The sequence below is a fragment of the Nocardia sp. NPDC058518 genome, from assembly GCF_042719655.1.
Taxonomy (GTDB): Bacteria; Actinomycetota; Actinomycetes; order Mycobacteriales; family Mycobacteriaceae; genus Nocardia.
Map to the genome: position 1 here is coordinate 190,917 of NZ_JBHXNJ010000009.1, position 57,671 is coordinate 248,587.

A 57,671-nucleotide genomic window follows, 5' to 3' on the forward strand; every position below is an offset into this window, starting at 1 on the left:
CGTGGTCGCGGCGCTGACGAACAGTGGGCCCTGATCGAACTGGTAGGTCTGCTCAACCGCGGAAGTCTCGTCCAGAACTGACACCCCGTCACGCAGGTGTTCACACGTCGCGTGGCCCGCGGCGACCAACTCCTTCGCTGACTTCCCCGGCAGGGCCGCGTCGTTGATCCTGATCTCCTCGAGGAACGACGCTTCGGCGGCGCTGACCTCGGCCGCTTCGGCGGTGCGGGTATTGGTGACATCGGCGCTGCGGGGCTCGGTTGTCGGGTCGCAGCCCGCGACTGCGGCACCGAGAACCCCGAGAGCCAGACTGACCGCTGCCACGTTGGCACGCAACTGAATTCGCCGTACGAACATCTGTTGCCCCTGATCTCGAGCAGAGGGATCGACACCCTCGATCAATCCTCTCCGACACCGTTTCCGGTGTGACACCAACGATCCCGGAGCAGCCGAATGCCTGATACCCACCCCAGGGATGGCGCAACCCAACCTATGGGCACATAGCCGATCTCCACCGTATCGGACGTTGCGGAAGAGCGTGGCCAGGCCGAGAGGTCGTCGTGCGCTCCGCGCTTGTAGTGCGCGGCGACCTCGGCGGGGATGTCGTGGCCGAGAATGTCGACCTGAGGGTCGCAGTTTCGATCTCGAAAGTTCTTTCGCACCTTCGGTTTCCACGCGCTGATCGGATCCATAGGACGAGTCGGCGCCTGCGGTGACAATACGGCGATGGGATCGTTTTCGCGTTGCTGCAGAAGAACGTCCTCGACCGGCAGTCTTGGGCGACCTGGATCGAACTCGGCAACTTGACCCCGGTCGAATACGAAGCCATCACGACCACACCAGCTCTTCGAGCTGCCTGACCGCTGTCACCCGATCGTGCAGCAGTCCCCCACGCCAACGCAGCCTGTTCGACCTTTGTGCGGCCGGGCGTGATCGGAGGCATCATGGTTCGGTGCCCGACTATGACATCGATCGGCTCGGCGACCGCGCGTTCGAACAGCTGGTCGTCAGTTTAGCTGCTCATGTCCCCGGACCCGGTATCCAGGCGTTCGGTGACGGCACCGATGGCGGCCGGGAGGCAACATTTGACGGCCCGATCAATTGGTCATCCACCACCTTCGAGCCTTCGGGCCGGTGGAGCGGATACACGGTTCTACAAGCCAAGTTCCATCGCCACCAGCACAGCCAAAGGTGATCCGGTGACGGCTGAGGCCCCGCCTCGGATGTCTCCGACGCGGGGCCTCAAACGAAAAGAGCTGCTACGAGCTACTTTTCAAGGACTCGACAGCACTACTTCTGTGCGGCCTTGAACTCGCGGCGGCGGCGGTGCAGGATCGGCTCGGTGTAGCCGTTGGGCTGCGTGGTGCCTTCCAGGACCAGTTCCTTGGCGGCCTGGAACGCGATGTTGTCATCGAAGTTCGGGGCCAGCGGGCGGTAGGTCTTGTCGTTCGCGTTCTGGCGGTCGACGACCGGGGCCATCCGCTCGAGGCTGGCGATCACGTCGGCCTCGGAGACAACGCCGTGGCGCAGCCAGTTGGCGACCAGCTGGCTCGAGATGCGCAGGGTGGCACGGTCTTCCATCAGGCCGATGTCGTTGATGTCGGGCACCTTGGAGCAGCCGACACCGTGATCGATCCAGCGGACCACGTAGCCCAGGATGCCCTGGGAGTTGTTGTCCAGCTCCTGACGCTTCTCCTCGTCGGTCCAGTCGGTGGACTGCGCGAGGGGGATCTCGAGGATCTGGTCGACGGTGGCGCGCGGGCCGCCCTTGGCGATCTGGGACTGCTGCTTGAACACGTCCACCAGGTGGTAGTGGGTGGCGTGCAGGGTGGCAGCGGTCGGCGAGGGCACCCAGGCGGTGTTGGCGCCGGCCTTGGGGTGGCCGATCTTCTGCTCGAGCATGCCTGCCATCAGGTCGGGCATGGCCCACATGCCCTTGCCGATCTGCGCCTTGCCGGGCAGACCCTTGGCCAGACCGGTGTCGACGTTCCAGTCCTCGTAGGAGGTGATCCAGGTCTGGGCCTTCATCTCGGCCTTGCGGACCATCGGCCCGGCCTCCATGGAGGTGTGGATCTCGTCGCCGGTGCGGTCGAGGAAGCCGGTGTTGATGAACACCACGCGGTCCTTGGCGGCCTCGATCGACGCGGCGAGGTTGACCGTGGTGCGGCGCTCCTCGTCCATGATGCCGACCTTGAGGGTGTTGCGGGTCAGGCCGAGGACGTCCTCGATCCGGCCGAACAGCTCGTTGGTGAACGCGGCCTCGTCGGGGCCGTGCATCTTCGGCTTCACGATGTAGACCGAACCGGTGCGGGTGTTGGCGCGCGAGGCGGTGCCGTTGAGCGAGTGCACGGCGATCAGCGAGGTGATCAGGCCATCCAGGATGCCCTCCGGAACCTCGTTACCCTCGGCGTCGATGATCGCGTCGGAGGTCATCAGGTGGCCCACGTTGCGCACGAACAGCAGCGAACGACCGTGCAGGACCAGCTCGGAACCGTCGAGCGCGGTGAACACGCGGTCGGGGTTCATGGTGCGGGTGAAGGTCTTGCCGCCCTTGGAGACTTCCTCGGCCAGGTCGCCCTTCATCAGGCCGAGCCAGTTGCGGTAACAGACGACCTTGTCGTCGGCGTCGACCGCGGCGACGGAGTCCTCGAAGTCCATGATCGTGGTGAGCGCGGACTCGAGCACGATGTCCTTGACACCGGCGGTGTCGGTGGAGCCGATCGGCGAGGTGGCGTCGACCTGGATCTCGATGTGCAGCCCGTTGTGCTTGAGCAGGATCGAGGTCGGGGCCTCGGGGTCGCCGAGGTAGCCGACGAGCTGCGACGGGTCGGCCAGGCCGATGTCGGTGCCGTCTTCCAGGCCGATCTCGAGCTCGCCGTCGACGATCTTGTAGTAGGCCGAACCGAGGTGCGAACCGGTGATCAGGGTGACCGCGTCGTCGAGGAAGTTGCGGCCCCACTCGATGACCTTGTCGCCGCGCACGCGGTTGTAGCCGCTGCCCTTCTCGGCGCCGTTGGCCTCGGGGATGGCGTCGGTGCCGTAGAGCGCGTCGTAGAGCGAACCCCAGCGCGCGTTGGCGGCGTTGATCGCGAAGCGCGCGTTCATCACCGGCACCACGAGCTGCGGGCCCGCGGTGGTGGCGATCTCGGCGTCGACGTTGCCGGTGCCGATCTGGAACGGCGCGGGCTCGGGCCGCAGGTAACCGATCTCGGTCAGGAACTGCTTGTAGGCGGCCTTGTCGTAGCCGGTGCCCGGGTTCTCGCCGTGCCAAGCATCGAGCTTGCCCTGGAACTCGTCGCGCTCGGCGAGCAGAGCGCGGTTACGCGGGGCGAGGTCGTTGATGATCTGCTCGGCACCGGCCCAGAACGCGGCGGAATCTACGCCGGTACCGGGGAGCGCCTCGTTCTCGATGAAATCGTGAAGAACGCTCGCCACCTGGAGCCCGCCGACCTGAATCCGCTCTGTCATCTACTGCCTCACTTTGGTGAAAACCGGGTGGGAAAAGTCGATGTCATGTTACCCGTGGGTAGAGGTGACACCTCGTGTGGGTTCGAACGCCCTGCGGGCTCCGTCCATTCCGCCACGCCGAGCCACCGAGGTCGGCGGCATGGGCGCGGCGGGTCACCCCTTGATTGTAGGTGCGCGGACAATTAATGTACTGATCGGAACATTAAGTCGCGAGCCGGACCGAACGGAGGCGCCGTGACCACCGAACCGTCGTCCCCTGTGCGTCGTCGCGGCCGTCCACGCGCCACCGAGCGGGCGGACACGCGGGAGCGGATCCACCACGCGGCACTCGAACTGTTCGCCGAACGCGGTTTCCATGCCACCGGCGTCGCCGAGATCGGCGCGAGAGCCGACGTCCAGCGGGGTGCGCTGTACTACCACATCGGGTCGAAGGAAGACCTGCTGTGGGCGATCCTGCGCGACTACACCCGGCTGCTGCTCGCCGATGCCGAACGCATCGTCGAGGCAGGCGCCGACCCGGTCGAGACGCTGCGCCGGCTGATTCGCAGCCATGTCGAACTGATCGTCACGCATCGGCGTGCGGTGGCTGTGCACCTGCGTGACGCCGGCGCACTGACCCACGAACACGCCGTCGTCCTGCAGCAGCTGCGCGATCGGCTACAGCACCACTGGCAAGACGTCATGGACGCGGGCCACGCGGCGGGGCAACTGCGCACCGCCGACCACATCGTCACCAACGGCATGCTCGGCATGCTCAATTCCCTCGGCTACTGGTACCGCGAGCGCGGCACCCACTCCCCCGCCGAGATCGCCGACATCCTCACCGAGACCGTCCTGTCCGGGCTCCGCGCCACGGACGACAACACGAAAGGCTGACCATGGCTTGGGATTTCGAGACCGATCCGGAGTACCAGCGCAAGCTCGACTGGGTGGCGGAGTTCGTCCGCACCGAGGTCGAGCCCCTGGATCTGCTCTACCCCAATCCCTATGACCGTGCCGACCCCGAGATCCGGGCGCTGATGCGGCCGCTGCAACAGCAGGTCAAGGATCAGGGCCTGTGGGCCTGCCATCTCGGTCCCGAGCTCGGCGGTCCCGGTTTCGGTCAGCTGAAGCTGGCGCTGCTCAACGAAGTGCTCGGCACCTCGATGTGGGCGCCGCTCGTCTTCGGCTGTCAGGCACCGGATTCCGGCAACGCCGAGATCCTGGCGCACTTCGGCACCGAGGAGCAGAAGGCGAGATACCTGCAGCCGTTGCTCGACGGCGAGATCGGCTCCTGCTACGCGATGACCGAACCCACCGGCGGCTCGGACCCGACCGCGTTCCGCACCACCGCGGTGCGCGACGGCGACGAGTGGGTGATCAACGGGGAGAAGTGGTTCAACTCCGCCGCCGAGTTCGCCACCTTCCACATCGTGATGGTGGTGACCGACGCGGCGGCCGAACCGCACCAGCGGTTGTCGATGTTCATCGTGCCCGCCGATGCGCCCGGTCTCGAACTGGTGCGCAACTTCACCGTCCCCGGGTTCAGCGAACACGAAGGACACCTGCGATTCACCGATGTCCGGGTGCCTGCCGATCATCTGCTCGGTGCGGAGGGCGCGGGGTTCATCGTCGCGCAGACCCGTCTGGGCGGCGGTCGCGTGCACCACGCGATGCGCACGGTCGCGTTGGTACGCAAAGCCTTCGACATGATGTGCGAGCGCGCGGTCTCACGCCCGGCCCGCAAGGGTGTCGTCGGCGGCTTCCAGATGACTCAGGAGCGCATCGCCGACAGCTGGATCCAGATGGAGCAGTTCCGGCTGCTGGTCCTGCGCACCGCCTGGCGCATCGACCAGGCCCAGGACTACCGCGCCGTCCGCAAGGACATCGCCGCCATCAAGATCGCCATGCCGACCGTCATGAACGACATCGCCCGCCGCGCACTGCATCTGCACGGCGCGATGGGCGTGAGCACCGATCTCCCCTTCCTCGACATGACCACCTACGCCGAGGTCATGGCCATCGCCGACGGCCCGACCGAGGTCCACAAGATCACCCTCGCCAAGGAAGTGCTCAAGAACTACGCGCCGGGAGACCCGGTGTATCCGAGTGGCTACCGGCCCGCGCTGCGCGAACAAGCCCGTGATCTGGTGGCGCGCAGGCTGGAACACGAGGTCGGCAACCACTGAAGGTCCCCGATCTGCGGGTGAGCACGAACTACCCTGCCTCGCATGGGCGGTGTCAGCAAACCCGGGGACAACGGCACTGAGCCGACACCTACCGGGACCGCGCAGGACGTGGTCCCGGTACACCCCGTCACCGACCGGCGCTCGGTCAACAAGCCGGTGTTCCTCTTCTCGGCGGGCACCGTGCTCGCCTTCGGGATCTGGGCGCTGGCCTCGCCGTCGAGCGCCGAAACCATTGTCGGCGAAGTCAAGACCTTCACCACCACCTGGTTCGGCTGGTGGTATTTCGTGCTCGCCACGGTCATCCTCGGCCTCGTGGTCTTCCTCGGCGCCAGCCGGTACGGCCGCTACCGGCTGGGGCCGGAGGAATCACGGCCGGAGTACAGCCTGTTCTCCTGGACATCGATGCTGTTCGCGGCAGGGATCGGCATCGACCTGATGTTCTTCTCGGTCGCCGAGCCCGTCTACAACTACTTGCGGCCCCCGCTCGGCGAGCCCGGCACCAACGAGACCGCCCGCGACGCGGTGGCCTGGACGATCTTCCACTACGGCATCACCGGCTGGGCGATGTACGCGCTGATGGGCGGCGCCCTCGCCTACTTCGCGTTCCGGCACAACCTGCCGCTGACGATCCGTGCCGCGCTCTATCCGATCTTCGGCAAGCGCGTGCACGGCCGGTGGGGCGACGCGATCGACGTGGCCGCGGTGCTCGGCACCATCTTCGGCATCGCCACCTCGCTGGGCATCGGCATCGTCCAGCTCAACTATGGCCTGCACCAGATGTTCGGGGTTCCCCAGGGCAAGGCCGCCCAGATCGGGCTCATCGCGCTGTCGGTGGCCATCACCACGATCTCCGCTACCACCGGCGTCGACAAGGGCATCCGGCGCTTGTCGGAGCTCAATGTCATCATGGCGATCGCGCTGCTGATCTACATCCTGGTGGCGGGCAACACCGATTTCCTGCTCAACGGCCTGGCCCAGAACGCGGGCGATTACCTCTCGACCTTCCCCGACCGGACCCTCGACACCTTCGCCTGGGAGCGCAATCCGGAGACGGCGAACGCGCCGTCGACCTGGCTGGACAGCTGGACGCTGTTCTTCTGGGCGTGGTGGGTGGCCTGGGCACCGTTCGTCGGCCTGTTCCTCGCACGCATCTCGCGCGGACGCACGCTGCGCCAGTTCATCTTCGGGGTGCTCGTCGTGCCGTTCAGCTTCACCCTGATGTGGATCTCGATCTTCGGCAACAGCGCACTCGAGGTCGCCAGGGACGACAGAGTCTTCGCCGAGCAGACCGCGGACCGAGCCGAACTCGGCTTCTACTCCCTGCTCGAGAAATATCCCGGCGCGACCCTGTTGCTCGGGATCGCGACCATCACCGGGCTGCTCTTCTACGTGACAACCGCCGATTCGGGGTCGCTGGTGATGGGCAACTTCACCTCGAAACTGCCCGATCCGATGGCCGACTGCGCCACCGGCACCCGGATCTTCTGGTCGGCCGCGATCGGTGTACTCACCTTGTCGATGCTGTTCGCCGGTGCGGGCGGGTCCATCAAGACCCTGCAGAACGCCACCATCATCATGGGACTGCCGTTCTCGTTCGTATTGGCGCTGATCGGCATCGCGATGTTGCGCGCCGTCCACAACGAGTCCTTCAAACTCGACAGTTACCGCACCTCGCTGCCCAAGGCTTTCGCCGCCGGCCGCGGACCGGCCGAACTCAGCAGCTGGCGTCGCCGGTTGCTCTCGACCATCAATTACCCGGGCGCCGCGGCGACTCGCAAATTCATCACCGGCACCGTCGATCCGGCGATGCACGATGTCGCGGCGGAATTCGAGCACATGGGTATGACAGCGACCATCGACGATTCCTCGTCCAACGAGGGTCTGCCGTCACCGCGTCTGGTGGTCGATCAGGCCAGTGAGCCCCGGTTCGAGTACGGCATCTGGCCGGTTTCGGCACCGGCCCCGACCTATGCCGTGCTCGCGCAGCGGTCCGACGATCGCTACTTCCGCTGCGAGGTATACCTGGCCGAGGGATCGCAGGGCTACTCACTCAACGGCTACAGCCGCGAGCAGATCATCGGCGACATTCTCGACCAGTACGAACGCCACCTCGGCTATCTGCACCTGCGCCGTGCGGCGACCGATCACCACGAACCCGAATCCAGCGACGTCGACAGCACCGACAGCGATCTGTGAAGGGATCCATCATGAGCGACACCCTCTATATCGACGGCGCCTGGCGACCGTCGGCATCCGGACAGACTCGCGACATCCGTTGTCCGGCAGACGGTTCCCTCGTCGGCGTCGTCGCCGAGGCGGGCCGAGACGACACCGTCGCCGCGATCGCCGCGGCCCGCCGGGCCTTCGACAACGGGTCGTGGCGCCGGACCGGTGCCACCGAACGGGGCGACCTGCTACTGCGCGTCGCCGACGCGATCGACGCCAGGCGGGCCGAGTTCGCACGCGCCGAAACCCTCGACACCGGCAAGCGGCCCTACGAGTCCGACATCGACATGTCCGATATCGCCAACTGCTTCCGGTATTTCGGCAAGCTCGCCGCCGACGACGCGGGCCGTGTCGTCGACGCGGGCTCCCCCGACATCGACTCCCGCATCGTCTACGAACCGGTCGGTGTGTGCGGTTTGATCACGCCGTGGAACTACCCGCTGTTGCAGGCGGCCTGGAAAGTCGCCCCGGCGCTGGCGGCAGGCAATACGTTCGTGCTCAAACCGGCCGAGCTGACCCCCCACACCGCGATTCTGCTGATGTCGGTGCTCGACGACCTCGGGGTGCCCGCCGGGGTGGCCAATCTGGTGCTCGGAGCGGGCGCCACCGCGGGTGCGCCGCTGTCGGAGCATCCCGATGTCGACCTGGTCTCGTTCACCGGCGGGCTGGCCACCGGCAAGATCATCGCGCGCGAGGCCGCCGCCACGGTCAAGAAGGTGGCGCTCGAACTGGGCGGCAAGAACCCGAATGTCGTCTTCGCCGACGCCTGCGACACCGACGAACGGCTGGCCGCGAGCGTCGACAACGCGCTGAACGCGGCGTTCCTGCACTCCGGCCAGGTGTGTTCGGCGGGCGCTCGCCTGGTTGTCGAGGCATCGGCACACGACCGTTTCGTCGACGAGCTGGTGCGCCGCGCCGAGCAGATCCGGCTCGGGTTGCCCTTCGCCGAGGGCACCGAGGCCGGGCCGCTGATCTCGGCGGCCCATCGCGACAAGGTGAACGCCTATGTCGAACAGGCCCGCGCCGAGGGTGCCGTCATCCGCACCGGTGGTGCGTTCGCCACCGGCGACGAGGGCTCCGGGAACCTCGACGGCGGCTGGTTCTACCGGCCGACGGTCATCGACGGCGCCACCCGCGCGATGGCGTGTGTGCACGACGAAGCGTTCGGGCCCACCGTGACCGTGGAGACCTTCACCACCGAGGACGAAGCCGTCACCATCGCCAACGACACCGAATACGGTCTCGCGGGCGCGGTGTGGTCCGGTGACGCCGCACGCGCGCGCCGCGTCGCCGCCCGGCTGCGCCACGGCACGGTGTGGGTCAACGACTTCGGGCCGTATCTGCCGCAGGCCGAGTGGGGTGGCTTCGGCCGCTCGGGCGTCGGCCGCGAGCTCGGTCCGTCCGGGCTGCACGAGTATCGCGAGGCCAAACACGTCTACGAGAACCTCCGGCCGGGCGTCACCGGCTGGTTCGCCGATCGGGAGGAACAGCGATGACCTCATACGATTACGTAATCGTCGGCGGCGGTTCCGCGGGAGCGGCCGTCGCGTCGCGGTTGTCGCAGGACCCGTCGGTGACCGTCTGCCTGCTCGAGGCGGGACCGTCCGATGTCGACGACCCGGCCATCCTGCGGCTCGACCGCTGGATGGAACTCCTGGAGTCGGGCTACGACTGGGACTACCCCATCGAGCCGCAGGAGAACGGCAATTCGTTCATGCGCCACGCCCGTGCCAAGGTGCTCGGTGGCTGCTCGTCGCACAACAGCTGCATCGCGTTCTGGGCTCCGCGCGAGGACCTGGACTCCTGGGAACACGAGCACGGCGCCACCGGATGGGGTGCCGATTCGGTGTACCGGCTGTATCCGCGGATCGAGACCAACGACGCCCCCGGCGAGCACCACGGTCGCAGCGGCCCGGTGCACATCATGACGGTGCCGCCGAACGATCCGTGCGGTGTGGCCTTGCTCGACGCGTGCGAAGCGGTCGGCATTCCGCGCGCCGAGTTCAACTCGGGACGCACAGTTGTCAACGGCGCCAACTTCTTTCAGATCAACCGGCGTTCCGACGGGACGCGCTCGTCGTCGTCGGTCAGCTATCTGCACCCCCATCTCGACCGGCCGAACCTCACCGTTCGAACGGGCGCCTGGGTCAAGAAGATCGTGATCGAGAACGGGCGAGCCGTCGGGGTCGACATCACCGACAACGCGTTCGGCCGCACCACCCGGATCACCGCGAACCGTGAGGTGGTCGTCTCCGCCGGCGCCATCGACTCGCCGAAGCTGCTCATGCTTTCGGGCATCGGACCCACGGTTCACCTGCGCGAGAACGGAATCGACGTGATCGTCGACTCCCCCGGTGTCGGCGCGAACCTACAGGACCACCCGGAGGGCGTGATCGGTTTCGAGACGACGCGACCGATGGTGGACAGCTCCACGCAGTGGTGGGAGGCGGGCATCTTCGCCCCGACCGAGGACGGCCTCGACCGGCCGGATCTGATGATGCATTACGGCAGCGTCCCGTTCGACATGCACACGCTGCGACAGGGGTATCCGACCGCCGAGAACACCTTCTGCCTGACGCCGAACGTCACCCATGCCCGCTCGCGCGGCACCGTGCGATTGCGCTCGCGCGACTTCCGGGACAAGCCGAAGGTCGACCCGCGCTACTTCACCGATCCGGCGGGTCACGACATGCGGGTGATGATCGCCGGTCTGCGCAAGGCCCGCGAGATCGCCGCGACCGCGCCGCTGTCGGACTGGGTGAAGCGTGAGCTGTATCCGGGGCCGGACGCGCAGACCGACGCCGAACTGGCCGACTACGTCCGCCGGACCCACAACACCGTCTACCACCCGGCCGGCACGGTCCGCATGGGTGCGGTCGACGACTCGATGAGCCCTCTCGACCCCGAACTGCGGGTCAAGGGCGTCGATGGTCTGCGTGTCGCCGACGCCTCGGTGTTTCCCGCGCACACCACGGTGAACCCGAACATCACCGTCATGCTCGTCGGTGAACGCTGCGCCGAGCTCATCGCCGCCGACCGAAAATAAATCAGCCGACATTTCGGACACGGTATGTCACCATGATTTCACGCAGGTGATTCGCATCGGGCGAGGAACCGACGAGCAGCATCGAGAGGAGGAGACGGCCGTGAAACAGCAAGCGCCACAGCGAGAATCGGATAAGACCTATCGCCGCGCGAATTCGGTCCATAGCGCGATGCGCCTGGATATCGATGGCTCCGGCCGTCTCCTGGCCGTGGCCTGACCGGCCCGAGTCCCTTCTGCTCCTGACGTTCACTTCTCTCGAAACATGGTGATTCCCATGATGATTCGTCATGCCGTCGACCCGACGGCTCCCGCTGCCGACACCTGGATACACACGAGGGTGCTCGTGCTGAACGCCAGCTACGAGGCCCTCGACGAGATCACCGCCGATCGGGCCGTGACATTGCTGATCAGCGGCGCCGCGGAGACCGTGATCGAGCGGGTGCCGCACTTTCCCATCCGGTCGCAGCACCTGGTGATCGGGCTGCCGGAGACGATCCGGTTGGTGCGCTATGTCTACCTGGCACACGTCGCGCCGATCGGTGACGACAGCCGCGCCACGCTGGCCGGGGTGTTGCGCCGCGACAAGCATCGGTGCGGTTACTGCGCCGACTGGGCCCACACCGTCGACCACATCCGCCCGCGCAGCCGGGGCGGACCCAATACCTGGAGCAATCTCGTCGCCTGCTGCGCACCGTGCAACGCGGGCAAGGCCGACCGCACCCCGGAAGAGGCGGGGATGCGGCTGCTGTGGGAGCCCAAGGCTCCCGACCCGCTCGCCCGCAAGCAGCGCCGGATCTGGAAGGAGTACGCGCCGTGACCACCACCGACCTCGCACTGACCGAACTGCTGACCCTGTCCGATTCGGGGCAGTGGCATCGCGCCGCCTGCCGCGGTGACCCCAACCACGAGGCGTGGTTTCCGTACCCGTCGCAGGACTTCGACTACGCCCGCGGGATCTGCGCCGGTTGCCCGTTGCTCGCGGGGTGCGCCGAGTACGCGGCGCAGACGGGTCAGTCGGGGGTGTGGGGCGGTCGTGAGTACGACCGTGGCCGCGTGATCAGGGCGTGATCGCGCCTCGGGGGGGGGGGGGGGGGGGGCGCCCCCCCCCCCCCCCCCCCCCCCCCCCCCCCCCCCGCCACACCACGCCGCGGGGCGCGGGGAGCGCGGGGGTGTGGGGAGGGGGGGGTGTGTGTGCGCCGGGGGGGGTGGGGTGATGGTGGGCGGGCCGCCCCGCGCGGGGCGGGCCCCGCCCCCCCCCCCCCCCCACGCCCGGACGCGTCGTCCTCCTCGACGACATCGCTGTGACCTGCGGCGATGCGTCGGGGTATGCACTGTGCTGCGGTACGACGCGGTGTCCTTAAACTTGCCGCGTGGGTACGCATCGCAACGGGACCAGATCTCGAAGTATCAGCAAGGGTCCGGTTATCGCGGCAGCGGCACTGATCCTGGTGATCGTCGCCGTGTTCGCATGGTTCCAGCTCAGCGATCGTGCCGAGACGTCCGATGTCGCGGCGGCCGCCGAGTGCGTCGAAGGGGCCGCGGCCCTCGATGTCACCGTGGACCCGGCGATCGCCGGTCCGGTGCGGACCGCGGCCGAGCGCTTCAACGCGACCAAGCCTCGGGTGCGTGATCACTGCGCCCAGGTGAAGGTGTCGGCACGCCCGTCGAGCGCCCTGGCAGGCGGCCTGGCCGATACGGCCACGTGGGATCCCGCGCTCGGTCCGAAGCCGGGCCTGTGGATCGCCGATTCGAGCCGCACTGTCGAGCTGGTTCGGGTGCCCGGTCTGATCGAGGGCACGCCCGCCTCCATCGCCACCAGCCCGATCGTGCTCGGCGTGCCCGATGCCCTGCGCCAGGCGCTGGAGCAAAACCAGATCGCGTGGGCCGACCTGCCGCGACTGCAGCAGGGCTCGCTCGACGAAGTCGGTCTGAGCGGGTGGGGTGGGCTGCAGATGGCCCTGCCCCCGGGTGACGCGACGACCGCCGCCGCGGCATCGATCGGCGCCGCGGTCTCGGGCACCGAACCGTTGACCGAGCAGGCCGCCGGATCCGGTCAGGTCGTCGCCGCGATCTCCGGGCTCGCCGCGGGCGCGCAGACACCGGCCGACCTGATGACCGCCATGTCTGAGATCACCGCGAACCCCACCGACGATGCGGTGCACGCGGTCGCCGCGACCCAGCAGCAACTCGGCACCGGTGGCCTCACCGCGTTCCGGCCGGTCGGCTCCGCGCCGCTGGCCGACTACCCGGCGGCGCTGCTGTCGGGTCCGTGGGTCGACAAGACCCAGAATCTGATCGCGTCGCGGTTCATCGACTTCCTGCGCGCGCCGGAGCAGGCGGGCGCGCTCGCCACCGAGGGCTTCGGGCCCGCCATCGGCTCGGCACCGGCGAATCCGCCGCGTGCGGCACTGGAGAAGGTGCAGTCGACGCTGGCCAACCCGGTCCTCGGCGTGAACGCCACGGTCTTGCTCGATGTGTCGTCGTCGATGGGTACCGCGGAGGGATCGACCACCCGGCTGTCGAACGCGATCGCCGCCGTCGCCTCGACGCTGCAGGTGATGCCGCCCGATTTCGGGCTCGGCCTGTGGACGTTCGGTAAGAACATCGACGGCACCACCCCGTACAAGGTCCAGGTGGCCACCGACCTGCTCACCAACTCCCAACGCAACGCGGTCGGCACGGCGGTCACCGCGGTGAAACCGAGCCAGCTCACCGCGGACCAGGCGTATCCGACCCTGCTCGCCGCCTACCGCGCCGCGGTGGCCGGATACTCCCCCGGTCGCACGAACTCGATCCTGCTGATCACCGACGGCCCCGACGACGATTCGACGCTGACCGGCACCGCGCTGGTCAGCGAGATCACCGCGGCGACCGATGCGCGCAAGCCCATCCGCATCGACGTCGTCGTGGTCGGCGGCGAGGGCACCCAAACCCTGCAGACCCTCGCCGACCGCACGGGCGGCACCTACATCCGCATGCCGGCGAGCAACGACCTCGGCTTCGGCACCGCGGTGGTCAAGGCGCTCACCACGCCCTAGGTTCGGATGGCCATGCGCGACACCGGCATCACGACGGCGAAACCTGCACCAGCGCACCGGATTCCATCGCTACCCAGAGGTATCCGGCGGGGTCGACGGTGAGTCCGTGCGGTTCGGCGCCCGGTAGGTCGAGGTGGGTGATCGCGCCGTCGGTGGCGATCCGGCCGAGACGGCAGCTCGCCCACTCGGTGAACCACAGGGCACCGTCGGGACCTGCCACGATCGCGTGCGGGCGAGCGGCGGTGTCCGGGAGGGTGAATTCGGCGATGGTGCCGTCGAGGTCGATGCGGCCGATGGCACCTGCGCCGATTTCGGTGAACCAGAGTGCGTCGTCGGGGCCCGCGGTGATGCCGACCGGCGCGGCCGCGGTTGTCGGGAGCGGGTGGACCCGGACCGCGAAGTCATTGTCGATGCGGGCGATCGCGTTGCCCTGGTTCACCGTGAGCCACAGGGCACCATCGGGCCCCGGTGTGATCATCGAGGGCATGCCGTCGACCTCGACGCGGGTGATGGTGCCGTCCGGGGCCAGTCGCCCGACCCGACCCGCCTGCAATTCGGTGAACCAGAGGGCCCCGTCCGGCCCGACACACGCACCATAGGGTCCGTCCATCGACATGCTCGTCACCACACCGTCGACGGTGATCCGCCCGAGCCTGCCGCCCTGAAACTCGGTGAACCACAACGCATTACCGGAACCGGCAACGATCACCGTGGGTTGTCCGTCGGACGGTTCGAGTGGATGGACCTGCACGAGCCCCGCCGCGAATCGTCCGATCGCGCCCTGCGCGACCAGTGTGAACCACAGCGCCTCATCGGGGCCGACGGTGATCCCATAAGGCGCGCCCGGCACGTCGATCACTTGCACGATCTCAGCCAAAGTCCTCAATTCCCTTCTGTATTCCCCGGAAACGACGGCGCAACGCCCGATCGTGCGACACCACGACCACCGCACCCCGGTATTCGCTCAGCGCCCGTTCCACCTCATCGACCAAGGTGAGCAGAACAGGCGGTTGGTCGGCTCGCCCGTCCACATAGGACTTCGATACTCCGCGCAGGGACAGTTGAGTGGTCAAACAATGCTCCAATCGCAACTCGTGTAGCTTTAATCATACAAACCTGTGACAACTAACGCAACAGGAGTAGTTTTTGGAACCGCAACGACGCCCCGGCGGACGTAGCGCCCGGGTCAGGGAAGCTGTTCTCGACGCGACGACGGCCGAACTCGCCGAGCACGGCTACCAGGGCCTCACCGTGGATGCGGTCGCCCAGCGGGCCGGGGTACACAAGACCACCGTCTACCGGCGCTGGCGCGGACCGGAGGGCCTCGTCGCCGACGCGCTCGAGCGCGCCGCGGAACAGTCGTGGCCGATCCCGGATACAGGCACCCTCACCGGCGATCTCCGTGCGCTCACCGAGCTGGTTCGCTCGGGCTTCGCCGATCCCGACGCAGGCACCGTGGCAACAGCCTTTGTCGCAGCGGGCATGCAGCATCCCGACGCCGCCGCCGCGCTGCGCGGCTTCTACGCCGCACGCCACGACGAGGCGGCGGCGATCGTGCGGCGGGCGATCGTGCGCGGTGAGGTCGAGCCGGACATCGACGCGGCCGAGATCATCCGGCTCGCCATCGCACCGCTGTTCCACCGGCTGTTCATCACCCACGAACCGGTCACCGCCGAGCAGGCACGCCGATCCGCGGATGTCGCGGCCACACTCGCAAGAATCCCAGTCGATACCCGAAGTCGATGACACTTGGCGAAATCGTTACCCGAAAACCTGGCATCACCCGCCGACGCGAACAAATTAGCGCCCGCGCAGGCGAAAAGGGAACGACAACAAACCAGGAGCGGCGCGATACGGTCGATCCGTGGCTGATGGTGGAGGATACGGCACCGCAGCCCTATTTCTCTACCCCCGTTGCGTCCCAGTCACTGAACCGCCTGCCCATGCCGCATTTCTGCACCCGCGCGGTACCGTGACTTTCGACGCTGAACCCGGCGAATACGAACTGATATTCGATTGCCGATATTCTGTGACAAATAAAATGGCTGTTCGGTCCGGTTCGACGGCTCAGTGAGGTGACTCCGACAGGTTCGGGAGCGACGGAGACAGCGCTGAGCGGTGCCGCTCCGAGTCCAGCCGGTCGCAGTCTGCGACCATTCGCACCGCACATTTACGCAGGTCCGATGGATGTTTCGTCGAACTAACGGACTTCGTCCCGTCATGAGACGAAGCCTCCAGACCCATCTGGGCGAGCCACGCGGAGCTGGGTGCCGGGCGCTTGCGCGGCCGTCGATATTCAGGGTCGACGCGCCTTCCCGTCTTGGCTAGTATCGGCCGGAAATAGATGTTTAATCCTCAGCAGGGAACAGCTCCAGCCCTTCCCTTCTCTATTCTGCTCAGCGCATTTTCGGCTGTTCACTGATGAAATCACCGGGTGGCATAGCGCAATCAATCGACACAGATCAGCCCGGCTTGCGGTCTGGTGCATATCGATACCAGATTGAGGCTGACAGGAGTTCTGCGCTTTGACCGGGCACGAACGCGAGTCAGGGGATATGTGTGAGCGAACAACCGTACAAAACCGAAGAATGGCGCGAAACTCCCACCGTGCCGACCTCGGCGTTCGGATTGTCGGCGGCCCAGCGGGGTATCTGGTTTGCCCAGCACATCGCCGGTAAGGAAATACCCATCTCGATCGCCCACTATGTGGAGTTTGTCGGCGAGGTGGACGGCGAGCTGCTGACGGTGTGCAGCCGCCGCGCGGCACGGGAGTTCGGGTCGGGGTTTCTGCGGTTGGCCGAGACCAACGGCGTGCCGTACCAGATGATCGACGACACCCTTGACGAGACGATGCCCCAGATCGACTTCCACGAATGCCAGGACCCGATCCGGGCGGCGCGGGACTGGATGACTCGCGAGTACACCGCACCGCTGGACATGGTGAGCGACCGACTGGTGCACTCGGCACTCCTGCGGGTCGGAACGGCTCATTACTACTTCTATTCGCGGATCCATCACATCGCCTTGGACGGATACGCGGCGATGACGATCATGCAGCGGGTCGCTCAGCTGTACTCGGCTGCCAAGGCCGGCGACCCGCCCCCTCCGTGCAACGCCGACGACCTGCGCGAGATCGTGCGAGCAGACGCCGAATACCGCGACTCCGAACGGTTCGCCGCGGATCGTGAGTACTGGCGAGACCACCTTGCCGACGCGCCGGCCCCGGTGAGCCTGTCCGGCCGCACCGCCGACGCGGACTCGCATCCCGTGCGGGTGGGAGGTGCACTGACCGCAGTGACCGCCGCCGCCATGGACGCCATCGCGGCAGCAGCGAATTCGCAGGTAGCGCCCGTGGTCGTCGCGGCGTTCGGTGTCTATCTCGCGCGGATGACCGGCGAGGATACGGTCAGCCTGAGCCTGCCGGTATCGGCACGAACCAACGCCTCGTTGCGCCGGTCCGGCGGCATGATCGCCAACGTCGTGCCGTTGCGGCTCGGCATCGGTACCGATCCCACCGTCGGCGCGTTGATACGGTCGGCTCAGCACGAACTGACCGGAGCGCTGCGTCGGCAACGGTATCGCCAGGAGGACATCTTCCGGGATCTCGGTTTCAGCAGCGACCGCGCCGCATCGTTCGGACCGTCGGTGAACATCATGCCCTCCGACCGGGTCATCGACCTCGGCGGCGTCGTCGGCGACTTGCATGTGCTCACCTCCGGGCTGATCGAGGACCTGTTCGTGAACCTGTATCCGGCCCGGGGTACGGAAAGCACACACCTGGACTTCCAGGCGAACCCGAACCTGTACACCGAGGCCGAACTCGGTCGGCACTACCACCGTTTCATCGAGTTCCTGCACGAGTTCGTCACCGCCGGTCTCGATACCCCGGCATCGTCGGTGCCGCTGCTGTCACCCGGTGAACACGCCGCGATCGTGCCCGCCCGCGGGCCTTCGGGATCGGAGCCGGTGCTGCTGCCGGACCTGCTGGCGGCGGGGCCCCGGTCGAATCCGGACGGGGTGGCCGTGATCGCCGGTGACCGGCGGATGACCTACCGCCAGCTCGATGAACAGTCGAACCGGCTGGCTCGGATGCTGATCGGTGCCGGTGCGGGCCCGGAAACCGCAGTCGCTGTGGCGATGTCGCGATCGGCCGATTCGGTGACGGCGATCTGGGCGGTAGCCAAGACCGGTGCGGCGTTCGTTCCCATCGACCCGCGGTACCCGACCCAGCGGATCGGCCACATGATCGCCGACAGCGGCGCTCGAATCGGGCTCACGGTCACCGGGGCACGCGACACCTTGCCCGACGAGATGGACTGGCTGGTGATCGACGATCCGGCCCTCGACGAACGGTATGCGGCCATACCGGCGTCGTCGATCACCGATGCCGACCGGCTCGCTCCGATCCATGTCGACAACAGCGCTTACCTGATCTACACGTCGGGGTCGACCGGCAAGCCGAAGGGTGTGGTCGTCGGTCATCGCGGTCTGATCAACTTGGTGCACAGCGCGATCGGCGATGCGCCGTTGTCCACCCGATCGCGGGTTGCCCAGGTCGCCTCACCGAGCTTCGACGCCTCGATCGAGGAGCTGCTGATAGCTTTCGTGTCGGCGGCGACTGTCGTGGTGGCAGCGCCGGATGCCTATGCCGGGGAACAGCTCACCGCCCTCCTGCGGGAACAGCGGGTCAATCGGCTGCACGTGACGCCCGCGGTGCTGGCAACGGTCGATCCGACCGGGCTGGAAGAACTCGCCTGTGTTGTCGTCGGCGGCGATGTCTGCCCGCCGGAGCTGGTATCCCGGTGGGCGCCCCATGTTCAGATCGTCAACAGTTACGGACCCACCGAGACCACGATCTCGGCCACCTTCAGCGCGGCGATGCGGGCCGGCCAGCCGATCACGATCGGCGGCCCGGCTCGCGGAGTGTCGGCGATGGTGCTCGATCGCAGGCTTCGACCCGTCCCGGTCGGGGCGGTCGGCGAGCTCTATTTAGCCGGCCAGGGTGTGGCCAGGGGCTACCAGGGACAGCCCGGCCTGACCGCGGACCATTTCGTCGCCGATCCCTTCGGTTCGGGTGCCCGGATGTACCGCACCGGAGATCTGGTGCGCTGGTCCGGGCTCGACGACCGCGCAACCGAGGGATCGGCGCGGGAACTGTCGCTGGAGTATCTGGGCCGCAGTGACTTCCAGGTGAAGATCCGCGGCGTCCGGATCGAACTCAGTGAGATCGATTCCGTGTTGACCAGCCACGATGCCGTCGACTTCGCCGTCACCGTCGGCACGCCGACACCGTCGGGCGCGACGATTCTCGTGTCCTATGTGCTGCCGAGCGCGGGCGCCGACATCGATCCCACGTCACTGCAGGCATTCGCCGCGGAAATTCTCCCGCCCACCATGGTGCCTTCGGCGATCACACTCCTCGATGCGATACCCATGAGCCCGACCGGAAAAGTCGACCGGAAGGCTCTCCCGCAGCCCGACCTCACCGCTCCTGCCGGTTCGGGCCGGGCTGCGTCCACGCCGCGCGAGCACACCATCGCCCGGTTGTACGCCGAGCTGCTCGGCGTCGCTACGGTCGGCACGGATGAGAGCTTCTTCGCGCTCGGCGGCGACAGCATCAGCTCGGTGCAACTGGTGGCGCGCGCACGGGCCTTCGGGCTCGAGTTCAGCGCTCAGGATGTCTTCGAACACAAGACCGTGGCCGGGCTGGCTGCTGCCGCCACCGATCTCGGGTCCGCGTTGCCGGCGCTGCCCGGCGACATGGGACTCACCCGCACGCCGATTGCCTACGAGATGCTCGATCGCGCAGGCGGGATCACTCGCGACGCCCAGGCGCTGCTCCTGACGGTCCCGCACGGAGTCGACCGATCGGTCCTCACGGCAGCCCTGCAGGCTGTCCTCGATCGCCACGACATGCTCCGCGCGATACCACGCACGTCAGGGTCGGATTCCGGCCTCGCCGGCGATTGGTTCATCGACATCCGGCCGACAGACGCGGTCCCGGCGGACGACCTGGTCCGGCACGTCACCACACCCCATGAGCCCATGGCCGTGGCCGACCGCGAACTCGACTACGCCCTCGATCGGCTGGACCCGACCGCCGGGCATCTGGTCCAGACCGTGTGGATCGACCCGACCGACGACGAGCAGACCGGCCTGCTGTGGCTGGTCGTGCACCAGCTCGCGATCGACGCGGCGTCCTGGCCGATCGTCGTGGCCGATCTGGCTGCCGCATGCTCGTCGATCATGATCGGCGAAGCACCGGAACTCGAGGCTCCCGTGACGTCGTTGCCCGCCTGGGTGCGGGCACTGTCGGCCGAAGCGCAGACTCCTCGCCGACGCGGCGAAGTAGCGATGTGGCAGCAGGTGACAGCCACCCCCGATCCAGCCCTCGCCGCTCGGGCCGAGGAACCGCGGAGCGACCCGGCCGAAACCAGTGACCTGCAGGTCATGGTCCCGGTACCGGTGACGACAGCGCTGCTGGGGACGGTGATCGAACGGTTCCACGCCGATGTCGAGCACGCGCTGCTCGCCGCGCTGGCCATGGCGGTCACCCGCTGGCGTCATGAGCGCGGCGGCGCAGGCGATTCCCTTCGAGTCATGGTGAACGGCAGCGGCCGCACCGCAGTGGCTGGTGCCGAACTCGACCGCACGGTGGGCGGTTTCGATGCCGCGTATCCAGCGGGTCTCGATCTCACCGGGATCGATCTCGACGACGCCTTCGCCGGTGGTCCCAGCGCCGGCGGCGTACTCAAGACGGTCAAGGAACAGCTGCGGCAACTCGGCGACGGCGTCGGCTATTCGATGCTGCGCTACCTCGCCGGAGAGCTCACCGAGATCGCCGCACCGCAGCTGAGTTTCACCTATCTGGGCAGTACCGAGGACTGGCAGCACGACGGCTGGCGGCCTGTGACCTTCACACGTGCCCGCGACCCACAGGCACGCTCGCGCCAGGAAATCGCTGTCGACACCAGCGTGCAGCACACCGCGGCGGGGACTCAGTTGGCCGCGAACTGGTCATATCCCGCCGCTCTGTTCGGCGAGCAGGATATCCGCGCGCTGGCGGAGCTGTGGCTGTCGGCGCTGCGTGGCTTGGTCGCGGTCACCGGCTCACCGGCTGTCGGCGGGCATACGCCGTCGGATTTCGCGCTGGTGGCGACCACCCAAACCGAGATCGACCGATGGGAACAGCAATACCCCACCCTGTCGGATATTTGGCCACTATCGCCGATGCAAACCGGAATCCTTTTCCACGAGGCCTACGCCGCCGACACCGCCGACGAATACATCGACCAATCCGTGCTGACGATCGCCGGACCGCTGGATCGAGACCGGCTGCGCGCCGCCGCGCAAACCCTGCTCGACCGCCACGACAGCCTGCGGGTCGCCTTCCAGCACACCGAGTCCGGGCCGCGGCAGCTCGTCGTCGACGATGTCGAGATCTGCTGGCACGAGCTGGATCTCAGCGAACGGAATGCGCGCGACGACATCGTCGAACGACTACTCGCCGAGGACCGCGCGAGGCGGTTCGACACGGCGGACCCACCGCTGCTGCGGTTTCAGCTGATCCGGACCGATACCGACCGCCACCGACTCGTGGTGACCGGCCACCACATTCTGCTCGACGGCTGGTCGACCCCGCTGTTGGTGCGAGAACTCATCGACCTGTACATGGACGGTGCGCGAACAGCACAGCCCGCGCCCGCCCACACCTACCGTGACTACCTGGCGTGGCTGGCCGAAGGTGATGCGGCCTCGGCCATCGCCGCGTGGCAAGAGACGCTGGCCGACCTCGATTCCGCCACGAGGGTGACGACCACCGAGCACTGGAAATCGGAAACCGCTGCGAGCGTGGTCCGTTCGCAGCTCGGTGCCCGAGCCACGGCGGCGCTCACCACCACGATCCGCAGGCACGGGGTCACGCTGAACACTGCCGTGCAGGCGTGCTGGGCCATGGTCCTGGCCACGCTCACCGGTCGCACAGACGTGGTGTTCGGCTGCGTCGTGTCCGGGCGGCCGCCGCAGGTAGCCGACGTGGAGCACATGCTCGGGCTGTTCATCAACACACTGCCGGTACGCATCCGGCTCGACCCGGCCGAAGAATTGTCGCAGTTGCTCACGCGCATCCAACTCGAGCAGAGTCGATTGCTCGACTATCACCATATCGGGCTCCCCGACATTCACCACGCGGTCGACATGTCCGAGTTGTTCGATACCTTGATCGTGGTCGAGTCCTATCCGGTCGATCACTCGGTGCTGAGCCACGCGCTCGATGCCGCGGGGCTGAAGGTCCTCGCGGTGGACAGCTCCGACGCGGCACCGTACCCGGTCAACCTGATGGTCGTTCCGGGCGAATCCCTCACGCTCGAGCTGCTGTTCCGCGACGCGGCGATCGACCACGACCAGGCCGGCGAGCTACTGGCGCAGGTCGTGCGTTACCTCGAACAGATCGCCGCCGCCCCCCATTCGCGGGTGGCCACCGTGCAGCCTTGTGACTCCGCTGTTCTCCAGGAGTTGACCACTGTGGCAGGCCGGGAGTCGATCTCGGCTCGAACACTGGCCGAGATCCTGGCCGATGCCGCGGCGCGCGACCCGGACGCGACAGCGTTGCGATACGAGGGAATCTCGGTGACCTACCGCGAGCTGGACGAGCAGTCCAACCGGCTGGCACGGGTACTGATCGACGCGGGTGCCCGACCGGAATCCTGTGTTGCCCTGGCTCTGCACCGCTCGGTCGAATCGATCACCGCGGTGTGGGCGGTGGCGAAGACCGGCGCCGCCTTCCTGCCGATCGACCCGAAGCACCCGGCCGAGCGAATCGAATTCATGCTCACCGACTCCGGCGCCGCGATCGGCGTGACCACCACCGGCATTCGTGACCATCTGCCCGCTGGGCCGCGGTGGCTCGAGATCGACGCGACAGCGACGACGGAGAGCATCGCCGCCGCTTCCGGCCGGCTGCTCACCGACGCGGACCGGTTGTCCGAGCTCTGCGTCGACCACCCCGCGTATCTGATCTACACCTCCGGCTCCACCGGAGTCCCCAAGGGCGTCGCCGTCACCCATCGCGGTCTGGCGAATCTGGTCCAGGCCCAACAAGAACGGCTCGGCCTCACGTCCTCGGCACGGGTGCTGCATTGCGCCTCGCCCAGTTTCGACGCCGCGGTGTTCGAGCTGTTGATGGCGTTCGGATCCGCCGCCCGCCTGGTGGTGGCGCCGCCCACCGTGTTCGGCGGCGACGAACTCGCCGACCTGATCGCCGACGACGAGGTCTCGCACATGGTGATCACCCCCACCGCCTTGGCGACCATGGACCCGATCGGCCTGGACAGTGTCCGGGTCCTCGCAGTGGCCGGCGAAGAAGCCGGAGCGGAACTCGTCACCCGATGGTCGGTCGGCCGCGAGCTGATGAACCTGTACGGACCGACCGAGTCCACGATCTGGGCGACCGGCACCGACCCGATCGCCGCCGGCGACTCGGTAGCGATCGGAACCGCGGTGCGCGGCACCACAATTCAGGTTCTCGACAGCTGGCTCCGGCCCGTCCCGCTCGGCGTGACAGGTGAGCTGTACCTGGCCGGCCCCAGCCTCGCCCGCGGATACCACCGGCGACCGGTCTTGACCGGCACGCGATTCGTCGCGAATCCGTTCGACATCGGTGCACGGATGTATCGGACCGGTGACCTTGTCCGATGGACGACGGTCGGCGAGCTCGAGTACGTCGGACGCGCCGATTTCCAGGTCAAGATCCGGGGCTTCCGCGTCGAGTTGGGGGAGATCGATGCCGCCCTGCTCGCCATCCCCGGGATCGAATTCGCGGTGACGATCGGCTGCGAAGGACCCACCGGGGCAACGGTGTTGGTCTCCTATGTGCAGGCCGCATCGGGTGCGGGGCACAACGCCGATGACCTGATAGCGGCCCTGCGCGGCTCGCTGCCCAGCTATATGGTGCCGGCCGCCGTCGAATTCCTGACATCTGTTCCGCGGACACCGGTGGGCAAACTCGATCGCCGTGCGCTGCCCGTGCCGTCGTTCGACCGGGCGCGGACCCACACACGCGAGCCTGCCACCGAGATAGAGCGGCAGCTGTGTGGGTTCTTCGCCCAGACACTCGGTGTCGAGACGGTGGGCGCGGACGACTCGTTCTTCGGGCTCGGCGGCGACAGCATCATGTCGATCCAGCTGGTTTCGCGCGCGAAAGCCGAGGGGCTGTACCTCTCCCCCCGTGATGTGTTCGAGAATCCCACTGCTGCCGCGCTCGCCGAGATCGTCTCCGCTCGCGGCGGCGCCCAGGGCCGCGACCTCGTCGACGAGCTTCCCGGTGGCGGGATCGGCACCGTCGAACTGCCCCCGATCGCACGGTGGCTGATCGAATCGTCGAACGGAGATTTCGACCGGTTCGGTCAGACGATGATGCTCACCCTGCCTGCTGGGATCGACCACCAGACGATCGCGGCGACGCTGCAGGCCGTCTTCGACCATCACGACGCGCTCCGGGCGCGCCTGGTCCACGATTCGACCGGCTGGTCCTTCCACGTGGCTCCGCCCGGGTCGGTCGCCGCATCGGCGCTGGTCCATCGCGTCGTCGTGGACGCCGATACGGACTTCGATGTCGTTGCCGCACAAGAAATGTCGGCAGCGGCGGATCGGCTCTTCCCGGAAGCCGGGCTGATGATGCAGGCTGTCTGGTTCGACCCGGCCGCCGACGCGGGCTGCGAGCCGCGCCTGTTGCTGGTCGTGCACCATCTCGTCGTGGACGGTGTCTCCTGGCGCACGCTGGTACCGGATCTCGTTGCGGCATGGGGACAGATCAGTGCCGGAGAACGGCCGACGCTGCCACCGGTCGGCACCTCTTGGCGGCGCTGGACACATGGTTTGGTCGAGGTCGCAGCGACGCGTTCGGGGGAGCTCGACCTGTGGCGCCGCATCCTCGAGGGCCCGGATCCGCTGCTCGGCACCCGCGCGCTGGATCCCGCCGTCGACGTGGCCGGCACGGTCGAGCAGGTGCAGGTGCAGGTGTCGGCGCAGGTCACCGAATCGCTCCTGTCCACCATCCCGGCGACCTATCGCGCCGGCGTCCACGATCCGATGCTGGCCGCGCTGGCGCTCGCGGTCCAGCGCTGGCGCGGCAATCGCACCGATTCGGTACTGATCGGGCTGGAGGGCCACGGCCGTGAGGAGGACGTGGTCGGCGCGGACCTCTCGCGGACCGTCGGCTGGTTCACCAATGTGTTCCCGGTGCGGTTCGACCTGTCCGGTATCGACATCGACGACGCGTTCGCGGCCGGTCCAGCCGCTGGTATCACGATCAAACGAGTCAAGGAACAGTTGCGCGCGATACCCGACCACGGTATCGGATTCGGGCTCCTGCGATACCTCGATCCCGCTACCGCACCGAGCCTGCGTGAGTTCCCGGCCCCGCAGATCAGCTTCAACTATCTGGGCCGCGTCGACGCGGCGGTCCCCCGGGGACCATGGCTTCCGATCGCCGGACCTGACGCGCTGGGCGCCACCCACAACGACGACATGCCCGCCGGTGCCGTGCTCGCCGTCGACGCACGCACCGAGGACAGCCCGGCCGGGCCGCGGCTGACCGCGACCCTGTCGTATCCGACCGGACTGCTCACCAGGGCGGCGGTGCGGGAATTGGCCGAGTACTGGACGCGGGCGATGACCGCCCTCACCACGCACGCGGAGGGGCCCGCCGCCGGTGGACTGACACCGTCGGATCTGGACCTGGTTCGGGCCAGCCAGAAAGACATCGACGCATGGGAGCACCAGTTCCCGACCCTCACCGATGTGTGGTCGCTGACGCCACTGCAAACGGGGCTGCTGTTCCATTCCCGGCTAGCCGCGCACGGCATCGACTTCTACACCGTGCAGATGTCTCTCGACCTGCGCGGACAGGTGCAACCAGATCGGATCCGGCGTGCGGGACAGGCACTGATCGATCGGCATCCGAACCTGCGCACCGCGGTCGTCGAACGCGATGACGATCCCGTCCAGATCGTGCTCGAACACGCGACCCTGCCCTTCGCAGAGGACTTCCTCGACCGATCGGATGGGGCGAGCACGCAGCGCATGGCCGAACTGGCCAGGGCCGACCGCACCACACCGTTCGACATGGGTACGCCACCCTTGGTTCGCTTTCGATTGATCACCGTCGCCGACGACCACTGCCGCTTGGTGATCACCGCCCACCATTTCGTCCTCGACGGATGGTCGATGCCGCTGCTGATCCGGGAGTTACTGACGCTCTACGCCATCGATGGGGACGGCTCGGCATTGCCCCCGGCGCCGCCCTATCGTGAATTCCTGTCCTGGCTCGCCCGCCGCGACCACGCGGCGGCCCAGCAGGCATGGTCGAAAGCCCTTGCCGGGCTGGAAGAATCGACCCTGATCGCACCTGCTGCCGACGCACACGCACAGTCGCTCACCACACCCCCGACCGTCACCGTGTCGGTCGAGTTGCCCGCGTCTGCCACCGCGGCGATCAACGACCTGTCGCGGGAGCGCGGAATCACGGTGAACACGATCGTGCAATCGGCCTGGGCGATCCTGCTGTCGATATCGACCGGCCGCCGCGATGTCGTCTTCGGGACCACCGTGTCGGGGCGACCCGGCGAGGTGACCGGCGTCGAATCGATGATCGGACTGTTCATCAACACCGTGCCGGTCCGGGTGCGACTCGATCCCACCGAAACATTGTCCGGGCTGCTCACGCGCGTGCAGGCGCAGCATGCCGCGGTGCTGGATCACCAACATCTCGGGCTTGCCGATATTCAGCAGGCGGCCGACCTCGGCACACTCTTCGACACCATGACGGTCTTCGAGTCCTATCCGATCGAGCAGCGGGAGTTGCTGCACACCACCGACATCGCCGGGATGCGGGTGAGCGACCTGCACGCCACCGACGACACGCATTACCCGTTGATCCTGCTCGCGATCCCCGGAGAACGGCTCCGGCTCGAGGTGAAGGGCCTGACCGCGACCTTCGATCGCCCTGCGCTCGAACGGATCTCCCAACGGCTGGTCCGGGTTCTGGAAGCCTTCGCCGCGACTCCCGACCTACCGAATGCGCGGCTCGATGTGCTGTCCGAGCCGGAGCTGGCCGAGATGACCGCCACACAGCCGAACCGAGTCGAACCGAGAACATTGGCGTCGCTGCTGGCATCCGCCGCGCAGGCCGATCCCGACCGGATCGCACTGTCCGCGAGCGGGATCGAACTTTCCTACCGCGATCTCGACGAGCGGTCCAATCAACTGGCCCGGCTGCTGATCCACCACCAGATCGGTCCGGAAGACGTTGTCGCGGTGGGTATCCGGCGTTCACTGCAATCGGTGCTGGCCGTATGGGCCATCGCCAAGGCAGGCGCGGCCTTCGTGCCGACCGATCCGACCTATCCCGCGGATCGGATCGCCCACATGGTGGCCGACTCGGGGGCCGTGGTCGGCCTGACCGTCGGGTCGACGCACGAGACGCTGCCGGATTCGGTGAAGTGGTTGATCCTCGACGACCCGGCATCGGCCGATCGATCGGAGTCGATGTCGGCGGCACCGATCACCGACGAAGAGCGAGTGCGCCCCCTGCGCGTCGACCACCCGGCTTACATGGTCTACACCTCCGGCTCCACCGGACTCCCCAAGGGCGTCGCCGTCACCCACCGTGGTCTGGCGAATCTCGTCCAGGCCCAACAAGAACGGCTCGGCCTCACGTCCTCGGCACGGGTGCTGCATTGCGCCTCACCCAGCTTCGACGCCGCGGTCTTCGAACTCCTGATGGCCTTCGGATCCGCCGCCCAGCTGGTGGTATCGCCACCCACCGTGTTCGGCGGCGACGAACTCGCCGACCTGATCACCGACCATCAGGTCTCGCACATGGTCATCACCCCTACCGCCTTGGCGACCATGGACCCCGTCGGCCTCGAGTGCGTGCAAGTCCTCGCGGTGGCAGGCGAAGCGGTCGGAGCGGAGCTCATCACCCGGTGGTCTGCCGGCCGGAAGATGATGAACCTGTACGGACCGACCGAGTCCACGATCTGGGCGACCGGCACCGACCCGATCAACGCGGGCGACCCGGTGTCGATCGGAACCGCGGTGCGCGGCACCACAATTCAGGTTCTCGACAGCTGGCTCCGGCCCGTCCCCATCGGCGTCACCGGTGAGCTGTACCTGGCCGGCCCCAGCCTCGCCCGCGGATACCACCGGCGACCGGCGCTGACCGGCACGCGATTCGTCGCGAATCCGTTCGACAACGGTGCACGGATGTACCGGACCGGCGACCTCGTCCGCTGGACGACGGCCGGCGAACTCGAGTACATCGGACGCGCGGACCTCCAGGTGAAGGTCCGTGGGGTCCGGATCGAACTCGGCGAGGTCGACGCCGCCCTCACCGCGCATACCGGGGTCGAATTCGCGGTGACCATCGGCCACGATGCCCAGCCCGGTACCACCGCGCTGGCCGCCTACGTCGTCCTCGCCGATGGTCACGCCCCCGAGATGGGAGAGCTGCGCAAGTTCCTGTCCACCCGGCTGCCCGTCCATATGCTGCCCGCTTCGATCACGGTGCTCGACGCGATTCCACGGACACTCACCGGAAAGCTGGACCGCAAGGCACTGCCCGAACCGATCCTTGTGCCGACACCGTTCCGGGCGCCGATGACACCGATCGAGAGAAGTGTCGCCGACGCGTTCGCCCAGGTCCTGGACACCCCCAAGGTCGGGTTGGACGATGATTTCTACCAGCTGGGCGGCAATTCCCTGCTCGCCACCCGCGTCGTGGATCAGCTTCGACGCGAACTCGACACCGACGTGGCGGTGCTGTGGATGTTCACCGAACGCACGGTCGAACAGCTGGCGCGGCGGATCGAGACCGCGGCGGCCGTGCCCGGCTCGGTTACGGTCGATTCCGACACGCCACTGGCCGTACAGCTGCCGATCCGCACCGACGGTGACCTGCCACCGCTGTTCTGCGTTCACCCGGCCTCGGGGCTGGCCTGGTCCTATGCCGGTCTTTCCCAGCTCCTGGCGCCCGGCAGACCGATCTACGGCCTGCAGTCCCCCGAGCTGACCGGCGAAGGGGAACCACCCGAGTCGATCGACGCGTACGCCGACCGCTATGTGCGCGAGATCCGTACCCGCCAACCACACGGACCGTACAACGTGCTCGGATGGTCGTTCGGCGGCTTCATCGCCCATGCCGTGGCAGCACGGCTGCAACAGCTGGGTGAACCCGTTGCCCTACTCGCGGTGCTCGATGCCGATCTCGCGGTGCGTGATGCCGATCCGGACGCGCCACTCACACCCGGCGAGTTCGTCCACGAGTTCGGCGCGACCCTCGGCTTCGAGTCGATCCCGGCGCAGATGTCAGCCGCCGAGGCCGCCGCGCTGATCAACAATTCGATCGGTGGACAGCTCGTCGAAGCGATCCACATCGAGCGGCTGACCGACTCCTACAACCGCTCGGCTCGGCTGGTCGCCGGTTATCTACCGCCGGTCTTCGACGGAAACCTGCTGTACTTCACCGCCCTTCGGGATGCCGTCGACCCCGACCGGGGGGTCGAGAATTGGCGGCCCTTCGTCACCGGCTTCCTGCGCAATGTCGTGGTCGATACCGACCACGACGCGATGACCACCCCGCAAGTGCTTCCCGAGATCGCCACGGTGGTCGACAGCTATCTCGCGATCGTGCCCGGGAAATCGTGACTACGACGAATCCCGAACTGTCCACGCTCGGGCAATGGTGGGTACTGACGCGTCGATTGATCGCACCCTCGTGGCGCAACGGCGAGATCGTGTTGTCGATCCTCACGCCGGTGGTGTTCACCATCGGGTTCTATGTCCCGCTGAACTTGGTGATGACGGTCTTCGGGCACGGACTCAGTAGCTACGCGCAATTTCTCATGCCGATGATCGTGTTGCAAGCGATCGCGTTCACGTCGATCGCCGCCGCGTTCCGGGCGGCCTCCGACGCGACGGGGGGGATCAATCGCAGGTTCGCCACCATGCCGATCGGCGTCGCGACGCCACTGGCGGCACGAATGTCTGCCAATATGCTCCGCTGTGGCATCGCGTTGATCTCCGCGATCGCGTGCGGATATGTGATCGGGTTCCGTTTCGACCGCGGTCCTGTTTCGGCGATCGGTTTCTGTCTGTTCGCGATGCTCGTCGGTGCGGCGCTCTCGCTCGGAGCCGATGTGCTCGGGACGATCTCGAAGAGTCCGGAGGCAACCACGCAGGCGCTCACGCTCCCGCAATTGATTCTCGGCATGCTCTCGGTCGGGTTCGCACCGGCAGAGCAATTCCCGCAGTGGATTCAGCCGTTCGTGCGAAATCAGCCGATCTCGCAGTTCGCGTCCGCGCTGCGCGTTCTTGCCGGCGATACCACCGCCGGTGTCGCCGCGGTCACGTGGTCGGTGATGGGTCCACCGCTGGCCTGGGCTCTCGGATTGATCGTGGTGTTCGTGCCGCTGGCGATGTTTCTGATAGCGAGAAGGCCGTGATGGCGCCAACGAGTATCGAGTCCGAACCCGCACTGACATCGGCACCGCGATTTCCGCCACCGTCTCCCTCACGATGGCGGCCGGAGAACTCGATCCGCGCTCTGATGGTGCAGACCCTCGTCCAAACCCGGCAGTTGTTGTTGCGCTGGTCCCGCGATCCGATCATGGTGCTACAGGCGCTGGTCTTCCCCGCTTTGCTACTCGTGATTCTGAATACCGTTCTGGGCCGGCAGATCTCGGCCTTCGCGGGAAACAGTGCCCTCTACGGTTCGGTGCCGATGGTGACACTCGTCGCGGCGATGTCAGGGGCCACCGCCGGTGCTATCTCCCTCGGCCGCGATCGTGACCACGGATGGCTGGCTCGACTCTGGGTCCTGCCGGTGCATCGCGCATCGGGGTTGTCGGCGCGGATCGCCGCAGAAGTCGTGCGGATCACGGTCACCACGCTCGTGATCGCGTGCACAGGTCTCGCGCTCGGGTTCCGTTTCCAGCAAGGTGTTCCCGCCGCGGTGGCTTGGCTGCTCGTGCCGGTGTTGTTCGGCACCGCGTTCGCCACCTTCGTTACCGCTATCGCGGTACACACGGCCGAAGCCACCCTGGTGGAGGGTGTGACCCTGATCAGTTCGCTGCTGATGTTCTTCTGCACGGGGTTCGTACCGCTGGCCGCGTATCCACAGTGGGCTCAACCACTGGTCGAGCACCAGCCGATGACCTATGCGATCGAGACGATGCGCGGTTTGGCCCTCGGTGGTGAGGTGCGGGGGCCGCTGACCGGAATCGTCGCGTGGTCGGCGGGTGCGATCGCTGTGTTCGCCATCCCCGCCATCCGTGGCTATCGACGCGCGTCCCGGCGCTGATCAGCGATCCCCTGGAATCGACGCGGTCGCCGCAACTTCTCCATCGAGTGTGTTGCGACGACCGATCGACCCGAGAGCGCTATGCGGTTCAGTCTTCGTAGGCATCCAGCGGCGGGCACGAACACACCAGATTGCGGTCACCGAACGCTCCGTCGATGCGCCGCACCGACGGCCACACCTTCGGGCGGGCATGGCCGATTCCGCGCGGATATACCGCGGTCTCACGGCTGTAGGGGTGGTCCCACTCGGCGACCAGGCTGGCCGCGGTGTGTGGTGCGCCGCGCAACGGGTTGTCGGTCACCGGCCATACCCCGGCGGCGACCTGGTCGATCTCGCCACGGATGGCGATCATGGCGGCGATGAACTCGTCGATCTCCTCGAGGTTCTCGCTCTCGGTGGGTTCCACCATCAAGGTTCCCGCGACCGGGAAACTCATCGTCGGCGCGTGGAAACCGTAGTCGGCCAGTCGCTTTGCCACGTCGTCGACGGTGACGCCGGTCTGCTTGGTGATCTCGCGCAGGTCCAGGATGCACTCGTGGGCGACCATCCCGTTCTCGCCGGTGTAGAGCACCGGGAAGTAGGAGTCGAGGCGGCGGGCGATGTAGTTGGCCGACGCGATCGCGGTCAGGGTCGCCGCGCGCAGGCCCTCGGCGCCCATCATCCGGATGTAGGCCCAGGTGATCGGCAGGATCGAGGCGGAGCCGTAGTTCGCCGCCGACACCGCGTGCGAACCGGCTTCGAGCGGGTCACCGGGCAGGTATTGCGCCAGGTGCGAGCCCACCGCGACCGGGCCGACGCCGGGGCCGCCGCCGCCGTGCGGGATGCAGAAGGTCTTGTGCAGGTTCAGGTGGCTCACATCGCCGCCGAACCGGCCCGGACGGGCAAGGCCGACAAGGGCATTGAGGTTCGCGCCGTCGACGTACACCTGGCCGCCCGCGTCGTGCACGAGCGCGCACAGCTCGGCGACCTCGTGCTCGTAGACGCCGTGGGTGGACGGGTAGGTGATCATGATGCAGGCCAGCCGGTCGGCGTGGTCGGCGATCTTGGCGCGCAGGTCGTCGAGGTCGACGTCACCGTTCGCGCGGCACTTCACCATCTCGACGCGCATGCCGACCATGGCCGCCGAGGCCGCGTTGGTGCCGTGCGCGCTGGAGGGGATCAGGCAGGTGTCGCGGTGGTCGTCGCCGCGATCGAGGTGGTAGCGGCGGATCGCGAGCAGGCCCGCGTACTCGCCCTGGCTACCGGCGTTGGGCTGCAGGCTCACCGCGTCGTAGCCGGTGATCTCGGCCAGCCACTGCTCGAGGTCGGCGATCAGCTTGCGGATACCCGGGGTGTCGTCGGTGGGCGCGAAGGGGTGCAACCGCGCGAAACCGGGCCAGGTGATCGGCTCCATCTCCGCGGTCGCGTTGAGCTTCATCGTGCACGAACCGAGCGGAATCATGCTGCGGTCCAAGGCGATGTCCTTGTCCGAGAGCGCGCGCAGGTAGCGCAGCATGGCGGTCTCGGTGTGGTGGCGGGTGAACGCCGGGTGGGTCAGGTAGTCCGAGGTACGCGTCTCGATCGCGGCGAGCTCGGTGCCCGTGCCCGCGTCGGGAGTCAGTGCGGTGCCGAAGGATTCGACGACGGCGGCGACGTGCGTGTCGGTGGTGGCCTCGTCGCAGGCGATCGCGACGTGGTCCGCGTCGACCAGGCGCAGGTTGATGCCCTTCGACTTCGCCTTGGCGACAACGGCTTCCGCACCGCCGGGCACGTGGGCGAGCACCGTGTCGAAGAAGGCACCGTGCACGAGGGCCCCGCCGAGACCGGTCGCGACGGCGGCGGCGTGCTCGTGCACCCGGCGCGCGATGGCACGCAGCCCGTCGGCACCGTGGTAGCTCGCGTACATCGCGGCGACGATGGCCAGCAGCACCTGGGCGGTACAGATGTTGGAGGTGGCCTTCTCGCGGCGGATGTGCTGCTCACGGGTCTGCAGCGCCAGCCGGTAGGCGGGCGCGCCGTCGGCATCGACGGAGACACCGACCAGGCGGCCGGGCAGCTGACGGGCGAACGCGGTGCGCACGGCGAGGTACCCGGCGTGCGGGCCGCCGAAGCCCATCGGCACACCGAAGCGCTGGGTGGTACCGAAGCAGACATCCGCGCCCTGCTCACCGGGCGGGGTGCTCAGTGTCATGGCGAGCAGATCGGCGCCCGCGGCGACCAGTGCGCCGCGCTCGTGGGCGGCGGCGAACAGCGAGGTCCAGTCGACGATGCGGCCCGACGCGCCCGGGGTCTGCACGATCACGCCGAAGAACTCGCCCTCGGGCAGCGCACCGGTGGACAGGTCGGCCTCGACGATCTCGATGCCGAGCGGCTCGGCCCTGGTGCCGATGATGGTCTTGGTCTGCGGGAACAGGTCGGCGTCGATCAGCAGGCGGTGCGACTTCGACTTGCCCGCGCGGCGCAGCAGCGTCATCGCCTCGGCCGCGGCGGTGGCCTCGTCGAGCATGGAGGCGTTCGCGACGTCCATACCGGTCAGATCCGACACCATGGTCTGGAAGTTGAGCAGCGCCTCGAGCCTGCCCTGGCTGATCTCGGGCTGGTACGGGGTGTAGGCGGTGTACCAGGCGGGGTTCTCGAGCAGATTGCGCACCAGCACCGGCGGGGTGAGGGTGTCGTAGTAGCCCAGGCCGATCATCGAGGTGGCGACGGTGTTCGCGTGCGCCAGCGCGGCGAGCTCTTCGAGCACCTCGTGCTCGGAGGCGGGCGCGGGCAGTGCGCCGAGGCCGGACTCGTCGAGGATCGTGGCGGGCAGCGCCGTGGTCGCGAGTGCGTCGATGGACTCGACGCCGATGGTCGCGAGGATCCGGGCGAGTTCGTCGGAATCGGGTCCGATGTGGCGGTCGGCGAACGAACGGGTCACGGGCAGCTCCAGGTCGGGCGGGTCGACCTCGTGGTCGACGGGTACCAGCCCTCCCCCTCTGTCTGTGCGCCTGAGAGATTCGGAAACCCGGCCCCGAAAATCGGTGACCGTGCCCCTTTCCCCGTGGGCGGGCAGCCGGATGCCACCGCTTTCCAGAGGCGTCGAATCACCGTGCGGTCCCTGTTGCCTGAGAGATTGACGGGGAGGTGCTGCTCCTTCGGCGCCCCGGTTCTCGCGAACCGAGGACTCTCCCGCACGGCGGCGACGCCCGTCCAGTCTAATGGCAGACAAACCCCCGCAGCACCACCGCGACCCCGCTCAGGGTGTAGCGCTCGTCACCCACACTCGCTACAGGCTGGTGGGGTCGCCGAACACGGCTCCGCTGTCGTCGACCGCGGGTGTTCTGGTTTGCACATAGGTGTATTGGCGGATGGTGACCGGGCCCGCGCAGTTGTCGACTTTGATGTGGAAGTCGCGGGTCACGATCCGCACGGTCTCGCCCGGGATGAGCGGCTTGCCCTCCCCGATATCGATGTTGGTGATGTCGCCGGGTTCCAGTTCCAACTCCAGGAACAGACCAGGGTCCAACAGGATGGAAGGCAGGATGCCGTTGAACTCCTGCACCTGTGCCGATTCGAGCTCCTGTGACTGCCCGGACTCCTGCGTCTGGGACCGCACCGTCTCGCCGGAACTCGACCGCTGGACGGTCTCCGACTGCGCCTGCTCCGTCGCCTGCCGCTGCGCCTGCTCCGTCGCGTAGTTCTGCTGCGGCCCCTCGAGCCCGAATTCCATGGTGGGATCGATGCCAGGGAGCACGGCACCGATCCTGGCCGCACAGCCGACGGAGTATCCGGTCTTGAGCACACCCTCGGCCTGCCCGTCGAGCCGTCCGTACGCGACAGTGGAGACCAACGCCTCACGGCTGGTGGGGACGTTGTTCAACGGCGCGATTCGATAGATGACTTCATCGTGTGTGCCGACGGTGAAACTGCCCATATCCGACTCGAAAGTCTTCTCGTGCGGTGGCAGATTGACGGTATCGGCGTGTGCGGTCGGCTGCGACAGAATGGCCAGCGCTGAGGCGATGTAACTCACTCTCCAGATGATTCGCAACATGACCCGGACACTAGTGAATCCGACAGCCGTTTCCCCTGCGTCGCGCGGGCGCGTGTCCCGACCGATGCGGCTTCTTATTCCCTCGTTCATCCGGCACCACACCGGTTCGGCAACGTGATGAGGTCAGCGAGGGTCAGCGCTCGTGACTACCCGGTCTTGCGGTTCTCCCGAACCTTGCGGCGGAAGGACAGCTCGTCCTCGGGACGGTCGGTGATCGCGGTGGCCCGCTCGGCGGGGAAATCCGCGATCGCGCCGGTCAGTTCCCGCATCGCGCCACCCACGGCGATGCCGAAGACGCCCTGGCCGCCCTGCAGTAAATCGACGACTTCCTCGGGCGAGGTGCACTCGTACACCGAGGTTCCGTCGGAGAACAGGGTGATCCCGGCGAGATCGCCGACGCCACGGCTACGCAGGTGATCGACGGCGATCCGGATGTTCTGTAAAGAGATGCCCGCGTCCAGCAGCCGCTTCACGATCTTGAGGACAAGGATGTCCTTGAACGAGTACAGCCGCTGACTGCCCGACCCCGCCGCGCCGCGAATCGACGGCACGACCAGCCCGGTACGGGCCCAATAATCGAGCTGACGGTAGGTGATACCGGCGACCTGACAGGCGCTCGGCACCCGGTAGCCGACCAGATCATCCGGAACCGAGTCGTCCGGGAACAAGCCAGGCTGTACGACATCCTGCGTTTGTTCTTCCACTGATCGCTCCTTCTGCCGACGTTCTCGGGTCGGAGTCACGACGGATGTTGCCCGACTTTCGAGGTTACTCCTGCCATTGTCGGACCTGCGGTGCAGTCACACCAAGCACCAAACGCCGCGATTCCCTGGACCTCTACTTAAGGTTTAGAAGATCGTGATCAGCTATCGGTCGCCTTGAAGTCGTCCGGCGAAACCGACTCGAGGAACTCCTTGAACTTCTCCACCTCGTCCTCCCGCTCGTCGGGCATCACCAGTCCCGCCTCGGCGAGGACCGGTTCCTCGGCGTAGATCGGGCACCCCACGCGCAAGGCGATCGCCACCGAGTCCGAGGGTCGCGCCGAGACCCGCAGATCGCCGTCGAAGACCAGGTCGGCGTAGAAGGTGCCCTCCTGCAGATCCACGATCCGCACTTCCTTGAGTGTGTGTCCCAGCTCCGTGATCAGAATCTTGATCAGATCGTGAGTGAGCGGACGGATCGGCGTGACCCCCTCCTGCTCGAGCACGATCGCCGTCGCCTCGGCCTGCCCGATCCAGATCGGCAGATACCGCTCCCCCGAAGCTTCCCGCAGCAGCAGCACGGGCTGGTTCTGTGGCTGCTCGACACGGATGCCGATAACACGCATCTCGCTCATGAGTAAGTCCTGCCTCCCATACTCGGCCGCCGGCCGGCACGACAGCTGCACAGCTCGCCGTATCACTGAGTCTAGGCGAATTCTGAGGCGCGTAACGGAGACGTTCGAGCCGAAATCGGTGTGTAGCCGGGGCGATACCTGATCACCCGGCCGGGTGTGTCAGCCGCCGAGGGCCGTGCGCACCGCGGCTTTCACCAGTGCGGCGTGCAGGTTCAGCGATAGTGCCGCGAGTTCGCGGACGGTCTCTTCCGCGCGTGCGCGCGCGTCGGCATCGCGGCTCTTCGCGATGGGCGCGGCGATCTGCGCGATCAGCGCTGCCTCGCGGTCGGCGGCCAGTTTGAAGGCGCGCAGATGACGTGCCTCCAGGCCGAATTCGGCCATCGCCTTCGCCGCGTGTGCGAGCGTCACCGCATCGGACTCGAAGAATCCGCCGGCGCCGGGGACGATGAGTCCCGCGCGCAGCAGATCGTCGAGGAAACGGTCGTCGATATCGGCCTTGGCGAGCAGGTCGGTCCTGGTGAGCCGCACGCCGACGTCGACGCGCAGTTGCTCCGGCCTGATCGCGCCGGGAACGACACCGAGGCGGCGCGGCGCGGCGCGGCTCACCGCCTCGTCGTCGGCGTCCGCGGAGCCGGACACACCGTGCCCGGCTTCCGCGGCCCCGTGGTGGGAGTGCGCACGGGCGCGCGCTTCACGCACGCCCATCGTCGCCGCACCACTGTCGATCGCTTCCAACTGCTCCTTGATCACCTTCAACGGCAGGTACTGATCGCGTTGGGCGGTCAGTACGAAGCGCAGCCGTTCGTAGTCGGAAACCGAGAACCGCCGGTATCCCGACGGTGTCCGTTCCGGCCGGATCAGGCCCTCGGATTCGAGGAACCGGATCTTGGAGATGGTGATATCAGGAAAATCTGGTCGCAGCAGGTCGAGTACGGAGCCGATCGACATCCCTCCGCGCGCCCACTGCGCCGCCCCTGTCACAGCACTGTGCCCTTCGCGGGCACCAGTACCGTTGGGGTCATCGCGACCCCGCGCCCGACGCCGACTCGTTCGCCTGCGCGCGCGGACCGGTCAGGAAGACCAGCCGGAACTTGCCGATCTGGACCTCGTCGCCGTTCTGCAGCTCCGAGGAGTCCACCGGCTCCCGGTTGACGTAGGTGCCGTTGAGGCTGCCCACATCGACGACCTGGAACGAGTCGTCGTCCTGACGGAACTCGGCATGCCGACGGCTGACGGTGACGTCGTCGAGAAAGATGTCACTGTCGGGATGGCGGCCGGCCGAAGTGGTCGGCTGATCCAGCAGGAAACGCGAGCCCGCGTTCGGGCCACGCTTGACCACCAGGAGGGCCGCGCCGGCCGGCAGGCCCTCGACGCCCTGAACCGGCTGTTCGCCGGTCGGCTCTGCGGAGCGCGACGCGTCGACCTCGTTGAGGAAGTCCGCGCGGAAGACCGACGTCGTCTCGGCCGCGGTTTCCCCGTAACCCGGGTCCCTGTTCTCGCTCACCGTTTCTCTCCTCCTCGAACCTGATTATCCATGCAAGCAGGTGCTGTATTCGGCGACACGACCGGCGCGATCACATCGCCAGGAAAGTTCCCGGCGTCGATTCCCCGACGTATCCGCTTGGCTTTGACCGTACCCTGCCGGGGCGTGCCCGTGCAGGGAGAACTGTGAAGGCTGCGTCAGCCCCCGATAACTCCTTGGTAACCCGCTGCATCCAGCAGTTCACCGAGGGCGGAATCCAGGGTTGACTCGTCGTCGAACGCGAGCTCGAACAACCAGCCCTCGTCGTAGGGATCGGTGTTGAGCGTCTCCGGTGACTGCACCAGATCCTCGTTCACCGCAACGACTTTGCCGCTGAGCGGAGCGTAGATGTCGGACACGCTCTTGGTCGACTCGACCTCGGCGATGCTCTCGCCGATGGTCACATCCTTGTCGACGTCGGGCAGTTGGACGAACACGACGTCACCCAGCTGTGACTGGGCGTAATCGGTGATGCCGACACGGACCGCCGTGGGGCTGGTCCGCCGCACCCATTCGTGCTCTTCGGTGTAGCGCAGTTCCTCAGGGGTCCGGGTCACAGGACGTCCTTTCATCGTCGACGTTGCACGCAACAGTATCGACTAGCTCCCGTGGTGCGGCACAGGCGGTATCGATCGCGCGACCGCGACCGCCAGCCCCGCGTAGAGCACCCCGGTCCAGACGTAGAGTGCCGTACCCCAGATCAGCAGTGCCCAGCCGAACGCCCACCCGAAACTCGCCCCCGCCCAGTCCATCTCCCCGGTCAGGATCCACGGCAGCGCCGACATCAGCGCGAAAGTGGCCGCTTTTCCCAGGTAGATCACCTCCGGCGCGGGCAGGTCGCGCCGCTTGTACACCGAAAGGGTCGCGGTGAGTACCAGATCGCGTGCGATCAAGATCACCGCGAGCCACCAGGGCAGCAGGCCGCGCACCACGAAGGCCACCAGGGTCGTCACCAGGTACAGCCGGTCGACGAGCGGGTCGAGCAACGCGCCCAGACGCGAGGACTGATCGAGCAGCCTGGCGAGCTTGCCGTCCAGGAAATCGGTGAAACCGCTGGCGATCAGCAACGCGAACGCCCAGCCGTCGGCGTGGCGGACCAGCAGCAGCCACAGGAAGACGGGGATGCCGATCAGCCGCAAGACGCTCAGCGCGTTCGGCACGGTCAGGATGCGGTCGCTGAACACGCCACCGGATTCGGTGTCGTGCGTGCCCGGCGTTCCTGATTCGGTTGCCACGCCCATGCTTACCGCAGCGACCCCTGCTCGCGCCATCCGGCCACGCCGAAACGCCGACAACTGGCGCTGTGTGTCGAGCGTGGCGCTGCCCGCCACGCGGCGACCGGCTAACCTGGGCAGTCGTGTCCGACAGTGGTATTGATCTGCGCTCCTACGTCTCCGCCGAGGACGCCCGTGAACGTGGCCGGGCTGCCAGGCAACGGGTGCCTGTCACAGAACGGGACCGTGCCGCGGAGAGCCCCGAGCGGCCGACGGTGCGCGAGTTCATCGATACCAGCAACCGTGGCCGGATCGAGCGGCTGATTCCGCTGCGGATCGGCCGGATGATCGCCTCACCGTTCACCTTCTTCCGTGGCGCCGCCGGCCTGATGGCGGCCGACCTCGCCGCCGGACCGGACAGCGGCCTCGCCGCGCAGATCTGTGGCGACGCCCATGCCGCCAACTTCGGCCTCTACGGCACCCAGCGTGGCGAAATCGTGATGGATATCAACGATTTCGACGAGACGGTCATGGGCCCGTGGGAGTGGGATCTGGAACGTCTGGCGGCAAGTCTGGTGCTGGCCGGGCGCGAAGGCGGCGTCGACGCCGACGATTGCCTGCGCGCGGCACGCGATGCCGCCCGCTCCTACCGGCGCACCGTCGACGAATTGGCCGAGATGCCGTTCATGCAGTCGTGGACCGCGCTGCCCGACGAGTCGATCCTCGCCAGCGCCAAGGCCGAAGACCTGCTCGACGACTTCAAGAAGGCCGCGAAGAAGGCCCGCAAGAACACCAGCGCCAAAGTGGTGGCGAAGTGGACCGAGCACCTCGACGATCACGAGACCGATATCCGCAAGCACCGTTTCGTCAGCGACCCGCCCGTGCTGACGCCCGTCGACGCGCCGGTGTCGGAAGCGGTGATCGACGGCCTGGAACGCTACGCGAGCACCATCAGGGAGTCCCGGCGCAATCTGCTGGCCCGTTTCGCGGTCTCCGATGTCGCGTTCCGCATCGTCGGCACCGGCAGCGTCGGCCTGCACAGCTACGTGGCGCTGTTGCACGGCAACGACGGCGAGGCGGTGGTGCTTCAGGTCAAGCAGGCGCGCCCGTCCGCGCTCACCCCGTTCCTGCCCCCGGCCACGCCACGCCACGAGGGCGAGCGGATCGTGGTCGGCGCGCGGACCGTGCAGTCCGAGACCGACATCCTGCTCGGCTGGACGACCATCGAGCTCGACGAGTCGCTGCCGTTCATCGTGCGCCAGTTCCGCAATCTCAAGGGCAGTATCGACCCGGCGACCCTGTCCGCCGACGATCTCGACGACTACGGTCGACTCGCCGGTGCGCTGCTTGCCCGCGCGCACGCCCGCTCGCTGGACCCGCGCGCGCTGGCCGGCTATCTGGAAACCGATGACGACGATGACGACCGGTTCGAGGAGTCGGTGGCCCGCTTCGCGGTGCGCTACGCCGACCGCACCGAGGCCGATCACGCCGAACTCGTCGCCGCCGTGGCCGCGGGCACGTTCGACGCCGAACAGGATTGACCCAGCTACGATGTACGCCAACGGTTCTCGGCCCGGATCGCGTGTGCCGAGCACCGCGCCAACGACCAACGAAGGGCGGTCTCCATGCTCGTGCGCGTGCAGAATGCGGCAGGCAGCGATGCCGAGGCGGCACTGATCGACTGGTTGCGAACATGGAAGGACCCGTCGAGCCCGCACGGTGTCGTCACGATCAACTGCAGCCTGTTCCACCAGGATCGGCTGCACCAGTTCGACGCGGTGGTCTGGACCCCCACCAGTTGCGTGGTCATCGAAGCGGAGACGTTCACCGCGCCGCAGGACGGCGTGCTGGAGATCCCGCTCAACGGCCCGTGGATGGTCTCCGGGGAGCTCGCCCAGTTCGCGGGTTCGGAGAAGTCGACGCCGCTGGAGCGATCACGTGATCACACCTTCGCCCTGCAGGACTATCTCGCCGCCCGCGGGCTCGGCCAGCGCGCGGTGCACGGACTCGGCCTGATCGTGCCGATGCCCGGCGCCCAGATCGACGTGCACCAGGGTTGGAGCGACCCGAGCTTCGATGTGATCGTCACCGACGACCCGCACCGGCTCGAGATGTACTTCGAATTGCTGGCCGAGAAGGAACACAATCTCTGGACGGCCAACGACGTCGCCATCGCGTTCCGCGGCCTCGGCATCCTGCCGTCCCTGCCCGCACCACAGGACCTGCTCAACGAGGGCTTCCTCGGTCCGATCGACGTGACGCTGTGGCACGGCGGGCCCACCCAGGCGGCCGCGGAGGCCTACGCCGAGGAGCAGGCCGAGCTCGAACGCCAAGCGCAGTCCCGGGGCATGGTCGCGCCGTGGTACAGCCCGTGGAAGCTGTATCCGCGAGTCGGCGGCGATCTCGATTTCGGCCGGGCGTTCCTGCGGATCACCCTCGCCCTCGGCATGATCGTGGCCATCGTGTGGGTGCTGTGGTTCCTGGTCACGGCGGTGCTCACCTACGGTCCGGCTTGAGCGGGACCACGCGGCTGTCGTCGCGTCCGTGATCGACCGTGTTCGCGGTGCCACCGTTGTCCGGGTGACGGCGATCGGCGCCGGTGCCGTACTGACCGCGGCGATACCGCTGACGTTCCCCGCGCACGGCGGCGCGAGCGAACTCGACGCCATGGTGTCCGAGGACACCGTCTCCCCCGGCCTCGCGCAGGTGCTCGTCGCTCCGAGCAACGCGCCGGTGGTCGTGGCGCTGCTCCTGGCCGCGTGTGCGTGGTTCGCGCTACGGCGGCAGTGGTGGCAGGCCGTGACCATGCTGGTGGTTCCCGAGATCGCGTTGGCGGTCAACACCTGGTTGCTCAAACCGCTGTGGGATCGCCGGCTCGACGACCATCTCGCCTACCCGAGCGGACACACCGTCCATATGGTCGCTGTCGCAACGACTTTCGCGTGCCTGGTGACCGACCGCCGGGCACGGATCGTGGTCGCGGCGCTGACCGTGCTCGCACTGGTCGCGATCACCCCCGGCATGGCCGAATTGGGATACCACCACCCCACCGACATCCTCGGTGGGGCAGCGGCGGCAGCGGCGATGGCGATCGGGCTGTGCTGGCTCTCCGATGCGCTACGGGCCCGAAACCGCGCCTAGCCCTCCGAAGGGGCAAGGCGCGGCGCGCACCTTATCGGCGGTCGAAAACGCTGGCGTCGTGCAGCATCTCGGCGCGCAGCATCGTCTCGGGCACGCCCATCGCCTCCACCAGGGTCAGCGCGTCGGGACGCAGGCGGTCCACGAGTTCGTTCACCCCGCGCCGTACCCCCTTGGCCCGCTCCACCGACATGAACCGGTGCATGATGTACCAGGCCAGGTTCTCCTCCAGCGAGGCGTAAACATAGAGGTCGCAGACTGTTTCAGCGAGGGCTTTCGCGTCCGGGTCCTCGATGGCGGCGATACCGTCGACGAACTCCTCGAGCACGAGGCGGTCGATGTGCGCGGCCCCGGCGGCCAGGATGTGGTCCTGGGCGTTGTTGAACGCCTCGAACGGGCCGGTATCGGCGGCCCTGGCGCGCAGCCGGTGCGCGGCGGTGCGCAGCAGGTAGTCCTCGCGATCGGCGAACAGCTGCAGCTGGACATCGCGTTTGGACAGGTCGCCCTCGTCGACGCTCTCGTCGTTGCGGTCGCGCAGGGTCTGGATCAGCTGACGCACACCCGAACGTTTACGCACCACGTCACCGGCCATGGTGGCGGCGAAACGCACCCAGCCGAGCGCGTCGAGGTCGCGGACCTCGTCGGAGTAGGCCGTGAGCAGTTCCTTCGCCACCAGCTGGGTCAAGACGACATTGTCGCCTTCGAAGGTGGTGAACACGTCGGTGTCGGCCTTCAGCGTGACCAGGCGGTTCTCGGTGAGATAGCCCGCGCCGCCACAGGCTTCGCGGCATTCCTGGATAGCCCGGGTGGCGTGGCGGGTCTGGGCGACCTTCAGACCGGCGGCACGCTTCTCCAGCGCCCGCTGTGAGCTCGGTTCCGTGTCCTGCCCGCGCTGGATCAGATCCATCCGGCGTACGAGGTCGTTCTGGGCGAAGGCCAGCGCGAACGACTTCGCCACCAACGGCAGCAGCCTGCGCTGATGGCTGCGGTAGTCCAGCAGCAGGGTCTCCTCGCCGGTGTCGGGGTCGGCGAACTGGCGGCGCGCCAGCGCGTAGCGCACGGCGATACTCAGTGCCACCCGCGCGCCCGCGGCGCCCGCGCCACCCACGCTGACCCGGCCACGAACCAGCGTGCCGAGGGTCGTGAAGAAGCGGCGGCTCGGGTTCTCGATCTCGGAGCTGTAGGTGCCGTCCGGGGACACGTCGGCGTAGCGGTTGAGCAAGTTCTCGCGCGGGATCCGCACATGGTCGAAGACGATCCGGCCGTTGTCGACGCCGGGCAGACCGCCCTTGAGTCCGTCGTCGTAGGTGGTCACGCCGGGCAGGTCAGCGCCGCGGTCGTCGCGGATCGGTACCAGCAGACAGTGCACCCCCTGGCTCTCGCCGCCGATGATCAGCTGGGCGAACACCGCCGCCATCCGCGCGTGCACCGCGGCGCCACCGATGTAGTCCTTGCGCGCCGACGGCGTCGGGGTGTTGATCACGAATTCCTGGGTGGCCGGATCGTAGGTGGCCGTGGTCTCCAGATCGGCGACATCGCTGCCGTGCCCCGACTCGGTCATCGCGAAGCAGCCGAGCAGATCGAGCGAGATCAGGCGCTTGATGAAGTCGCGGTGCCGCTCGGTGCCCAAGTTCTCCACCGCGCCGCCGAACAGCCCCCACTGCACACCGGATTTCACCCACAGCGACAGGTCGGTGTAGGCCAGCATCTCCAGCCCGGTGACCGCGCCGCCGGGATCGCCGGTGCCGCCGTTCTCGGACCGGAAGCCACGCTCGGGATAGCCCATGGTCGCGATGACGCGCATCTGGTCGAGCACGCGAGCCCTTGCCGCGTGGATATCGAGTTCGGGGTCGTCGGTGAATTCCTCGCCGGCGAGCTGCGTGCGTGCCTGTTCCCTGACCGTGCGCCACGGTCCGTCCAGCGCTGCGCGGAGATGTTCTGCCGTCGTCGATGTGCCGGTAGCCATGGCACCGACACTAGCCCGCCGACGAACAGTCACCCAGGCCCGAAACTCGGTTCGGGCCAAAGTCTTGCCAACGGATTGAACATGCGTTTAACATATTGAACATGCGTTCAGCCGATCTCACCACCGCAGCCAGGATCCGCGATTCCGCGATCGAATTGTTCGGTGAGCAGGGCTTCGGTGTCGGGGTTCGGGCGATCGCCGCCGCGGCCGGGGTGTCGCCCGGGCTGGTGAACCATCACTTCGGTTCCAAGGACGGCCTGCGCGCGGTCTGCGACGATCGTGTGCTCGAGATCATCCGCGACGAGAAGTTGCGCGCGATTCAGACACCGGGTCCCGCGGGGATGCTCACCGCGATGGCCGAGATCGAGATGTACGCCCCCCTGGTGGCCTACATGCTGCGCAGCTTCCAAGCCGGCGGCGCGCTCTCGGAGTCGTTGCTCGAGCACATGATCACCGACGCGGAGCAGTACATGCAGACCGCCGTCGACGCGGGAATGATCAAACCGAGTCGCGATCACGCTGCGCGCGCCCGCTACATCGTGCTCTGCCACGTCGGCGCCATGAACCTCTACCTGCAGATGCGCATGCAACGCGAAGGAAAACTCGACTACCGCAAGGCGATCCGTGAGCTGTCCGACGAGATCACCTTTCCGGCACTCGAGCTCTACACCCAAGGCTTGCTCACCGATTCCACCACGCTCGACACCCTTTTCGAGGAGTAGACGATGCCCAACCCCACCACTGCCCGGGTCATCGATGTCGCGGACCTGCGAAAGACGTTCGGTCGCTTCACCGCGCTCGACGGACTCGACCTACATGTCGGTACCGGCGAAATCCACGGTTTCCTCGGTCCCAACGGCGCAGGCAAGTCCACCACCATCCGGATCCTGCTCGGCGTCCTGCGCGCGACCGGTGGCGAGGCCGCGGTCTTCGGCCGTGACCCGTGGACCGATGCCGTCGACCTGCATCGCCGGATCGCTTACGTACCGGGCGATGTCACACTGTGGCCGTCGCTGTCGGGTGGCGAGACGATCGATCTGCTCGCTCGCATGCGCGGCGGCCTGGACGAGGCACGGCGCGACGAGCTGATCGAACGCTTCGAGCTGGACCCGACCAAGAAGGCGCGTACCTATTCCAAGGGCAACCGGCAGAAAGTCGCACTGGTGTCGGCCTTCTCGGCGAACGCGGACCTGCTGATCCTCGACGAACCGACGTCGGGTCTGGACCCGCTGATGGAACAGGTCTTCCAGGACTGTGTGCGTGATGCCGCGGCTCGCGGTGCGACGGTACTGCTGTCGAGCCACATCCTGTCCGAGGTCGAGCACCTGTGCGACCGGGTGACGATCATCCGAGCGGGCCGCACCGTCGAATCCGGTTCGCTGAACGAACTCCGCCACCTGAGCCGCACCGCCATCACCGCCGACCTGATCGGTGATCCCGGCGATCTCAGCGCGATGCCCGGTGTCGGCGATGTCGAACGAGACGGATCGACGCTGCGCTGCCAGGTCGACGCCGACCATCTCGGCGCCCTGATCCGGGTACTCGGTGACGCGGGCGTCCGCAGCCTGACCAGTGCGCCACCGACGCTGGAGGATCTGTTCCTGCGCCACTACCACGTCGACAACACCGAGACCGCGGAGAAGGTGCGGGCATGACCACTACTGTCGCTGTCCCCCATTTCACCGGAACCTCGCGCACCGCAGGCGAATTCGCGGGCACCGGCCAGATGTTGCGCCTGTACCTGCGCCGCGACCGGGTGGTCGCCCCGCTGTGGTCGCTGCTGATCGGGTTGATGCCCGCGCTGCAGATCGTCTCGATCAAGGACATCTACACCACACCGGAACAGCTCGACCACTTCGCGGCCACCACGGCCGCGAGCCCGGCGCTGATCGCCATGTACGGACCGGTTTTCAGCTCGGCACTCGGCTCCATCGGCACCTGGAAAGCCGGGGCGATGTACGCGATGATCGCGATCGCCGCGGTACTCACCGTCATCCGTCACACCAGGGTCGAGGAGGAGACCGGCCGCGCGGAACTGGTCGGCGCCACCAGCATCGGCCGATTCGCCGGCCTCACCGGCGCACTCCTGCTCACCTACGGCGCGTCCGCGTTCGCCGGAATCGCTTGCACCGCTTCGCTGCTGGCCACCGATCTGCCCGTCTCGGGCTCGGTCGCCTTCGGTGCGGCGCTCGCCGCGTCCGGTGTCGTCTGGGGTGCCGTGGCCGCCGTCGCCGCTCAGGTCAGTACCGGCGCCCGGCTCGCCCGTGGCATCGCGCTCGGCACCTTGGGTGCCGCGTTCGCGGTGCGCGCGGTCGGCGACGCGGGAAATGGTGTGCTGTCCTGGTTCTCGCCGCTGGGGTGGTGCCTGCAGGTCCGCCCGTTCGCCGACGAACGCTGGTGGGCACTCGTGCCGCTGGCCGCCCTCGGCGCCGGCGCGACCCTGCTCGCCTACCGGTTGCTGCGCACCCGCGATATCGGTGCGGGCCTGCTGGCCGAGCGCCCCGGACCGGCGGTCGCGGGCACCGCACTGTCGGGTCCGATCGGTCTGGCCTGGCGACTACAGCGGGGTTCGCTGCTCGCCTGGACGACCGGCTTCGCCCTGTACGGCCTGCTCATCGGCGGTGCGGTGAACAGCATCGGCGGCATGCTCGACGACAGCGGCACCCTGCAGGACGTGGTCACCTCGCTGGGCGGGTCGGCGGATCTGGAGAAGTCGTTCATCGCCTACGCCGTCACCATGCTGGCCGCCGCGGCCGCCGCCTACTCGGTGTCGGCGGTACTGCGGCTGCACGAGGAGGAGAACTCGGGCCGCGCCGAGACGGTGCTGGCCGCCGCGGTGGGGCGCGTGCGTTATGCGTCGAGCCACCTGCTGTTCGCGATCGGCGGACCCGCCGTGGCGCTGCTGACCGCCGGTCTCGCCATCGGCATCGTCTGGGGTGCGACAGACGGTGATCTTCCCGGCAAAGTCGGCGATTCCCTGGGCGCGGTCGCGGTGCAGCTGCCCGCGGTCTGGGTGATCACCGCCATCGCGATGCTGTTGTTCGGCGCCCTGCCCAAGTACGCGGCCCTTGCCTGGGGCGTGCTGAGCGCGATGATCGTGATCTTCCTGCTTGGCTCGCTGGGCAGCTTCTCCCAGTGGATCCTCGATCTGGTTCCCTTCGTCCACCCGCCGAAGCTGCCGGGCGCGGCATTCGACATCGTGCCGATCGCCTACCTGGCCGTGCTCGCCGGAGCGGGAATCCTTCTGGGGCTCATAGCCTTCCGTCGCCGCGACCTGCGCTGACGGCGCGAGGCCCGCGTAGCCGGGGTGGTGAGTCGACTCACCACCCCGGCTTTCAGTACGCGCCGTCGCCGCGGGTGACCACCCCGATGGTGCGCGCGATCAACGCCAGATCCAGCACCATCGACCAGTTCTCGACATAGGACAGGTCCAGCCGCACCGAATCCTCGGGCGACAGATCCGACCGCCCGCTGACCTGCCACAACCCGGTGACGCCCGGCTTCACCAGCAGCCGCCGTCGCATCTCCCCGTCATAGCTGTCGACCTCACGCTGCACCTGCGGGCGCGGCCCGACGACACTCATGTCACCACGCAGCACGTTGAAGAACTGGGGCAACTCGTCGAGGCTGTACTTGCGCAGGAACCGGCCGACAGCGGTCACCCGCGGATCGTCTTTGACCTTGAAGAACAACGGATTTCCACCGTGCCGGTCGATGAGTGCCTCCACCGCGCTGTCGGCATCGACGAGCATGCTGCGGAACTTGATCATCCGGAACGGAATTCCGTCACGCCCGATCCGCTCCGAGAGGTAGAACACCGGTCCCGCGCTCGTCACCTTCACGGCGATCGCGATGGCGGCCAGCATCGGCGCGACGAGCACCAAGACCGCCGCGGCAAAACACAAGTCGAACAACGCTTTACGACTCGACTTCGCTCGTCCGTAGCGCGGCGGATCGATGTGCAGCATCGGCATCCCCGCGACGAGCCGATTGGTCAACCGTCCCCCCGCGATGTCGACGACACCGGGCGCCACGATCAGATCGACGCCGAGCGGATCCAATGCCCATGCCATTCGCCGCAATTCGGCGGGGCCGAGATGATCGGTCGCGGCCACGGCCACCGAATCGGCCCCACTGCGGCGTACCGCCTCGAGCACCGAGCGATCGTCCCCGAGCACCGAGGGCCCGTCGGTCGTATCGAACTGCGCGCCGAGCGATCCCGATGGCACGCACACACCGACCACGCGGTAGCCGGAGCCGGGATCGCCGGTGAACGCCGTCGCCATCGCGTGCGCGGCCTCGGGCGAACCGACGACCAGCACCGCGGTGTGGCACCGGCCCTGCGCGCGCCAGCGCCGCAACCGCCACCGCCACGCCACCCGTCCAGCGACCAGCGCGAGCAGCCCGGCGGGCAGCGCGATGGCGAGATAGCCACGCGCGACCTCCACCCGGAACAGCAGCGCCAGTATCGCGAGCACACCGAACAGCCGCAGCGTCGCCGATACCAGCCTGCGGAACTCCTCGCTGCCGGTGCCGACCACCTGCGGCGTACGGCTGCCGTAGCCGTGCAGCAGCGCCAGCCACCCGGCGGCCAAGGCCAGCGACACCACGGAATAACCGACCTCGTAGGGCAACGGCCAAGCCAATGGGGGCGCGGCGGGCCCGCCGAAGCGGATCACCTGCGCGGCACCGACCGCTCCGAACACCGCGATCACATCCGTGACGACCAACCGCTGGACCAACGCGGTCTGCCAACTCTCGCGCTGCGTACGGCGCAGCACCTGAACACCGTTGACAACATCGACGTCGCCACTACCGGTGAGCTCGTAGCTCATGAACCCACACCTCCCCTTCGGGAGACGAATCGTTTCCCGATCCCCGTCGACCGGAAAGCGGCCTTTGCGGCCGTCCTGCTTCCCGTCGATTCGATACCCGCCCGCTGATTGTTACAGACCACGAGCAGGCATTCTTTCCGAAGCCTCACCGCCACAACGGATTCCAGCAGTTAGCCACATCACAGCGCAATCGGACAGCTATCACCGAATCGCTATTGCCTTTCGATATGAATGCAGGACTCCCACTTTCACAAGTGAGCGGCATCACAAAGGAATGAGGAATGGTCGCGCTCGCCAGCAGTTTGCCGGTATCGGATCGACCTGGTCGAACTCCGAAACATACCACGAATCTCTTTCTCCCCCGTACGTTTCGGGGGGTACCCCAGCGGGCCCCCTGTAACGTCTGAGCCCGTCGATCCGACTTCCGGCATGACCGGCATGAGCCGTGACAGCTTGGGTGAATGTGCAAGAAGGTGGGGGTTCCACGTGCAATGTCGACTCTGTGATTCCGAACGGCTCACGAGCGTGCTCGACCTGGGCGCCACCCCACCGTGCGAGAGCTTCCTTGCCGTCGAGGAGCTAGACCTGCCGGAGACGACGTATCCGCTGCACCTGCGGCTGTGCGAGGACTGCCTCCTGCTGCAGATCCCGGCGCTGATCACCCCCGAGGACACCTTCACCGAGTACGCGTACTTCTCCTCGTTCTCCGACAGCTGGGTCCGCCACGCCGAGCAGTTCGTCACCACCACCGCCGAGCGACTCGGTCTCGGCTCCGATTCGTTCGTCGTCGAGGTGGCCAGCAACGACGGCTACCTGCTGCGGCACGCGGTCGCCCGCGGCATCCGCTGCCTCGGCATCGAGCCATCCGTCAATGTCGGCTCGGCGGCCCGCGAGGTCGGCGTGCCGACGGAAACGGCGTTCCTGGAACCGGATTCGGCCGCGCGGATCCGCGCCGAGCACGGTCCGGCCGATCTGGTGGTCGCCAACAACGTCTACGCCCACGTGCCCGACCTGCGCGGGTTCACCCAAGCCCTGCGCACACTGCTCAGCGACGACGGCTGGTGCAGCATCGAAGTGCACCACGCGCTGAACCTGGTCCAGCTCGGCCAGTTCGACACCATCTATCACGAGCATTTCCAGTACTACACCGTCCATTCGGCGCAGCGCGCGCTGGCGATCGCCGGGCTGACCGTCGTCGACGTCGAACTCCTGGAAACGCACGGCGGCTCGATCCGGCTGTGGGCACGCCCCGACGCCGTCGCCGAACCGAGCGCCCGGGTCGCCGAGGTCCTCGACCTCGAGCGGGCGGCGGGCCTGCACGAGCCGGCCGGTTACGCCGCGCTCGGCGCCCGCGCGGAATCGGTCCGCCAGGAGCTGCTGCGTTTCCTGCTCGACTGCCGCGCGGCGGGCAAGCGGGTGGTCGGCTACGGTGCGCCGGGCAAGGGCAACACCCTGCTCAACTACTGCGGTATCCGGCCCGACCTGCTCGAGTACACCGTGGACCGCAACCCGTACAAGCACGGCCGATTCACCCCGGGCACCCGGATCCCGATCCATCCGCCGGAGCGGATCGACTCCGACGAACCCGATGTGGTGCTGGTCCTGCCGTGGAATCTCGAAACCGAGATCACCGCCCAGCTCAGCCATATCGGTGACTGGGGTGGCGAACTGATCTATCCGCTGCCGGTGCTGCATCGCGGCACCGCGATCGACAAACCGGTGGCAGGCGAACCCGTCGCAGCCGGCGCACACTCCGAATGAAAGTGAACGAACCGATGAAGGTCGTCCTGTTCTGCGGCGGATACGGCATGCGCATGCGCGGCGGATCCGACGACGTCGTCCCCAAGCCGATGCAGCTGGTCGGCCCGCGCCCCCTGCTGTGGCACGTGATGCGCTACTACGCGCATTACGGCCACAAGGAGTTCGTCCTGTGTCTGGGCTACGGCGCCGAACACATCAAGAACTTCTTCCTCACCTACCAGGAGTCGGCGTCCAACGACTTCGTGATCCGCAACGGTGCGGTGGAGCTGCTCGGCAGTGACATCAGCGACTGGTCGATCACCTTCGTCGACACCGGCGTCGAATCCGCGATCGGGGAGCGACTGCGCCGCGTGCGCGAGCACCTCGACGGCGACGAGTACTTCCTGGCCAACTACGCCGATGTCCTCACCGACGCACCACTGGACACCATGATCGAACGCTTCCACGCCTCGGGTGCGGCCGCGTCGATGATGGTGGTGCCGCCACAGTCCTCGTTCCACTGCGTGGACATCTCACCGACGGGCGAGGTGAAGGACATCGTGCCGGTGGCGCAGATGCCCCTGTGGGAGAACGGCGGATACTTCGTACTGAGCCAGGAGATCTTCGATCTCCTGCCGCCGGGCGGGGATCTGGTGGCCGACGCGTGCGGCGCGCTCGCCGGGCAGGGCAGACTTTTCGGGTATCAGCACATGGGCTTCTGGAAGCCGGCCGACACCTTCAAGGAACGCGCCGAACTCGACGACGCCTACCGCAACGGCACCCGGCCGTGGATGGTGTGGGACCAGCCGTGATCGGCTTGTTCACCCGCCCGCCGCGCCGGATCGCGGTGCTCGGCGCGCACTGCGACGACATCGCGATCGGGATGGGGGCAACACTTCTCGCGCTCACCGGTGCCGATCCCGGCGTCGAGGTGCGGGCCCTTGTGCTCTCCGGCGGCGGCACCGCACGCGAGGACGAGGAGCGTGCGGCGCTGACCGCGTTCTGCTCGGGCACCGAACCCGACCTGCTGGTCCTCGATGTGCCCGACGGCCGCGCACCGGCGCACTGGGACCGGATCAAGGACGCACTGGCTGCCTTTCGCCGTGGCGGCGAACCCGAGGTGGTGTTCGCACCGCATCGCGGCGACGCCCACCAGGACCACCGCCTGCTCGCCGAACTGGTGCCGACCGAGTTCCGTGATCACCTGACCCTGGGTTACGAAATCCTCAAATGGGAGACCGACACCCCGGCGCCCACCCTCTACCACCCGTTGAGCCATGAACTCGCACAAGAGAAGTCGCGACTGCTCCATAAACACTATCCGTCGCAGACGGGCCGTGACTGGTTCGACGAACAGGCCTTCCTCGGGCTGGCCCGGCTGCGTGGCGTGCAGTGCCACGCACCGTATGCCGAGGCGTTCGTGCTCGACAAAGCGATCATCAGATGGGAACAGACGTGAACATGCGGGTACTGGTCACCGGGCACCAGGGCTATCTCGGCACCGTGATGGTGCCGGTGCTGCGGGCGGCGGGCCACCAGGTCACCGGCCTTGACATCGGCTACTTCGCCGACTGCCTGCTCGGCGAATTCGCCGGTGACCCCGAAGGTCTGGCGGTGGACCTGCGCGAGGTGACCGTCGAGCAGCTGCGTGGTTTCGACGCGGTGATCCACCTTGCCGCGTTGTCCAACGATCCCCTCGGCGCGCTGGCGCCGGAGATCACCTACGACATCAACCATCACGCGTCGGTGCGGCTGGCCCGCCTCGCCAAGGAGGCCGGGGTCTCCCGGTTCCTCTACGCGTCGACCTGCTCGGTCTACGGTGCCGCCGGTGCCGACCTCGTCACCGAGGACGCCCCGCTGCGCCCGATCACCCCGTATGCCGAGAGCAAGGTGCGCGTCGAAGACGACGTGGCTGCCCTCGCCGACGACGGCTTCGTCCCGGTGTTCCTGCGCAACGCAACGGCTTTCGGCTTCTCGCCACGACTGCGGGCCGATATCGTGCTCAACAATCTGGTCGGCTACGCGGTGCTCACCGGTGAGGTGAAGGTGCTCTCCGACGGCACCCCGTGGCGCCCCCTGGTACACGCCGCCGACATCGCCGCCGCGTTCGCCACCTGCCTCACCGCGCCCGCCGCCGACGTCTCGTGCCGGGCGTTCAATATCGGCACCGAGGTCAACAACCTGACCGTCGCCGAGATCGCCGCCTCGGTGGTCGACGCGGTGCCCGGCTCACGATTGCTGATCACCGGCGAGAGCGGCGCGGACCCACGGTCCTACCGGGTCGACTTCTCTTACGCGCGTGCGGTTCTCGGCTTCGAGGCACAGTGGACGGTGCCCGCGGGTGCGGCCGAGCTGTTCACCGAGTACACCGCGCGTGGGCTCACCTCGGACGCGTTCTTCCGCCGGTTCACCCGGCTGCCGCATCTGCAGGGCCTGTGCGATTCCGGGGTGCTCGACGCACAGCTGCGCCGGATCAGTGCGTCGGCGTCAGCGTAGCCAGCAGCGCGGGCCAGCTCCCGGCTCCCGCGTCACGCGCGGAGACCGGGCCGACGGGCAGCGGCCAGTCGATGGCCAGCTCGGGGTCGTCGTAGGCGACCCCGAGGTCCTCGGCGGGATCGTGCGGACGGTCGATGCGGTAGCAGACGTCGGCGACCTCGGTGAGCGCCTGGAATCCGTGCAGGAACCCCGGCGGCACATACAGGTGACGGAACTGCTCGTCGTCGAGTCGAAACGCTTGGCGCGCACCGAAAGTCGGCGAGCCGGGGCGGATGTCGACGAGCACGTCGTGGACGGCGCCGTGCGCGCAGCGCACCAGCTTGGCCTCGCCTCGCCCGCCTCGTCCGTGCATGCCGCGGATGACCCCGCGCACCGACCGCGACTGCGAATCCTGCACGAAAGCCGCCGCCGCGCCCGGCACCCCGAGATGGGCGTCGAACTCGTCCGCGTCGAAAGTGCGGGTGAACAACCCGCGATCGTCGCGGAACGGTTCGGGAACGAGAACCACCACGTCAGCCAATTCGGTCCGCTCGATACGCACGAGGACATCCTGCCATGACCCGCCGATGCCGCGGCTGCGCGAAGACCGCGCTCACTCCCCTTCTCGACCTGGGCTCGGTCCCGGCGGCGGACCACTTTCCGCCACGTGACATTCCGGTCGCCGACACCGAATGCGGCCATCCGTTGCGGATGGACCGGTGCGCGGCATGCGGGCTTGCCCAACTCGCCGACGACGACACCGTCACAGCCGAACCCCGCGGCGTCGAACCGCTTGCCCTGCGCGAGCAGGCCGCCGCGGCGGTGCGTCTGGTGCACGCCGCCGGACTGCTGCGCGGTTCGACGGTGACCGAATTCGGCAGCCCACACGGCGGCACCTGGCTGCCCCTGCTCGCCGCGCACGGCTTCACCGAAACCACCGGCGGACCGGCCGATGTGGTGCTCGACTGCTTCGGCATCATGCACGAACCCGATCAGCGGGCGGCTTTCGCGGCACGGGCCGCCGCGACGGCTCCCGACGGTGTCCTGCTCGTGCAGTACCACTCCCTGGCCGCCATCGTCGCGCAGGGGCAGTGGAATGCGTTGCGGCACGGGCACTTCGCGTACTACTCGATGTCGACCCTGCGCACTCTGCTCGGGGCGGCGGGAATGAGCGTGGTCACCGCGTGGGAGTTCGATCTCTACGGTGGCACCGTGCTCCTCGCGGTTCGCCACGGCGACCACACTCCGGACGCCCTGGTCGAAGAACTTCTCGCGAGGGAAGCCGAGGCGCTGAGCTCGGCCGCCGAGCTACAGCAGACGGTCGACCGCCATGTCCGCGCCCTGCGTGGCTGGCTGGAAGAGGCTGCCGCACAACGACATCGGGTCTTCGCCTACGGCGCCGCGTCGCGGGCGGTAGCCCTGCTGAGCATGGCAGGCGCGCACCGCGGCCTGCTCGCCGGTGTCGCCGACGCCTCGCCCGGCAAACAGGGCCGCCGGATGCCGGGCACCGATGTACCCATCATCTCCCCCGCCGAACTGGTCGCCGCCGAGCCCGACGTCGTGCTGTTGACGCTGCCGGACCTGCTCGCCGAAGTGAGCGCCGGACTGCCCGAACTCGAGGGCCGGTGGATGATCGACGACCCGGCGGGCCCACGCCGGCGATAGTCGCCTGCCGAGGCTGTGGCATAGCCGACCATATGTCGATCGGCACATGATCGGATCGCGTGGGATACTCGGATCACCCAGCGCCGCACCATGATCGAGCTCCGGTCACTGCTGGACCTTCGCAGTGTCGCGGTGGCCGGTGCCCGGATCGCAGGGGGAAGTGGCGTCGAACGCACGTTCGGCGGGCGAACATCCAGGGGAGAAATATGATGAGGGGAATCACCGTGCTCGCACCGCGTGCGCTCCGGATCGCGGCGATGGCGTCGGCCGTCGCTATCGGTCTCGCGATGGGGGCAGGCTCCGCCGCTGCCGGAATCGACAGCAGCAGTATCGTTCTCGACGGCAAGAACCGCACCGTCGAGGCAATCCAGTCCGACACCCGGATCGACTTCGTCGCACCGCTCGACGGCAATCCGCTCACCCGCGAGTGGTTCCACAGCGGCGCGGCCTCTTACCTGGTCACCGGCCCCGAGGCCGAAGCCTGGTCCGGCCGCATCACGATCGGCTACCAGGTCGGCTACCCCGCCACCCTGGACGGCAGAATCAAGTTCGAGTGGTCGACCCCGGGCTTGAGCGTCGAGATCGGCGGCGACCCGAGCGCCACGCTCGACGGCCTCATCCCGCGCGCGGGCATCGAACTCGCCGTCGGCTTCGGCCCCGGCATCCAGGAGGTCGAGGTCGCCGGTGGGGAGATCTCGGGAGCCGAAGGCGTACTTCGCCTTTCGGGTTTCCACGGCACCGTCACGGGGGTGCTCGGCCGGACCAATGTCCGCCCGTTCGTGAAGATCGTCGGTTCCGGCGGCGACACCGTCGTCACCTACGGCAAGACCTTCTCCATCTGATCCTCGTCGCCCCGGCGGGCACGCACTCGCCGGGGCCATGGGCCACCGAAGGTCTCGGTGCTACCTCACTCGCCCGGGCGCACCGCGCCCACCGCACCCAGCGTCCGCACCCTGACCCGCTCCATGATCTGGCCGACCAGGCGCAGGTCACCGGTGAGAACATCCGCGCGCGTCACCAATTCGGGGTGGTCGACGACGAGCCGATGGTGGAAGCGGTACATGTCGGTGAGCTTCGACCTGGTGGTGGTGCGACTGCACAGGTTGAACGAGGAATTGCGCCAGGCGGCCACGATTCGTTCCATCCCGACGAAGTGACCGCCGGTCGCGACGCGTGCGAAGAGGTCGACATCCATCGGGAACACCAGGTCGGGACGCAGGCCGCCGACGCGCCGGTAGTCGGCCAGCCGGAACATCGCCGCGGCCGTCGGCCCGAACTCGGCCGGACCGCGACGCACGATGACCTTGGCCAGTTCCCGTGGCGTGCGGCGGCCGAGCAGACCGGGCAGACCGAGATCGGTCTCGAGCAAACCGCCCTGCTCATCGATCACATCGAAACGACCCGCGCAGATCGCGACCGACGAGTCGGCCATCAGCGCCCACTGCTCGGTCAGCGCGCCGGGGCGCAGGATGTCGTCGGCGCACACCACTTTCACCAGATCACCGGACGCGGCCCGGATCACCCGATCCCAGTTGGCCCCGATCGGCAGCACCGACTCGTTGCGCAGCACCCGCACCCGGGGATCGCCGGTGGAGCGGGCGATCTCGCCGGTGCGGTCGGCGCTTGCGTTGTCGAGGACGAGCAGCTCGAAGTCGGCGTCCTCGGCGAGCACCGACTCCAGGGTCACCGCGAGCGTCCGCTCGGCGTCGTAGGCAGGCACACACACCGTCAACGCGGAAACCATCGTCGTACTCCCTGTCATCGGGGTATGCCCTGTTGCACCCCCGCCATCCCCGTGACGAATCTACCCCACCCCCGTACCGCCTGCCGCCCGGTAGGCCCGAACGTGGTTGCTCCCCTAGACTGTGGGCTGATAGCGAATTCGCCGGTCGGGATGCACTTCGCGGGACACATGATGAAGGGTGCGGAGGTTGACGACTGCGACCGCAATGGTTGGTGTGCACATGACCGGATCGGAATGGTTCGGTACCACACCGGGCGGACTCAACCGCTATTTCACCGATCTGTATCGAGCACTCTCGCGGCAGCCGGAGATGGTGGTGACCGCGTCGGCGTTCGGCGACGCCGACGACGCGGGCGCCCGATCGTGGGGGCCGACGGGCGGTTCGACACTGCACCGCACCCGCACCGCGCTGCTCGCACGCGCCGAGCTCACCACCGGCACCGTCCTTGACCGGCACTTCTGCCTGTACGGCCCGCTCGCCCGGACCGCGACGGCGAAGCTGCCGCTGGTGGTCCACTTCCACGGGCCGTGGGCGCAGGAGAGCGCGATGGCGGGCGAATCGGCCCGTGCCGTGCGGGCCAAGTACCTGTTCGAACGACTGCGCTACCGCGGCGCCGACCGATTCATCGTGCTGTCGGGCCACTTCCGTGACGTGCTCGAACGCGACTATCACGTGCCTGCCGACCGGATCTCGATCATTCCGCCCGGTGTCGACC

General features: G+C 67.5%; 43 protein-coding genes, 1 pseudogene and 1 riboswitch (2 of these 45 cut by a window edge). Of the genes and pseudogenes, 28 read left to right on the plus strand and 16 right to left on the minus strand.

Features of this window, described 5'->3' with window-relative positions; translation table 11 throughout:
- Positions 1-324, minus strand: partial view of a DUF732 domain-containing protein gene (locus ACFWPX_RS18285; RefSeq protein ID WP_378928414.1) — the 5' portion only. The gene continues 27 nt to the left of window position 1, outside the view; only the first 324 of its 351 coding nucleotides appear in the window; its start codon is at positions 322-324; the stop codon falls past the left edge of the window.
- A 303-nt stretch (positions 325-627) separates the two neighbouring features.
- Between ACFWPX_RS18285 and ACFWPX_RS18290 the strand changes: the two are divergent.
- Both ACFWPX_RS18290 and ACFWPX_RS18295 read left to right on the plus strand, forming a co-directional pair.
- A pseudogene (locus ACFWPX_RS18290) lies at positions 628-860 on the plus strand (IS3 family transposase); the annotation flags it as partial.
- Positions 861-952: 92 nt separating this feature from the next.
- Positions 953-1,195, plus strand: coding sequence for a hypothetical protein (locus ACFWPX_RS18295; protein ID WP_378928415.1), 243 nt, complete (start codon positions 953-955; stop codon positions 1,193-1,195).
- Between the two features lie 95 nt (positions 1,196-1,290).
- On the opposite strand, the gene ACFWPX_RS18300 is transcribed toward ACFWPX_RS18295, so the two are convergent.
- Positions 1,291-3,468, minus strand: coding sequence for a malate synthase G (locus ACFWPX_RS18300; protein ID WP_378928416.1), 2,178 nt, complete (start codon positions 3,466-3,468; stop codon positions 1,291-1,293).
- A 234-nt stretch (positions 3,469-3,702) separates the two neighbouring features.
- On the opposite strand from ACFWPX_RS18300, the gene ACFWPX_RS18305 reads away from it, so the two are divergent.
- The 8 genes from ACFWPX_RS18305 to ACFWPX_RS18340 all read left to right on the plus strand — a co-directional run bounded on the left by ACFWPX_RS18305 (position 3,703) and on the right by ACFWPX_RS18340 (position 13,946).
- On the plus strand, positions 3,703-4,344 hold the full coding sequence (locus ACFWPX_RS18305) for a TetR/AcrR family transcriptional regulator (protein ID WP_378928417.1): 642 nt from the start codon (positions 3,703-3,705) through the stop codon (positions 4,342-4,344).
- A 2-nt stretch (positions 4,345-4,346) separates the two neighbouring features.
- A complete protein-coding gene (locus ACFWPX_RS18310; protein ID WP_378928418.1) occupies positions 4,347-5,636 on the plus strand; it encodes an acyl-CoA dehydrogenase family protein in 1,290 nt (429 codons plus the stop codon).
- Between the two features lie 42 nt (positions 5,637-5,678).
- A complete protein-coding gene (gene betT, locus ACFWPX_RS18315; protein WP_378928419.1) occupies positions 5,679-7,832 on the plus strand; it encodes a choline BCCT transporter BetT in 2,154 nt (717 codons plus the stop codon).
- Positions 7,833-7,843: 11 nt separating this feature from the next.
- Complete coding sequence (locus ACFWPX_RS18320) at positions 7,844-9,358, plus strand: aldehyde dehydrogenase family protein (protein ID WP_378928420.1); 1,515 nt, start codon at positions 7,844-7,846, stop codon at positions 9,356-9,358.
- Positions 9,355-10,908, plus strand: coding sequence for a GMC family oxidoreductase (locus ACFWPX_RS18325; RefSeq protein WP_378928421.1), 1,554 nt, complete (start codon positions 9,355-9,357; stop codon positions 10,906-10,908). The genes ACFWPX_RS18320 and ACFWPX_RS18325 overlap by 4 nt, the downstream gene beginning before the upstream one ends.
- 274 nt (positions 10,909-11,182) lie before the next feature.
- A complete protein-coding gene (locus ACFWPX_RS18330; protein WP_378914530.1) occupies positions 11,183-11,725 on the plus strand; it encodes an HNH endonuclease in 543 nt (180 codons plus the stop codon).
- Complete coding sequence (locus tag ACFWPX_RS18335) at positions 11,722-11,976, plus strand: WhiB family transcriptional regulator (protein WP_378914529.1); 255 nt, start codon at positions 11,722-11,724, stop codon at positions 11,974-11,976. The genes ACFWPX_RS18330 and ACFWPX_RS18335 overlap by 4 nt, the downstream gene beginning before the upstream one ends.
- Positions 11,977-12,278: 302 nt before the next feature.
- Positions 12,279-13,946 carry a VWA domain-containing protein gene (locus ACFWPX_RS18340; RefSeq protein ID WP_378928422.1) on the plus strand — a complete coding sequence of 556 codons (1,668 nt, stop codon included), beginning with the start codon at positions 12,279-12,281 and terminating at the stop codon, positions 13,944-13,946.
- Between the two features lie 28 nt (positions 13,947-13,974).
- On the opposite strand, the gene ACFWPX_RS18345 is transcribed toward ACFWPX_RS18340, so the two are convergent.
- Both ACFWPX_RS18345 and ACFWPX_RS18350 read right to left on the minus strand, forming a co-directional pair.
- Positions 13,975-14,823, minus strand: coding sequence for a virginiamycin B lyase (locus tag ACFWPX_RS18345; protein ID WP_378928469.1), 849 nt, complete (start codon positions 14,821-14,823; stop codon positions 13,975-13,977).
- The gene (locus ACFWPX_RS18350) at positions 14,816-15,019 is read right to left on the minus strand and encodes a hypothetical protein (protein ID WP_378928423.1); all 204 of its coding nucleotides are present in this window, start codon (positions 15,017-15,019) and stop codon (positions 14,816-14,818) included. The genes ACFWPX_RS18345 and ACFWPX_RS18350 overlap by 8 nt, the downstream gene beginning before the upstream one ends.
- A gap of 73 nt (positions 15,020-15,092) precedes the next feature.
- Here ACFWPX_RS18350 and ACFWPX_RS18355 point away from each other — a divergent pair, with 73 nt between their 5' ends.
- The 5 genes from ACFWPX_RS18355 to ACFWPX_RS18375 all read left to right on the plus strand — a co-directional run bounded on the left by ACFWPX_RS18355 (position 15,093) and on the right by ACFWPX_RS18375 (position 31,305).
- Positions 15,093-15,692: a TetR/AcrR family transcriptional regulator gene (locus ACFWPX_RS18355; protein ID WP_378928424.1), complete on the plus strand. Its 600-nt coding sequence runs from the start codon at positions 15,093-15,095 to the stop codon at positions 15,690-15,692.
- A complete protein-coding gene (locus tag ACFWPX_RS18360; RefSeq protein WP_378914526.1) occupies positions 15,689-15,922 on the plus strand; it encodes a hypothetical protein in 234 nt (77 codons plus the stop codon). Before ACFWPX_RS18355 ends, ACFWPX_RS18360 begins: the two co-directional genes overlap by 4 nt.
- Positions 15,923-16,505: 583 nt before the next feature.
- Complete coding sequence (locus ACFWPX_RS18365; protein ID WP_378928426.1) at positions 16,506-29,651, plus strand: amino acid adenylation domain-containing protein; 13,146 nt, start codon at positions 16,506-16,508, stop codon at positions 29,649-29,651.
- Positions 29,648-30,448 (plus strand): ABC transporter permease, encoded by an 801-nt coding sequence (locus ACFWPX_RS18370; protein ID WP_378914524.1) that lies wholly within the window; start codon positions 29,648-29,650, stop codon positions 30,446-30,448. The genes ACFWPX_RS18365 and ACFWPX_RS18370 overlap by 4 nt, the downstream gene beginning before the upstream one ends.
- A 104-nt stretch (positions 30,449-30,552) precedes the next feature.
- Entirely contained in the window at positions 30,553-31,305 is a 753-nt protein-coding gene (locus tag ACFWPX_RS18375; RefSeq protein ID WP_378928428.1) for an ABC transporter permease, read from the plus strand.
- A gap of 88 nt (positions 31,306-31,393) precedes the next feature.
- On the opposite strand, the gene gcvP is transcribed toward ACFWPX_RS18375, so the two are convergent.
- The 8 genes from gcvP to ACFWPX_RS18415 form a co-directional block, all read right to left on the minus strand.
- Positions 31,394-34,204 carry an aminomethyl-transferring glycine dehydrogenase gene (gene gcvP, locus ACFWPX_RS18380; protein ID WP_378928430.1) on the minus strand — a complete coding sequence of 937 codons (2,811 nt, stop codon included), beginning with the start codon at positions 34,202-34,204 and terminating at the stop codon, positions 31,394-31,396.
- A gap of 164 nt (positions 34,205-34,368) precedes the next feature.
- A riboswitch (glycine riboswitch) is annotated at positions 34,369-34,468 on the minus strand.
- 84 nt (positions 34,469-34,552) lie between these two features.
- Positions 34,553-35,320 carry an MspA family porin gene (locus ACFWPX_RS18385; RefSeq protein ID WP_378928431.1) on the minus strand — a complete coding sequence of 256 codons (768 nt, stop codon included), beginning with the start codon at positions 35,318-35,320 and terminating at the stop codon, positions 34,553-34,555.
- Between the two features lie 146 nt (positions 35,321-35,466).
- Positions 35,467-36,024, minus strand: coding sequence for a MerR family transcriptional regulator (locus tag ACFWPX_RS18390; RefSeq protein WP_131816826.1), 558 nt, complete (start codon positions 36,022-36,024; stop codon positions 35,467-35,469).
- A gap of 158 nt (positions 36,025-36,182) precedes the next feature.
- Positions 36,183-36,656, minus strand: a complete 474-nt coding sequence (locus ACFWPX_RS18395) for a bifunctional nuclease family protein (RefSeq protein ID WP_067446263.1) — start codon at positions 36,654-36,656, stop codon at positions 36,183-36,185.
- Between the two features lie 159 nt (positions 36,657-36,815).
- Positions 36,816-37,604 (minus strand): MerR family transcriptional regulator, encoded by a 789-nt coding sequence (locus ACFWPX_RS18400; RefSeq protein WP_378928432.1) that lies wholly within the window; start codon positions 37,602-37,604, stop codon positions 36,816-36,818.
- 70 nt (positions 37,605-37,674) lie between these two features.
- Positions 37,675-38,160 carry an FHA domain-containing protein gene (locus ACFWPX_RS18405; RefSeq protein ID WP_056817657.1) on the minus strand — a complete coding sequence of 162 codons (486 nt, stop codon included), beginning with the start codon at positions 38,158-38,160 and terminating at the stop codon, positions 37,675-37,677.
- Between the two features lie 176 nt (positions 38,161-38,336).
- A complete protein-coding gene (gcvH, locus tag ACFWPX_RS18410; RefSeq protein ID WP_378928433.1) occupies positions 38,337-38,735 on the minus strand; it encodes a glycine cleavage system protein GcvH in 399 nt (132 codons plus the stop codon).
- Between the two features lie 42 nt (positions 38,736-38,777).
- Entirely contained in the window at positions 38,778-39,419 is a 642-nt protein-coding gene (locus ACFWPX_RS18415; RefSeq protein ID WP_378928434.1) for a CDP-alcohol phosphatidyltransferase family protein, read from the minus strand.
- A gap of 116 nt (positions 39,420-39,535) precedes the next feature.
- Here ACFWPX_RS18415 and ACFWPX_RS18420 point away from each other — a divergent pair, with 116 nt between their 5' ends.
- The 3 genes from ACFWPX_RS18420 (at position 39,536) to ACFWPX_RS18430 (ending at position 42,533) form a co-directional block, all read left to right on the plus strand.
- Positions 39,536-40,933 carry a DUF2252 domain-containing protein gene (locus ACFWPX_RS18420; RefSeq protein WP_378928435.1) on the plus strand — a complete coding sequence of 466 codons (1,398 nt, stop codon included), beginning with the start codon at positions 39,536-39,538 and terminating at the stop codon, positions 40,931-40,933.
- 96 nt (positions 40,934-41,029) lie between these two features.
- A complete protein-coding gene (locus ACFWPX_RS18425; protein ID WP_378928436.1) occupies positions 41,030-41,908 on the plus strand; it encodes a nuclease-related domain-containing protein in 879 nt (292 codons plus the stop codon).
- 28 nt (positions 41,909-41,936) lie between these two features.
- A complete protein-coding gene (locus ACFWPX_RS18430; RefSeq protein WP_378928437.1) occupies positions 41,937-42,533 on the plus strand; it encodes a phosphatase PAP2 family protein in 597 nt (198 codons plus the stop codon).
- A 31-nt stretch (positions 42,534-42,564) separates the two neighbouring features.
- Here the strand turns inward: ACFWPX_RS18430 and ACFWPX_RS18435 are convergent, their stop codons facing one another.
- On the minus strand, positions 42,565-44,496 hold the full coding sequence (locus tag ACFWPX_RS18435) for an acyl-CoA dehydrogenase (RefSeq protein WP_378928438.1): 1,932 nt from the start codon (positions 44,494-44,496) through the stop codon (positions 42,565-42,567).
- Between the two features lie 101 nt (positions 44,497-44,597).
- Between ACFWPX_RS18435 and ACFWPX_RS18440 the strand changes: the two genes are divergently transcribed.
- From ACFWPX_RS18440 to ACFWPX_RS18450, 3 genes are read left to right on the plus strand one after another with little or no spacing between them, the layout of a single operon-like run.
- Positions 44,598-45,218, plus strand: a complete 621-nt coding sequence (locus ACFWPX_RS18440) for a TetR family transcriptional regulator (protein WP_378928439.1) — start codon at positions 44,598-44,600, stop codon at positions 45,216-45,218.
- Positions 45,219-45,221: 3 nt separating this feature from the next.
- Entirely contained in the window at positions 45,222-46,151 is a 930-nt protein-coding gene (locus ACFWPX_RS18445; RefSeq protein ID WP_378914512.1) for an ATP-binding cassette domain-containing protein, read from the plus strand.
- The gene (locus ACFWPX_RS18450) at positions 46,148-47,779 is read left to right on the plus strand and encodes an ABC transporter permease (protein WP_378928440.1); all 1,632 of its coding nucleotides are present in this window, start codon (positions 46,148-46,150) and stop codon (positions 47,777-47,779) included. The genes ACFWPX_RS18445 and ACFWPX_RS18450 overlap by 4 nt, the downstream gene beginning before the upstream one ends.
- Positions 47,780-47,831: 52 nt before the next feature.
- Here ACFWPX_RS18450 and ACFWPX_RS18455 read toward each other — a convergent pair whose 3' ends face one another.
- Positions 47,832-49,331, minus strand: coding sequence for a sugar transferase (locus ACFWPX_RS18455; protein WP_378914510.1), 1,500 nt, complete (start codon positions 49,329-49,331; stop codon positions 47,832-47,834).
- A gap of 486 nt (positions 49,332-49,817) precedes the next feature.
- On the opposite strand from ACFWPX_RS18455, the gene ACFWPX_RS18460 reads away from it, so the two are divergent.
- Genes ACFWPX_RS18460 through ACFWPX_RS18475 form a run of 4 tightly spaced genes read left to right on the plus strand, consistent with a single transcriptional unit; the run spans position 49,818 to position 53,567 of the window.
- A complete protein-coding gene (locus ACFWPX_RS18460; protein WP_378928441.1) occupies positions 49,818-51,092 on the plus strand; it encodes a methyltransferase domain-containing protein in 1,275 nt (424 codons plus the stop codon).
- A 14-nt stretch (positions 51,093-51,106) separates the two neighbouring features.
- Positions 51,107-51,883: a glucose-1-phosphate cytidylyltransferase gene (locus ACFWPX_RS18465; RefSeq protein WP_378914508.1), complete on the plus strand. Its 777-nt coding sequence runs from the start codon at positions 51,107-51,109 to the stop codon at positions 51,881-51,883.
- Complete coding sequence (locus tag ACFWPX_RS18470) at positions 51,880-52,530, plus strand: PIG-L deacetylase family protein (protein ID WP_378928442.1); 651 nt, start codon at positions 51,880-51,882, stop codon at positions 52,528-52,530. The genes ACFWPX_RS18465 and ACFWPX_RS18470 overlap by 4 nt, the downstream gene beginning before the upstream one ends.
- 2 nt (positions 52,531-52,532) lie before the next feature.
- Positions 52,533-53,567, plus strand: a complete 1,035-nt coding sequence (locus tag ACFWPX_RS18475) for an NAD-dependent epimerase/dehydratase family protein (protein ID WP_378928470.1) — start codon at positions 52,533-52,535, stop codon at positions 53,565-53,567.
- Here ACFWPX_RS18475 and rfbC read toward each other — a convergent pair.
- Entirely contained in the window at positions 53,545-54,108 is a 564-nt protein-coding gene (gene rfbC / locus ACFWPX_RS18480) for a dTDP-4-dehydrorhamnose 3,5-epimerase (protein ID WP_378928443.1), read from the minus strand. The two genes, ACFWPX_RS18475 and rfbC, sit on opposite strands and share 23 nt — an antisense overlap.
- 14 nt (positions 54,109-54,122) lie before the next feature.
- On the opposite strand from rfbC, the gene ACFWPX_RS18485 reads away from it, so the two are divergent.
- Entirely contained in the window at positions 54,123-55,211 is a 1,089-nt protein-coding gene (locus ACFWPX_RS18485) for a class I SAM-dependent methyltransferase (protein WP_378928444.1), read from the plus strand.
- Positions 55,212-55,420: 209 nt separating this feature from the next.
- The gene (locus tag ACFWPX_RS18490; protein WP_378928445.1) at positions 55,421-56,053 is read left to right on the plus strand and encodes an MspA family porin; all 633 of its coding nucleotides are present in this window, start codon (positions 55,421-55,423) and stop codon (positions 56,051-56,053) included.
- 65 nt (positions 56,054-56,118) lie between these two features.
- Here ACFWPX_RS18490 and ACFWPX_RS18495 read toward each other — a convergent pair whose 3' ends face one another.
- Positions 56,119-56,955, minus strand: a complete 837-nt coding sequence (locus ACFWPX_RS18495; protein ID WP_378914503.1) for a glycosyltransferase family 2 protein — start codon at positions 56,953-56,955, stop codon at positions 56,119-56,121.
- A gap of 220 nt (positions 56,956-57,175) precedes the next feature.
- On the opposite strand from ACFWPX_RS18495, the gene ACFWPX_RS18500 reads away from it, so the two are divergent.
- Positions 57,176-57,671, plus strand: the 5' end (the start) of a protein-coding gene (locus ACFWPX_RS18500; protein ID WP_378928446.1) for a glycosyltransferase family 4 protein. 566 nt of this gene lie beyond the right edge of the window; the window shows 496 of its 1,062 coding nt (coding positions 1-496); the start codon lies at positions 57,176-57,178; the stop codon falls past the right edge of the window.

Bases quoted from the DNA above. Each gene is read 5' to 3' on its own strand.
- ACFWPX_RS18455 (WP_378914510.1), bottom strand. From the start codon at position 49,331: ATGAGCTACGAGCTCACCGGTAGTGGCGACGTCGATGTTGTCAACGGT.
- ACFWPX_RS18465 (WP_378914508.1), top strand. From the start codon at position 51,107: ATGAAGGTCGTCCTGTTCTGCGGCGGATACGGCATGCGCATGCGCGGC.
- ACFWPX_RS18360 (WP_378914526.1), top strand. From the start codon at position 15,689: ATGACACTTGGCGAAATCGTTACCCGAAAACCTGGCATCACCCGCCGA.
- ACFWPX_RS18375 (WP_378928428.1), top strand. From the start codon at position 30,553: ATGGTGCAGACCCTCGTCCAAACCCGGCAGTTGTTGTTGCGCTGGTCC.
- ACFWPX_RS18475 (WP_378928470.1), top strand. From the start codon at position 52,533: ATGCGGGTACTGGTCACCGGGCACCAGGGCTATCTCGGCACCGTGATG.
- ACFWPX_RS18485 (WP_378928444.1), top strand. From the start codon at position 54,123: ATGACCCGCCGATGCCGCGGCTGCGCGAAGACCGCGCTCACTCCCCTT.
- ACFWPX_RS18490 (WP_378928445.1), top strand. From the start codon at position 55,421: ATGAGGGGAATCACCGTGCTCGCACCGCGTGCGCTCCGGATCGCGGCG.
- ACFWPX_RS18495 (WP_378914503.1), bottom strand. From the start codon at position 56,955: ATGGTTTCCGCGTTGACGGTGTGTGTGCCTGCCTACGACGCCGAGCGG.
- ACFWPX_RS18385 (WP_378928431.1), bottom strand. From the start codon at position 35,320: ATGTTGCGAATCATCTGGAGAGTGAGTTACATCGCCTCAGCGCTGGCC.
- ACFWPX_RS18400 (WP_378928432.1), bottom strand. From the start codon at position 37,604: ATGTCGATCGGCTCCGTACTCGACCTGCTGCGACCAGATTTTCCTGAT.
- ACFWPX_RS18415 (WP_378928434.1), bottom strand. From the start codon at position 39,419: ATGGGCGTGGCAACCGAATCAGGAACGCCGGGCACGCACGACACCGAA.
- ACFWPX_RS18435 (WP_378928438.1), bottom strand. From the start codon at position 44,496: ATGGCTACCGGCACATCGACGACGGCAGAACATCTCCGCGCAGCGCTG.
- betT (WP_378928419.1), top strand. From the start codon at position 5,679: ATGGGCGGTGTCAGCAAACCCGGGGACAACGGCACTGAGCCGACACCT.
- ACFWPX_RS18300 (WP_378928416.1), bottom strand. From the start codon at position 3,468: ATGACAGAGCGGATTCAGGTCGGCGGGCTCCAGGTGGCGAGCGTTCTT.
- ACFWPX_RS18325 (WP_378928421.1), top strand. From the start codon at position 9,355: ATGACCTCATACGATTACGTAATCGTCGGCGGCGGTTCCGCGGGAGCG.
- ACFWPX_RS18440 (WP_378928439.1), top strand. From the start codon at position 44,598: ATGCGTTCAGCCGATCTCACCACCGCAGCCAGGATCCGCGATTCCGCG.
- ACFWPX_RS18445 (WP_378914512.1), top strand. From the start codon at position 45,222: ATGCCCAACCCCACCACTGCCCGGGTCATCGATGTCGCGGACCTGCGA.
- ACFWPX_RS18450 (WP_378928440.1), top strand. From the start codon at position 46,148: ATGACCACTACTGTCGCTGTCCCCCATTTCACCGGAACCTCGCGCACC.
- ACFWPX_RS18330 (WP_378914530.1), top strand. From the start codon at position 11,183: ATGATGATTCGTCATGCCGTCGACCCGACGGCTCCCGCTGCCGACACC.
- ACFWPX_RS18395 (WP_067446263.1), bottom strand. From the start codon at position 36,656: ATGAGCGAGATGCGTGTTATCGGCATCCGTGTCGAGCAGCCACAGAAC.
- ACFWPX_RS18320 (WP_378928420.1), top strand. From the start codon at position 7,844: ATGAGCGACACCCTCTATATCGACGGCGCCTGGCGACCGTCGGCATCC.
- ACFWPX_RS18310 (WP_378928418.1), top strand. From the start codon at position 4,347: ATGGCTTGGGATTTCGAGACCGATCCGGAGTACCAGCGCAAGCTCGAC.